Raw genomic sequence first — 57,671 nt, 5'->3', positions numbered from 1 at the left:
TCTGTCACATGATCATTGGCAATGATCAGCTCAGGTTGTGCTTCCTTTAATTGCTGTAAATTGGCTTCAGCGTGCTCGTTGATACGATGTGCACTCAGATGAATCGGAATTTCTTCTGCATAATGCTCAAAATCATGTGCTGTCCATTTAGGGTGAAGAGGGGCAGCATATGGGATGATATGAATGGGTGTGAGCTGCCCGAGTATGGAATGACCATAGGCAGCCATTTTCCGTTGACGGCTTTTCATATAAGCAGAAGGAGTGATACCCGTTTTTTTCTTAAAGATGCGGCTAAAGTAATAGGGGTCTTGATAGCCGATGTCCTGTGCAATGTCTTTGAGCTTTGCATGACCTTTCGCCATGAACTGTTTGGCTCTAGCCATTCTTTTCTTGGTGATATAATCAGTGACACTCACATCAAAATGCTTTTTAAATAGCTCGCTGTAATGATTGGCGCTGATACCAGCCATATGAGATAGACTTGTAAGGCTGAGAGGTTCTTCGGAATGTTGATCGATATATTGTTTTGTTTTGAAAAGGGCGTGTGTTGTGTCACAAATGTCTTCTTTATGCAGTGTGAAAAGCTGCAGAATGAGCTGTTGAAAAAGGGTTTGGCTTCTAAAAAAGCTAATGGATTCAGGTTTTTGCCATTCTGCTGTCATGTCGGACAGTAAAGAATGAATGTGTTCAATCGAGCTAATATCGATAAATTGCCATACATTCAGTAAAGAGCGGGCATGTTCAGTTGATACTTCTTCTATGTTTTGACCTTGCGGCGTGTACATCTGAAAGCGAAACAGGTAGAGCTCGTGTTTTTGATAAGGCTCTGTTTTCAACATAAATGTTTCCCCAGGCATCATCGTATAGAGTGTCAGATTTTTCAATCGCCATCTTTGATCATTCAATGTAAGTAAACCGCTGCCGCTTATGTTAAAGAGGAGGCAGAAAGTATCTGACAACTGCTGCTCCGTATGTGGAAGATCTGCATTATTTATTTTTTCAGTATATGTTAATCGATAAATGCATTGTTCAGCATTTACCTTTGTACATAATTGATGATTGTTTCCCATAAAACCACCTGATCTCTTATTAATTGATAAACATTCTCAATTGAATTGTATCAGAAAGAGCTGGAAAATGGTGTGTTTATTCTGTCAAAAAAGCACCCTGATGGAGATCAGGGTGCGTAGGGTATAGAGAAATACTTGCATTCGTTGTCCGTCCTGCGCCTGTGATAAGGGCAATCTTTTGAGATAGATCACTATATTTCGTGTGTTCACTAGCTTTTTTTCATGTCTGTGGTTGTTAAAGGATCATCATGATAGAGTGCAAAACGAAAAGCATAATTCATCAGCACCGGCAAAACGGACGTATGTCCTTCTTCAGGGAACTCGTGATAGGCAGTATGCAAGCCGTATGACGATAAAGGCAACATACGATTTGCTAGTGAATTGGCATGATCATTCATTTGACATGGATGATGTTTTTCTAACTCACCTACACCTACAAGCAGCCTGACATCCATAGGCACCTGACGTATATAGTTGGTGAATTGGTGTTCTTTTTCTAGAAATAATTTTTTGTTCCAGTGGATAGAAGGGCTCCCTGCAATATATGTCTGATAAGCATCAGGGTGCTCAAATAGTGTGTGTAATACAAAAAGACCGCCAAGAGAATGCCCAAACAGTGTTTGACGACTTTGGTTGATCGGAAAGCGTTGTTCGATATAGGGCTTTACCGTCATTTCTAAAAAAGAAAAGAAAGTAGAAGCGCCGCCATATGTATGGTTGGAGAAGTCCTTTCTTTTCCTCCCAATGGAAGCATCAGGGGCGGTAAGAGTGAGATCATAATGCCTAAGCGGATGATAGGATTCTTCTGTTTGATAGCCAATTCCAACAATGATTGCAGGTATGATTCCTGTTTTTTCAGGTCTTCTTGACTGTAAACGAATGGCTTCGACCATTGTGCCAAAAAGCGAATTTCCATCAAGTACGTACATGACTGGAAAACCAGCCGCTGGAGGAGTAGCATTCGGTTTAAATATAAAAAGTCTGTATGGGTGTGCTGTGATATCCAGTTGCTCCGTCCCAGGTATAAAAAAGGGGCGGCTTTCTCCGAAAAGTGAATTCTCAGTACCCATTCCTTCAGGGTGTTTCAACATATATAAAAATTCCCTTCCTCAAAATGATCCTCATATGGTGATAAAAGCAGACTTGTGAATATTGGTTGGATGAGAGTATTACTTGAAAACTTCAAATGAAAATGATTCTCAATTATCATGTGAGCAAACCAAATAATAATAGTTATTAATTATAAAGTCAAATGTTCATAAAGTTATGTAAATGTTAATTTCGCCCAATTCATTGATGCGGCCTGCTCTGCTTCTATATTTTGCGTCGGCAGCCGGTCATCGAGAAGTTCCGCCATACCAAGCACCGTCCTTTCATACAAAAATACACTACTCTTCTTTTTAACATTTTCATTCATAACAAAATGAAATGGTCAGTCGGGGTTCTGCTAGAGAGCGTGTTGAAAGAGGAGGGGCTGTTTTAAAAGTGGCGAAATAACATATAACATCAAAAATGAGGCAATAAAAAAAGTAAGGGATGTGCCCTTACTTTTTGATCAATTGGTGTACATATCTGTTAACATCATTCACTTAAAATCCATCTGTGACATCATATTCGTAACGGATATCGGCTTTGACATTGCTCATAGTAGATCTCGCCGTAGCTTTTGCGTTGTACTTAAAGCTCCATTTTTGAGCGACTCTTAATTGATCATCCAGAGATATACGATAAGAACCACTTGTTGCAGAGGAGAAAAGTGATTGATACCAAATGTTACTATCACTAGCCATCAGTTTGTGTGTGACATTCCCTTGGTTGGGCGTTTGAGTGCTAGTTGTCGTAATCGATTTGACAATTGCACTTTTAGGAATAGAAGAATTGTTCGTTAAATCCATTGTAATGACAGAAGAATCAACCCCTAAAAAATTTAAAGAAGAATTCCCCAAGTTTGTAGCTGTCCCCGTAAAATTGAATGTCCCATTTCCAGATTTGATACGATCTTGAATGGAAACAGAAAAATACATGTCTCCGGTATATGTACCACGGGTTACTTTCACAAAATAAGTTTCTGAAGTTGAAGTCACGTCACCAGTATTTGCAAAAATAAAGGGTGTTACTGAATCAGGATTAATTACTTCTGTTTTCGCATCAGAATATTTTGAGTTATAAACCTCGATTTTCATCCCAGTATATTGCTTATTATACGAACTTCTGACATAAACTCTTTCACCTTTATTGATCGTAAACTGATAATACGCTTCATTTTCACCTTCAGGTAAGATTGTCGTGTCTGAACGACTATTTTTCCAATATCCCATTGAACTTGCAGTGTTAGGACTGTTATTCCCGGTAATTGCTGCTTCCGCTGACTTAGGTGCAAAAAAACTAGTAACAAGCGCCAATAATAATGCTGGTAATAATAAACGTTTAAAGATAGTATTTGTCATATATTAACCCTCCTTGTAATAATTACTATATCGACATTAAACTAACAAATTTTAACTGAATTGCCGATATATTTAATAATCACTATTTTCTTAAAAAAGGAGAATCAAAATGAATATTAATACGTCATATACAGCCAGTTCTTCGAACAATCTGAACCAAATAGATTCTAAAGGTCAATCAGCTATTAAAAGTACAAATGAAGTGATGACCGAATCTGATAGACGGATGAAAATATTAGATGAAAAATACGAAAAAATAAATGAACAAAACAAACGATTCAAAGATCCTCATGGTCATATATTTGATAAGTATCGAAATCCATACTCTCCTTATTTCAGAAGTGACCTAACCAAACCAGAAAGAGATGCTGCTTACTCTATGGAAATTGGTTGGGCTAACCATGGGAGAGGAGGGTATTATAATTTTAATGATGCCGCCTTCCGTAATGAAAATCGGTACGACCCTACCCAAGAAAGTGTAGAAAAGAAACTATTGAATCGCCAAAAGGTGAACGAACAACTGCAAGCTTTGTTTTCTACCAATGGTTTGAACATTCCTAAAAACGCCAATTTAACTTTTACCATTGATCCAAATCATTTCAAATTAGTGGTGAGCGGATCAACTGATGAATCATTGATCAAACAAATAGAAGACATATTAAATACAAGCAACAATACAAGAGAACTATTTTTCCATATTATGAAAAGTAGAAATGATGATTCGACTCAATTCACGCCGGATTCACTTGCAAAGTTCCACCTTGTCAATCAAATCAAAACGGTGACAGGCTACGACTTAAAAGATTTAAGCATTGTAAACGGTCAATTTGTAACGGATACCGGAGCGAACATCTTTGATATCTACAAAGAAGAACTTCTGAAAAATCCATACACAGCAGAAAATGCCCGTATTGCTGCATCACATTATGGTGCACAACTCTTTGACTTAGCCAAGAACGGATTTGATTCTATTCCCGATTTGGTGCTATCTATTGGTTATCAAAATGGCTCCTTACAAGACATTGGACAAAAGGTGAATTACGGAGTTAAGAAAACGATAGATTAAAAAACGCACCTGATATTTGCAAGGTTTGATCATGTGCGTGTTCATGCCATGTTGGAGTATCGATCACATGTGTGAACAACAGCTACAAATTCCATTAGCGATACAAAGGACTCTATAACAATTTATGTTACAGAGTCTTTTCTATTTGAAGTGTGATGTTTCGCTGTTCAATGAAACAACCACATGGTAATTTTGACTATAGTTGATGTTTTTCACTTTTTTATTGATGAAAATGTTAAAATGATGAGTAGCGTATTTTTTTATGAAAGGACGGTGCTTGGCATGACGGAACTTCTCGATGACCGGCTGCCGCCGCAAAATATAGAAGCCGAGCAGGCCGTATTAGGTGCTGTTTTTTTAGAACCATCTGCGCTAACGCTCGCTTCTGAAGTATTAATTCCAGAGGATTTCTATAGAATGTCGCATCAAAAGATTTACAATGCGATGCTTGTACTTGGTGATAGAGGGGAACCGGTTGACCTTGTCACGGTGACATCAGAACTTGCCAATACAGACTTACTAGAAGAGGTAGGCGGGATTTCGTATTTAACCGATATTGCGAACTCTGTCCCAACTGCCGCAAACATTGAATATTATGCAAAAATCGTGGAAGAAAAATCTATTTTAAGACGTCTGATCCGTACAGCAACAACCATTGCACAGGATGGATATACGCGTGAGGATGAAGTAGAAGATCTATTGAGTGATGCTGAAAAAACCATTATGGAAGTGGCTCAGCGTAAAAACTCAGGAGCTTTCCAAAACATTAAAGACGTTCTTGTTCAGACATATGATAATATTGAACAGCTTCATAATCGAAAAGGTGATATCACTGGGATTCCAACGGGTTTCTCAGAGCTTGACCGCATGACAGCTGGCTTCCAGCGAAATGACTTGATTATTGTAGCGGCTCGTCCGTCCGTAGGGAAAACAGCCTTTGCGTTAAATATTGCACAAAACGTCGCGACCAAGACAGATGAAAGTGTCGCCATCTTTAGTTTAGAGATGGGCGCTGAGCAGCTGGTCATGCGTATGCTTTGTGCCGAGGGAAATATCAATGCACAAAACCTAAGAACCGGTAACCTCACAGAAGAGGACTGGGGTAAGCTGACAATGGCGATGGGTTCGCTATCAAACAGTGGGATTTTCATTGATGATACACCTGGCATTAGAGTCAGTGAAATTCGCTCGAAATGCCGCCGTTTGAAGCAAGAAAACGGGCTTGGCATGATCCTGATTGACTACTTACAGCTCATCCAAGGGAGTGGACGATCAAGCGATAACCGTCAGCAAGAGGTATCTGAAATTTCTAGGGCTTTAAAGTCACTAGCAAGAGAACTTGAAGTGCCGGTCATTGCCTTATCACAGCTTTCTCGTGGGGTAGAGCAGCGTCAGGACAAACGTCCGATGATGTCTGATATTCGTGAATCAGGAAGTATTGAGCAGGATGCCGATATTGTGGCGTTCCTTTATCGTGATGATTACTATGACAAAGAATCAGAGAATAAGAACATTATTGAAATTATTATTGCGAAACAGCGTAACGGTCCAGTTGGAACGGTATCACTGGCTTTCGTGAAAGAATATAACAAATTCGTCAACTTAGAAAGAAGATTTGACGATGCGGGTGTTCCGCCCGGTGCTTAAAGCCCAGCTCAAGAAGCTGGGCTTTTTTGATCCATCTACATCGAAAGAATGACTGAAAAACATTCGAAATGAGGAGGAGAGACAGAAATACAGATCGTATACTAAAGGGAGAAAAGGAGTGATGACTGATGAAGTTTCAACAATTCGAAGCCGCTCAATTACGCATCGCACGTCCGACCGTCAACATGAAAGAGGTTGTTTCTTTTTATGAAGAAGGTTTAGGGCTGAAACGAATTGGCTCATTTGATCAGCATGAAGGGTATGATGGGGTCATGCTTGGGCTTCCTCACCAGCATGTTCATCTGGAAATCACCAAACATGAAGAAGACGAAAGCTTGCCTGTTCCCCACCCAGAGCAGCTGCTTGTATTCTATATTCCGAATGAAGAAGAATTTCAGCAGATGAAAAAGAGACTGATCGCATTTGGTGGACGGCATGTCACCTCTACGAACCCGTACTGGGATCGAGGAGGCGTGACGATTGAAGATCCAGATGGATATCGAGTGGTGCTCATGAATACAGAAGGAATTACACCTGATTAAGAAAGACTCCCATCTCGTGGGAGCCTTTTTTGTTAGGAACGAGGCGTGACACGGAGCTTCAGTTCTTTTAGTCCATACATACCGCTGCTTGTCATTGGGACGTAAGAGAGAAGCTCTAGTGATTCATATCGTGACTGTATGGCTTTGATGGCAGTGCAGGCTTCTAGGCGAGCAAGTGGTGCGCCTAGGCAGAAATGAATGCCGTGGCCGAAGCCAATATGAGGATTAGGGTGCCTGTGTATATCGTACTCATGTGCGTTTGGAAATTGACGCTCATCCCGGTTCGCAGAAGCAAGAAAGACAATCACACTGTCTCCCTTTTTCAAGACTTTCCCTCCAAGTTCGGTGTCTTCTGTGACATACCGGACAATTGTAGGCGCAGGGGCACGAAAACGGACAGCCTCCTCCACAGCTCGAGGAATGAGGTCAGGTGATTGAGCGAGCGCTTCATACGACCCCGGATTTTCTAACAAACTAAAGATCATATTGGAGATCAGGTTGGTGGTCGTTTCGTTGCCTGCTAACAGGAGAAGATTGCAGAAAGGAATTAATTCGTCTGCGGACAGCTTATCTCCATCTTCCTCCGCTTGGATTAAAAGCGAAATCAAATCCTCACTAAGGTTCTGCCGCTTCTCTTCAATGATGTCAGCAAAAAACGCCATCATGTCCGCTTCGCTTTGATCCCGTGTTTTTTGCCATTCAACGACATCTTTTTCATGTTCACTTTTAGGCATGCTGACGAGGATATCGGACCATTCTTTAAAGGATTGTTTATGTTCTGTTGGCACACCTAAAAGCTCTGCAATGACTATCACAGGAAGCGGATAGGAGATGTCTTGAACAAGATCAATCTCTTCCTTACCTTCTATTTGTCCAATGAGATCATCCATTAACTCTTGAATGCGTGGTTCCCACAATTTCATCACCCGGGGTGTAAAAGCTTTGCTCACAATGGAACGGATTCGTGTATGTTTTGGCGGGTCCATCATGACCATTGTTTTCATCAGTGAATGTTTCCGGTGGTCTTGAGGAGGTTGACTAGAAAAGGTATCTTTATCGATGGTGACGCGCTTTGCTTCTTCATAGGTGAAGACACTCCATGTTTGGCTGTGTTCATCAAAATGAACAGGAGATTCTTGACGCATTTTGGCGTACCAATCAAATGGGTGATACGGGTCCTGCTTATTTTTCCCTCTTAATAACGCTTTTTGAACGGCACTAGGTGTTGTTGTTTCCATGATCATCACTCCTTATGGGTTGTCAGATGATTCCTTTTTTTTACTGTGTTAGATTTAAAGGTAATTCATCAGGAGAAAGGATTCAACCAACAGAAAAGCGAAATCTGTTGAAGAAAATGGGAAGGGGAGAGCGGCTTGTGGCGGACTGCTACAGAGGGGATAAGCGCGCAACTGAATCAAAGCAACAATTAAGAAAAGCATTATTTCAGTTATTAAAGGAGAAGGAATGGGGGAAGATTTCTGTACAAGATTTGACGAACAAGGCAGGGATCCATCGCACAACCTTCTATCAGCATTATGAGGATAAGTTTGACTTAGCTCAGCAGGTCATGGATGAGATGTTTGATGTCATGAAAACCGCTATTTTTGCTCCTGTACATGAAAATGAGTGGAAGAGCGACCATGCAGCATATGTGTATATTTATCGCTTTTATCAGCATTTGCAGGAACATGAAGAGGAGTATCAGATTCTCTTGAAAAGGGGAAAAGAGCTTAATATTCATCAGACGGCCAGTGCTTTTTTTGAAGAAAGCTTTACTTTGGGGCTCGAAGAAGTTACAGGTTCACCACCTGATCCACAACACGTTCCTCTCGAAATGCAGAAGCAATTTGTCATTTCTGCTTATGTTGGAACAGCTGAGTGGTGGCTGAGAAAAGGTAGACCATATTCACCCGACTTTATGGCAAGTTCGATGATTCAATTGATTGAAAATCACTGAACAAACGGAAATGAGAAAAACAGTAATTTTGATCGAAATCTTCTTGTTTAAGCGTAGAATGAGCAATTAAAGCGCTTTTCCTCACATGTAAAACGAACAAAATTTGATTTCGAGATATTAATGTTCGGATTTCACGTTGACTTTTTCATTGTCCATTGATAAAATAAATGTGTTTGAAAGAGATAACGTTTTGAAAGGTTAACGGAGGTGCACGATATGTCTTCAGTAGTCGTAGTAGGTACGCAGTGGGGTGACGAAGGGAAAGGGAAAATTACCGATTTCCTTTCAGAAAATGCAGAGGTGATTGCCCGTTATCAAGGGGGAAACAATGCAGGTCACACAATCAAATTTGATGGAGTGACTTACAAGCTACACCTCATTCCGTCCGGTATTTTTTACAAAGAGAAAACTTGTGTCATCGGTAATGGAATGGTGGTTGATCCTAAAGCGTTGGTCACTGAGCTTGCGTATCTTCACGAACGGAATGTGAGTACAGATAACCTCAGAATCAGCAATAGAGCCCATGTCATTCTGCCTTATCACTTAAAATTGGACGAGGTAGAAGAAGAGCGGAAAGGGGCTAACAAGATCGGTACGACGAAAAAAGGAATCGGACCAGCTTATATGGACAAAGCTGCCCGCGTCGGAATCCGTATCGCAGATTTATTAGATCGTGAAGTATTTGAAGAGAAGCTTGCCCGTAATCTAGAAGAGAAAAATCGTCTTTTAGAGAAAATGTACGACACAGAAGGCTTCAAAATTGAAGATATTTTAGATGAGTATTATGAATATGGTCAGCAAGTGAAAAAATATGTCGTGGACACATCTGTTGTATTGAACGATGCTCTAGATGAAGGCCGCCGTGTTCTTTTTGAAGGGGCACAAGGCGTTATGCTTGATATCGATCAAGGAACATATCCGTTCGTGACGTCATCTAACCCAGTGGCTGGAGGCGTGACGATTGGTTCTGGTGTAGGTCCTACGAAAATTCAACATGTGGTCGGCGTATCAAAAGCTTACACAACTCGTGTAGGTGATGGCCCATTCCCGACAGAACTCCATGATGAAATTGGCGATCAAATCCGTGAAGTTGGCCGTGAATACGGTACGACAACTGGCCGCCCGCGCCGTGTTGGTTGGTTTGACAGTGTTGTTGTCCGTCATGCACGCCGTGTGAGCGGAATTACAGATTTATCTCTTAACTCCATCGATGTACTGACAGGGATTGAGAAATTGAAAATCTGTGTCGCTTATAAATTGAACGGAGAAATCACTGAAGAATTCCCAGCAAGTCTAAATGAATTAGCGAAATGTGAACCTGTCTACGAAGAAATGCCAGGTTGGACAGAGGATATTACAGGTGTGAAGAATTTAAGTGAACTGCCTGCAAATGCCCGTCATTACTTAGAGCGCATTTCACAATTAACAGGTATTCCACTTTCTATTTTCTCAGTCGGACCAGACCGTTCCCAAACGAACGTTGTCCGCAGCGTGTACCGTCCATCATTATAGACTGATCAGACACCAGTAAAATCACACATTTTACTGGTGTTTTTTTGTTTAAATATTCCTTAATTTCTACGGAACGCTCTTCCTGTCATTACCAAAATATGATAACTGTATAAAAGGGAAGGAGCGTTCTAGTGAAAGAAAGAATACGATTATTAGATATTTTACGAGGTTTTGCGATATTAGGCACATTGGGTACAAACGTCTGGTTTTTTGCATACGCAGGGGATACCTTTGCGACAGATCAAATTGCGGATGAATATGAAAATGGCAGTTTTCTTGAAAGTCTTGTCTCTATGTTCGTTTATGGCAAAATGCTATCGCTGCTCACAATCATGTTTGGCGTAGGGCTAGAGCTGAAATACCAGCAGGCGAAAAGAAAAAATATGACTTGGCCGGGTACATATTTATGGATTCTTTTATTTTTATTTATTGAAGGCTTTGTCCATTTTGCGCTAGTGATGGAATATGATGTGCTCATGAGTTACGCCATCACGGGTTTGCTTGTGGCGTTTATTGTCCGTGGAGGAAGTCGGCGCATCAAAAAAGGCATGATTGTCTCGGGTGTCATTCATTTGTTGGTGACGGCTTTTCTCGTTGTATTTTCTTTCTCTGAATTGGAAAATGAATCCTATGACGAGAGCAGTGAACCAGCGTACGAAGAACAACTGCCGGAGACATGGATATCTCAAGTTCAAGACCGATTACAGCACTTTTTGATGTACCGAGAAGAAGCGATCTTTATTATCCCAATGAATACCTTTTTGTTTTTATTAGGTGTGCGGATGATGAGAGCCGGTGTATTTTATGCAAATGAGCGTGGGCAAACTCTACGGAAAACATTGTTCCGAATGGGTTTGTGGATTGGACTGCCGCTGAATGCGCTCGTCTTTGTACCAAATGACATAGTGGAATTCGTGGTGCGCTATGTGTTTTCGCCATTCCTCTCTATTTTCTATATTGCTGTCGTGGCGAAGCTTCTAGCACGCACGGAGTCATGGTTCATGTGGACTTGGTTTGAATATGTAGGGAAAATGGCGCTTAGCTGCTATATCCTGCAAAATGTCATCTGCTCGATCCTTTTTTACAGCTGGGGATTGGGTCTTGGCGGTCAAATCAACGCCCCCCTTATCGTCTTGTCATGGTTGTTGATCTCTCTGCTGCAAATCGCCATTTCAGCCCTTTGCTTACACGTCTGGCGTATTGGGCCAATGGAGTATATCAGATCACGGGCACTTCGCCGTGTGACAATGAAGAAAGCATCTTAAAGGGGAATAGATACAATGTTTTTCAAAAAAACGACGAAAAGAGAACAAGCCAATGCACAAAAAGCAGCAGGATCGGCGTTTGTTTTTTATCTTCTAGCATTAGGAGGACATGCGTCTTACGCTTTTTTTCAAGGTGAGAGTACACCTGTGACTTTTGTGATTTTAATGACAGGTCTTCTTGTGTTTTTCACCGCAGATTGGCTATACAACAAAAAACATTCATAAAAAAGAAGCCCTCTGATGAGAGCTTCTTTTTTATTTTAGGCTTTTATATTGGCCTTTTAAATTTTTACGAATGTATTGAATGATTTTGCGCAGTTCGTTGGCGTGCGGTCTGCCAAATGGACTTGTTTGTCTTTGTTGATAGAGGACTTGGCCTTTTTCATTTAATAAGAAGTAGGCGGGTTCTCCGTGCACCCCATGATCTTCATATGGGGCATCTTCCCCGTGATAGAAGACTTCATAGGCTTTCAATGATGTGAGGTCTTGGTCAGACATGATGGGGAAAGAAAGTCCCTCTTTGTCTGCAAATTCTTTCAAGTCTTCAGGATTATCCGTTGAGATCGTCATTAAGTGAATATCCTTTTCTTGAAAATAGGATTGCTGTTTTTCCAGCTCTTTTAATTCTTCGACACATACTGGGCACCATGATCCTCTAAAGAAAACGATAAGGTGCCAGCTTTGATGCTCCTCTAAATGTTTGTAAAACTCAATGTGATCGCCCTGCACTGTTGGCAGTGAAAAATCGGGCATTTTGTCTCCTAATTTAAATGAACTCATCCTATGCTTCCTCCTTTTTCAATCACCATGCTGTTTGTTTCTTGTATAACCAATATTGGTCGGAATCAAACGTTTCTGTGTGCTGGATTGGGCAATAGCCATTGATTGAATGAAGGCGCTTTCGGATTTAGGCGATGTAACATAAGATATCAAATCCGACACTTTTTTTAAAAAAATGTCGAAAAACGTATTGCCATATGTAATTACTCTATGATATTATAAATCTCGTTGTTGCAAAGGTCTCTGAAACTTGTTAGGATGCGATGTTCCAGCTTTTTTAAAGCGATTGGTTTGACGCAGTACAACTTCTTCAGAATTACTTTTCACAAACCGAGAGCCATTAGCTCAGTTGGTAGAGCATCTGACTTTTAATCAGAGGGTCGAAGGTTCGAGTCCTTCATGGCTCACCATGTTTTGGCCCGTTGGTCAAGCGGTTAAGACACCGCCCTTTCACGGCGGTAACACGGGTTCGAATCCCGTACGGGTCATTGATTTACTTTAGCGTTAAGCTAATTTTTCCTCACTTGCTTGAAGGAGCACCACGATTGCTTTTTCGGGCAAGTTACTGAGGTCCGGTAGTTCAGTTGGTTAGAATGCCTGCCTGTCACGCAGGAGGTCGCGGGTTCGAGTCCCGTCCGGACCGCCATTTATACAWATKMATCTTTTGAYGATGGCTCGGTAGCTCAGTTGGTAGAGCAACGGACTGAAAATCCGTGTGTCGGCGGTTCGATTCCGTCCCGAGCCACTTCCAAACGCATCTGCAATCGCAGGTGCGTTTTTATTATGAAAAGAAGGCATAAAAAGGGAGAAGCCGGACCTAGGTAGGGCCCGGCTCCATAAGAAGAAGACGTTACATGTATATAGACGTTTGGTGACTGGAAAAGTTTCAATAAAAAAGGAAAAAGTCATCAAATCTTTTGGGTGAAGTTCTTCTATCCAACGTTTACTAGCAAAGAAAGCCGTTATTATTTTTATCTTTGCCTCTTAAAACGTTATAATAGACAGTGAGCCTTTTTTTCGTAAATGAAGAAGGCGTAATGAGACATGCAAAATGGAATGACATAGATGCTAAAAATGCAGGAGGAAATCACAATGGAAAAAAAGATTCTTGTCGTAGATGATGAAAAGCCGATTGCGGATATATTGGAATTTAACTTAAGAAAAGAGGGCTACGAGGTTCATTGTGCGTATGACGGAAATGAAGCCCTTGAAATGGTAGAAGAAATTAAGCCAGACATTATTTTGCTCGACATTATGCTGCCGAACAAAGATGGCGTTGAAGTATGCCGTGAAGTGAGAAAGAAATATGACATGCCGATTATCATGCTGACAGCAAAAGACTCTGAAATCGATAAAGTCATTGGTCTTGAGCTTGGTGCAGACGATTATGTCACAAAGCCATTCAGTACACGCGAGCTGCTTGCACGTGTAAAAGCAAATTTAAGAAGACAGACGGCTGCTCCGCAATCAGAGGAAGAATCTGAATCAAATGATATCGAGATTGGTTCACTTGTGATCTACCCAGATGCGTATGTCGTGTCTAAGCGTGACGAAACGATTGAGCTAACGCATCGTGAGTTCGAATTGCTTCATTACTTAGCGAAACATATTGGACAAGTCATGACACGTGAGCACTTACTGCAAACGGTTTGGGGCTACGATTACTTCGGGGATGTCCGTACAGTAGACGTGACAGTCCGCCGTCTTCGTGAAAAAATTGAAGACAACCCTAGCCACCCGAGCTGGATCGTAACAAGACGAGGCGTCGGCTATTATTTAAGAAACCCAGAGCAGGACTAAGATTCTTATGAGTAAAGTAGGTTTTTTTCGCTCGATTCACTTTAAATTGACCTTGATTTATGTGCTGCTGATCATTGTCGCCATGCAGATCATTGGCGTGTACTTTGTGAAGCAGCTAGAGCAGTCCTTAATTAATTCCTATGATAATTCCTTGAATCAGCGAATCTACTCGTTATCGTATTACCTAGAACAAGATTCATCGAAAAGCAAGGCAGAATTAAAAGAGGATGCTCAAAAGATATTAAACGATTTTAACAACAAAGATGAGTCTAATGAAATTTCTGAAGTCAGCTATATTGACGAAAGCAGAGAGGTCATTGCCTCTGTGAATAACGGCAGTCAAGAGATTGCCGGGAAGAAAATCACAGATCAAATCATTAGCCGTATTTTCGCGGTTGGCAAAGACTACGAGAAAAAATTCTATGACCCAGAATCGAATAAACGAGTCCGCATATCAGCGACAGCCGTGAAAAATGAGAATCAAGAAACCGTTGGTGTCATTTATGTGGTCTCATCCATGGAAAGTGTTTTTAACCAAATGCGAACGATCAACACCATTTTGGCGACGGGTACACTCATCGCACTTGGGACGACCGCTCTACTTGGTATATTCATATTCAGAACCATTACACACCCAATTTCGGATATGAGAAAGCAAGCGATCGAGCTCGCCAAAGGGAACTTTTCCAGAAAGGTTCGGAAGTATGGACATGATGAGATTGGTCAGCTAGCGACGACATTTAACCATTTGACGAGAGAGCTGGAGGAAGCGCAGCTGATGACAGAGGGTGAGAGGAAAAAGCTTTCTTCTGTTATCGCCTATATGACCGATGGCGTCATTGCCACAAATCAAAATGGGGCCATTATTCTATTAAACAGCCCGGCACTAGAACTTTTGAATGTTTCACGTGAAACAGCTCTAGAGATGCCGATTACATCCTTGCTTGGCTTAGAAGAAACTCATACATTTGAAGATTTAGTCGAAAATCAAGACTCCATGCTGCTAGAAATTGAACGTGAAGATCAGCTGTCTGTTTTGCGTGTGAATTTCTCAGTGATTCAGAAAGAGCATGGGAAAATTGATGGTTTAATTGCAGTCATTTATGACGTAACCGAGCAGGAAAAAATTGATGCGGAACGTCGTGAATTCGTGGCGAACGTATCGCATGAGCTACGCACACCGCTTACGACAATGCGAAGCTATCTTGAGGCACTCGCTGAAGGTGCGATTGGTGATAAAGAGCTTGCGCCAAGGTTCCTCAGTGTCACGCAAAATGAAACAGAGCGCATGATTAGACTTGTGAATGACCTGCTCCAGCTGTCTAAGTTCGACAGCAAGGATTATCAATTCAATCGTGAGTGGACGAATTTTATCAGGTTTATCTCGCTCGTCATTGATCGTTTTGAAATGACGAAGGAGCAGCATGTCGATTTCATCCGCAACTTGCCGCAGCGTGAAATATATGTGGAAATTGATCAAGATAAAATCACTCAGGTGCTCGATAATATCATTTCCAATGCTATGAAATACTCGCCAGAGGGTGGACACATTACGTTCACTGTCGATTTGGATGAGGAGCAAGGTCTTGTGTTATTCAGTGTCAAAGATGAAGGAATCGGTATTCCGAAGAAGGATATGGATAAAATCTTTGAACGTTTTTATCGAGTGGATAAGGCAAGAACAAGAAAACTTGGCGGAACCGGCCTAGGTCTTGCGATTGCAAAAGAAATGGTTCAGGCTCATGGCGGAGATATTTGGGCTGACAGCATTGAAGGAAAAGGAACAACGGTAACCTTTACCCTTCCGTACAATGAAGAACAAGAGGATGATTGGGATGAAGCGTGAGACCTTTAAAACCATTATATTGACAATCCTAATTGCGATCAGTCTTGTGTTTACGTGGAATATTTGGATGTTCCAGCCCGTCATGCAGGATCAGGCGGATGCCGGCACACAGGTCGTGGAAACGAAGAAGATTTCAAGCGACGAGCCTCGGAGTCTCATTGATGTCGTGAAGCCGCGTGAGATGTTCATCCATTCCAATGGAGAGCATTTCAAAGTGGATCAAAAGGAACTCTTCCAAAACTTTTGGAATGATGTGAGCCTGTGGGATGTCAAAGAGATTACTGATGTGTCGGACCAATATTCCGAGCAGAAATTTAAGAATTTCTTCTATGGACGCGAGGGGCAAGGCAAAACATTGGATCTTGTGTTCAATGATCCGATTCCGATTGATATTTTCCAAGCGCTGTTTAAATGGCCGAATAAATCCATTGAATACAACTCGTTTGACCGGATGATTGTGCCGTTCGCTCAGCCGGATAAGGCCAATAAGAAAGTTTATTTGGTTTCATACAGCAAGGAATCGGTGCTTGAGCTAACGATTGAATCTGCCAACTATCGTAATTTGATGGATAGTATTGCAGCCGCTCAAAACGAGATGCCGCGCTATGATCTTTATACTTTCTCTACAAATTCAAAACGAGATTTCCTTCTGCCGCAGAAGCAAAAGCAGCTTGAAGCGAAAATGTTCTTTATCGAAACGATTAAGACAAGCAAATTCAAGGACGCTTTGTTTACAGACCCAAGTCTAGTTGGGGAGGAGTCTAATTTAAACCGGACGGTGTATACAGATGGAACGAGTCGTCTTGAAGCAAATCAAAAAGACCACCGCATCCAATATCAGCATCGTAATATCAATTCTAGTACCGTATTCCAAACGGGAGATTTGATCAAGCGAAGCGTGAAGTATTTCAATGATACCGGAAGTTTTACCGATAATTATCAATACTTCGGCATTAACAGCAACCAGCAGCTGTCCTTTAATATGTTTATGGATGGACTGCCGATCGTCAACAGCACAAAACATCCATTTGGTATGACATCACTTGAAGTGCAATGGGCGAATGATGACATCTTGAGTTATAAGCGTCCAAACTACATTCTCGGCAACAAAGCGAGTCAGAGTGAACAGGTCAAACTGATGAATGGGACAGAGCTGAAAAACTTGATCATCAAGCAGACGAAGTATGATGATTTAGAGAAAATTGAACAGATTTTCCCTGCCTATCAAGCGACATCCACGGCATCAGATCAAGATCAAGCGATGTTTGTTTGGCTAGAGCCAGTATGGTGTATGAAATATAACGGAAAAACCGTCATTTTATCGAATGATTTGCTGACAGAGGGGAGCGAGAATCATGGAGTGGAATAAGACCAAAACGATCTTTATCCTAGCCTTTCTCGTTCTCGATATCTTTCTAGGTTTTCAATACTTTGAAAAGCGATCGACCGATCATTTTGCGATTATCGAAAAAACAGATACGCTGGAAGAAATGAAGGCAGACGGAATCAAATATGGCAATCTATCAGATGAAGCGAAGATTGGATACCGCATTACAGCTGAGAAAAAGCAATATACGAAAAAGGATGTCGACGGATTAGCTGATCAAAAGACGAAAAGCACATTCCCGAAAACCGAGAAAGATGATCCTGTCACCCTGCTTGAAATGACCTTCAATAAACCAGTTGCATTGCCGAAAAAAGATATGAAAACAGCAGCGACCAATCTTGTGAGCCAGCGTTTACTGGATGGTAAGAATTATAAGCTCTGGAGCATCGATGAAGAAACAGGTGAAATCGTCTTTTTCCAAACGTATAAAGGAAAATACATCTTCCAAGAAGGTCTTGATGACACCGAAACTATTGGGAAGATCACATTGGATGTGAACGATCAAAACGAGGTCGTCTCGTATCGGCAGTCGATGGTGACATCGATTAATGAAGTGAGAAAAGAAACCCTTGTCCCAGCGCTTGAAACGGTGAAGGACTTATATACACAAAATATGCTGAGCCAAAACACGACAGTGAAAAAAGTGGAGCTTGGCTACTACACGCAATACCCAGGTGCAAGCACTCAAGTCATGGTTCCTGTATGGCGAGTAGAGATTGAAGGCGTGGCAACTGGTTCAAAGAAAAAGACAGAAGAAGAATATTTGATCAATGCCATTGATGGCTCAACACTTGATCATATAGAGAAAGAAGACAAATCTTCATTGGAGTGAGAGAACATGAGCTTGCAGTTCAGTGTACTAGCGAGCGGAAGTACGGGGAACGCTTTTTATTTAGAAACAGACGAGCATGCTTTTTTAGTAGATGCGGGCTTAAGCGGCAAACAGATGGTAGAGCTGCTTGGTCAAATCGACCGAAAGCCAGAAGACTTGGACGGAATTTTTGTCACACACGAGCACTCAGATCATATTAAAGGACTTGGTGTGATGGCAAGAAAGTACAAGCTTCCTGTCTATGCAAATGCGAAAACATGGAAGGCGATGGAGTCACATATTGGGAAAGTGGATACGGAGCAGAAATTCCACTTTGATATGGAGACGGTTCAATCATTCGGCGGTCTCGATGTTGAATCATTTGGCGTATCACATGATGCGGCAGAGCCCATGTTTTACGTATTCCATTATGGCGGGCGTAAACTTGCCCTTATGACGGATACAGGCTATGTGAGTGACCGGATGAAAGGGATTATTAAATCAGCCAATACGTTCGTATTTGAGAGCAACCATGATGTCGGCATGCTGCAAATGGGGCGCTACCCATGGAGCATTAAACGCAGAATTTTGAGCGATGTCGGACACGTATCCAATGAAGATGCAGCTCTTGCTATGACAGACGTGATTGGAGACGCCACCTCACGCATTTATTTGGCCCACTTGAGTCAAGACAACAACATGAAGGACTTAGCCCGTATGGCGGTCCAGCAGACGCTTGAAATGAAGGGCTTTGTTGTAGGGGATGGCTTTGATTTATATGATACGGACCCGAAAAAAGCAACCCCACTTTGCGCCGTATGATTTTTACAATCGTATGATTAAGATAAGAGCTTCTTACCAACACTATATACATCATCTATTCACTGAAAGGAAGGAAACATAGTGGATTATCGCGATGTAGAGTGGAAGCCGAGACGAAGCAGAAAAGGATATTTCCTATCTGGTCTGATCGGTGTATTGGTAGGAGCTTTTTTAATGGGATTCTTTTTCCCCTATGTGTCTGGACAGAGCGGCAGCCCCTTTGGCTGGCAGTCAGCTGGAGACCAGCAGGCATCAGATGGCCCTTTAAAGACCGTCAATGTGAACGTGAATGATGCGGTCACAAAAGTGGTATCGAGTATGTCGGATACAGTTGTCGGCGTCATTAACATTCAAAAGTCGAGTTTTTGGGAAGAAGGCGGTGAAGCAGGCAGCGGGTCAGGTGTGATTTATAAAAAAAAGGGAGACATCTTTTATATCGTGACCAACCATCATGTCATCAAAGGCGCAAACCAGCTTGAAGTGAGCCTTCAGGACGGGACAAGGATCGGGGCAAATCTTGTCGGCAGTGATCAGCTGATGGATTTAGCGGTACTCACGGTCAAAAGTGATAAGATCAAGAAAACCGCCGCCTTCGGCAATTCAGACCATGTCAAACCAGGTGAGCCGGTCATCGCCATCGGAAATCCATTAGGCCTTGAATTTGCTGGCTCCGTCACACAAGGTGTGATTTCTGGAACAGAGCGTGCGATCCCTGTTGATTCTAATGGTGATGGACAGACGGATTGGAATGCGGAAGTTTTGCAAACGGATGCCGCCATTAATCCTGGGAACAGCGGCGGAGCCTTGATTAATATGGACGGCAAAGTGATCGGCATCAATTCAATGAAGATTGCTGAGTCAGAGGTGGAAGGGATTGGGCTGTCTATTCCTGCGAATCTGGTGATCCCTGTCATAGGGGATTTAGAGCGCTATGGAGAGGTGAAGCGTCCGTACCTTGGTGTTGGGATGAAATCACTAGCAGATATTGCGAGCTATCATTGGCAGGAAACGTTAAAACTGCCATCAAAGGTCACAACCGGAGTCGTCGTGATGAGTGTCGAGCCTTTGTCTCCAGCAGGGAAAGCAGGGTTAAAAGAGCTGGATGTCGTGACGTCGTTTGACGGCAAGGAAGTACAAAACATCGTCGATCTGCGTAAATATCTTTATCAAAAGAAAGTAGGCGACAAGGTAAAGGTGCAATTTTACCGAAGCGGAAAGAAAAAATCAGTCGAGATCAAACTCTCCCAAACCGATCAGTTCGGTGGCTAGCCAGTTCCTATAAGGGACTGGCTTTTTTTACATGCCCGGCATATGATAAAGAAAAGGGGGAGATACGATTGGTCACATTACTACCAATGTCGCAAACAGATTATGACGTCTTGATAGAGAAGGCCATTAAGCGGTACGCAGAAGAAAAGGTACACGCAGGGACATGGAATCAGGAAGAAGCGCAAAAGAATGCAGAGGAACAATTTGACCGGCTGCTTCCTGAAGGACTTCAGACAGAAGATCATGAGTTGTGGACCATCTTACATGGAGAAGAAGCCATTGGATGGGTATGGCTTTGCTATGATCCAGATCATCCCCAGCATGAAGGCTTTATTTATAATTTTATTTTGTTTGAAGCGTATCGAGGAAAAGGGTTGGCAAAACAGGCCATGGCGGCATTAGAAGAGCAGGCAAAGTCATTAGGTGTGAAGAAACTATCGCTGCATGTCTTTGCCCATAATCAAATCGCCCGCTCACTTTATGAGAAAACGGGATTTGCTGAGACTGGGATTTACATGAGTAAACCTTTATAAAAAAAGAGAAGTACCGTGCAGAGAGCGTACGGTACTTTTTTATGTGGACATCATGGCATCTTGCGCCGTGACTCGGTATAGGTCGACTTTGCATTTCACAAACGCACGGATGATGGCTGGGACTTGAGCTTCTGAACGAATCAACAATGAGGTCTCGTCATCTCTGATCACAAGGTCTGTTCCCACACTTTGTAAGTACTGCGTGAGAACAGGCTTCACCTCATCATCAATCCATGCATGCTTGAAGGTGGCACGAATGGTTGAGGACGTGATGGTTTTCTCTTGAGGATGAGTACTTGAGGACACGACTTTTCCTTCAGATATGAAAGCTGTTTTGGTACAAATAGGTTGGGTGAACCTTGGCTCGTCTGCTGTTAAAAAGACGGTTTTTCCTTCGAATTTTAACGATTCAATCACCCGCTGGATATGTAAGATAGAATCTGCATCAATATCCGCAAAAGGCTCATCAAGTAAAATAAAGTCAGGCCGATGAGCGATGGCCTGAGCCATTCCGAGCCGCTTCTTCATCCCAGGTGTAAAGGCACCGACTTTCTCTTGATGATAACGATGTAAGCCAACAAATTCGAGTAATTCTTCATAATAGCTCGTTTTCTGGCGAGTACCCGTAATTTTCGATAAATAGGCAATATGCTCAATAGCAGTCAGCCCTTCATATAAATCTGTATATTCAGGCAGAACACCGATATGATGACGTACTTTTTTTAACGACGTCATGTTCATCATGATAAACGTGCCAGAGGTGGGGCGGGAGATCCCTGTAATGATATTAAAAAAGGTCGTCTTACCAGCATCCTTCGGTCCAATGAGGCCGAAGATATCCCCTTGATGGATATCAAGATCAATATGATCTATTGCGACTTTTGTCCGATATTTTTTTGTCAGCCCTTTTGTGTGAAGCACTTAGACATCCCTCCTCTGAAACAGTAGTGCAGTTCCAACGAGTAAGACAACAGTCAATGCGGCATTCATCAGCACATAGGTCAGCGGTTCACTCCAGCGCGCATAATAATAAGGCGTCACGTATTGGAACCAGTGAATCAACCGTTCTGAAGAAAGAACAGACATCATGCTCATGATTGGAAATAGAAAGGAAAACAACATGCCAACAAACATCGATTTCTGTGGTGTTGGAAAGAGCATGGACAAAAACAAAGCACAGGAGATGCCGACACTGATAAACGTTAATATTTTTAAGGCATCAGAGAACAGAAAACGATGTGAAATCACCATATTTAATATATATGTGGTCATAATGCAACTGAGCCAAAACAGCATCAGCCCAAGATATTTCCCGATGACAATGTTTAAACGGGTCGTTTTGCTGACGAGAAAACGAATGGTTTTCAAATGAATTTCGCGGCTCAAAATATCATGAGATAATAAAAAAATAAGGAAGAAACCAAATAACGAAATCACTAGTTCATTCCCAATGGAATAAGGGTCCTTTGCCTGTTCCCACTTCCCTTGATAAGCAGCTATAAATGGAAGACTTGATACAAAAGTAGATAAAATGAAAATAATAACAATTGTTAAGATGGATTTTGTGCTTTTGAAGAGCTGCTTAAATTCATTCATACAGATGGTCCACACAAACTGTACCTCCCTTCATCTTTATTATACCGCTAGAAAAGAAAGACACCATATCTCGCTCTTTAACATTTGCTTAAATTTTATAAAAAAGAAGACTCTTCCAGAACAGTTAACTCATTTTTAAAAATGTTCAGAAAAATATCTTGATTTATCAAAAAACATCATGTATGATAGCTTTAATTCAAGATAGTTAAACAGGCAATGACGAGAGAAAGTACAATCATCAATTTTTCCACAGAGAGCTTCGGCAGCTGAAAAGAAGCAAAAATAATGATTCGAAAAATGGTCTCTGAGCCTCGTGCTGAACATATCCATGATATTAGTAGGTGACGACGAGAGTTGGTACTCGTTATCAAAACCACAGTATATGAGCCAAATTGGAGCTTTGTACTTGTAGAGGCTGTTTAGCGCGAGCAAACAGTAAATAAAGGTGGTACCACGAGACAAATACCTCGTCCTTATGATTCATAGATAAGGATGGGGTATTTTTTATTGTCCACTTTTTTTTCATACAAATGTTCAAATGTTCCACGTGAAACACCACAACCATTTTTTCAAATGAAAGGGAGATTAACATGAGTGAACATGCATTGGTTTTACAATCAGATTTCGGTATTGATGATGGAGCGGTCAGCGCAATGTACGGCGTAGCCAATACAGTGAGCAACGGCATCCGCATTTTTGATTTAACTCACAACATTCCCCAATATGACATTTGGGAAGCGTCTTATCGCTTGCTTCAGACGGTTACATATTGGCCGGAAGAAACGGTATTTGTCTCCGTTGTTGATCCAGGCGTTGGATCAGAGCGAAAGAGCCTTGTCGTCAAAACAACAAGCTCACACTACATCATCACACCTGATAATGGGACACTTACGCATGTCGCACAGGATATTGGCATCGTGGAGGCTCGGTATTTAGATGAAACCATCAACCGTCTGCCGAAGTCAGGAAAATCACATACATTCCATGGTAGAGACATTTACGCCTATACAGGCGCGAGAATTGCTTCAGGTGTGATTTCTTTTGAAGAGGTCGGGCCAAAGGCGAATATAGAGGACATTATTCACCTTCCAGTCGTACAAGCTTATGCGGAAGAAGAAGTGATCACAGGGACGATTGATATTTTAGATGTGCGGTTCGGAAACCTATGGACAAACATTCATCATACGTTATTTGAACAGCTTTCAATCAATTATGGGGATGCAATAGAAGTTACCATTGCCAACGGGCCAAAAAATGTGTATAAAAATATCATGACCTATGGACGATCTTTTGCCGATTTAAAGGTAGGCGAACCACTCGTATATGTCAATTCACTCGATCATTTAGGCGTGGCGATCAATCAAGGGTCATTTGCAAAGGCTTATAACATCGGTACAGGCACAGGCTGGCGCCTTTCGATTCGCAAAGCTCCGCGCATTATATACGAATAAGAGGAGGAAACATCATGGCAGGTAAACAACTTTCAACGAAAACTGTCGTTGCCATCGGAATTGGCGCAGCCGTCTTTGTCATTTTAGGACGCTTCGTCTCCATTCCAACTGGGATTCCGAATACACAAATTGAAACATCGTACGCGTTCCTTGCGTTAATGGCCGTGCTATTTGGTCCTGTTGCAGGCGCATTGATTGGATTTATTGGTCATCTCATTAAAGATGCCACCACATTTGGACCTTGGTGGAGCTGGATTATCGTTTCGGGTGTTGTTGGTTTATTGATCGGCCTCATTTCGAACCGTTTAAAAGTAGAAGAGGGCGACTTTGGCTGGAAAAAAATCACGCTCTTCAACGCCGTCCAAGCCGGCGCACAAGCATTAGGCTGGTTTGTCATTGCGCCGGTACTCGACATTGTGATCTATGCAGAACCTGCAAATAAAGTGTTTGTTCAAGGCATCGTAGCAGGAATCTCAAACATCATCACAGTCGGTGTACTAGGCACCATCATCATTGCGGCTTATGCGAAAACAAGAAGCAAAAGCGGCAGTCTATCGAAAGAAACATCATGAAGCAAGGTGGAACACATAAATGAAGAAACCGATGATTCAATTCGAACATTTCGGATTCAAGTATCGCAGTCAGGCAGAACCAACATTGAAAGATATCAACCTGACCATCTATGAAGGAGAAAAAGTCCTCATCGCAGGCCCGTCTGGATCGGGAAAAAGCACACTAGCCCATTGTATCAATGGGCTAGTTCCTGCGTCTTATAAAGGTTCTATGGAAGGAAGTCTTCACATCGGCGGGAAAAATGCAGAGAAAGAGAACATTTTCTCTCTTTCACAGCTCGTCGGAACGGTACTGCAAGATCCTGATGGACAATTTATCGGGCTGACCGTTGGAGAAGATATCGCGTTCACACTAGAAAATGATCAAGTCGCACGCGAAGAAATGAAAACACGTGTCGAGAAAGCGGCAAAATTAACAGAGGTAGACGGCAAACTGGCATCATCCGTGCATGAGCTGTCAGGCGGTCAAAAACAACGTGTCGCCATCGCAGGCGTACTTGTCAACGATGTCGACATTTTGCTGTTTGATGAACCACTGGCAAGCCTTGATCCCGCAACAGGTAAAGAAGTGATCGATCTCATTGACCGTCTGCAAAAAGAAACGAAAAAAACGGTCGTGATGGTGGAACATCGATTGGAAGACGTCCTCTTCCGCCATGTCGACCGCATCATCGTTGTCAATGACGGCACGATTGCAGCGGATATGACACCAGATGAATTGCTCGCCTCAAATGTATTAGAAGCGGCGTATTTACGTGAGCCTTTATATGTGAGAGCGATGAAATATGCAGGAATTCCGATTGCAGCAGGAGATCAGATCGCTAATTTACAGCATCTCACCTTAAATGACGAGGCAAAAGAGAAAATCGAACAATGGATGGAAGCATCTGAGCCATCAGTCGAGCAGAATGCAGCGCCGGATTTACTAGAAGTGCGTGAGCTGAGCTTTGATTATCCGACAAGACCAAACACGCTGAGCAACATCTCTTTTACCGTCAAAAAAGGAGAAATGATCAGCATCGCCGGTGCCAATGGCGCAGGCAAGACGACACTATCCAAGGTGCTCTGCGCATTTGAAAAGCCAACAAAAGGGACAATCCTTTTAAATGGCGATGACATCACAGGAGACACCATCAAACAGCGCTCCGAACGAATCGGTGTCGTCATGCAAAACCCAAATCAAATGATTTCAAAACAAATGATTTTTGATGAAGTAGCACTCGGTCTCGTTTTAAGAGGCGTGAAGGAAGACGACATCAAAGAACGAGTGGAGCGAGTCTTAAAAGTATGCGGACTGTATCCATTTCGAAATTGGCCGATCTCAGCCCTCAGCTTTGGACAGAAAAAGCGCGTCACCATTGCATCCATTCTTGTGTTAGAACCAGAAATCATCATTTTAGATGAGCCAACGGCCGGTCAAGATTTTAGACATTACACAGAGATGATGACGTTTTTAGAGCAATTAAATCAGCAGGGCGTCACGATTTTGATGATCACCCATGATATGCATTTGATGCTCGAATACACAACAAGAACCATTGTCATTTCAAATGGAGAAAAAATCGCAGATGATACACCAGCCAAAGTGCTGACAGATCAGCTGCTAGTCCAAAAGGCGAGCTTAAAAGAAACGTCGCTGTATGAACTGGCGCTAAAAGCAGACTGGCCGAATCCAAATGAACTCGTGGATCGCTTCATTGAGGTTGACAGAAAGGAACGAATGACATGGCTGTAGACATGCTGTCTTATATCGATCGCCCATCGCCAATTCACCGGCTGACAGGGGCAACCAAACTCATTTGCTTTATCCTCTGGTCATCCGCAGCGATGCTCACATATGATACAGGCGTATTAGTGTTTATGCTAGTTGCCAGTATCGTGTTCTTTCAGCTATCAAACGTACGATTTCGTGATATCTCTTTCGTAGTGATTGTCTTGGCGATTTTTCTTGTCATCAATAACATCGCCATTTACGTCTTTGCGCCTCAGCAAGGTGTCGCCATCTATGGAGCGAAGCACGAGCTGTTTCACATTGTAGGCTGGTACAATGTCACACTTGAACAGCTTTTCTATCAATTGAACATTACACTGAAATACGTGACCGTGATGCCAGCGGCGCTTTTATTTATCGTGACAACAAATCCAAGTGAATTCGCCTCATCGCTCAGCAGAATCGGGGTCAGCTACCGGATTTCGTATGCGGTAGCGATTGCTCTGCGCTACATCCCAGATATTCAGCGTGATTTTCGAACGATTGCCATTTCTCAGCAAGCAAGAGGCATTGATTTATCGAAGAATGAAAAACTGGGAAAACGGATTAAAAATGCGCTGTCGATTGTGATGCCGCTGATTTTCTCCAGCCTAGAGCGGATTGAAACGATCAGCAATGCGATGGAATTGCGCGGGTTTGGAAAGCATAAAAAGCGCACATGGTTTACGGCGAAAGACTTTCAAAAAGCAGACTATGCGGCGTTAATCTTTGTTGGAACGGTACTGATTGTGTCGCTAGTGATTACATTTGTTAGAGGAACGAGATTTTATAATCCATTTTTATAGGAAGGAGCCTTCACAGGAGTGGAGGCTTTTTTATTTGGTTTGTGGATAAAAGGTGTGGAAAATGGTAAAAGACTATTAACATGTGAATAAATCGGTTATATTGAACAATGAGCGAAACACATGTGAATAACCAAACAACATATTGGAGGAATTAGAAACTTATGAACAAATCACTTTATGCTTGTGCAGAACATATAGAAACCGTACTAGACATGTACATAGATGATCACGAAACACCGCCAGAATTCAGAAAAATCGAACATACACACAGCTTATCCACAACCTGTGAATTGTGCGATGAACCTGCAATATATATAGTGGGGAACGAATGATCGGACACAAAATACACAAATTTTATCCACAATTGTTGATAACTTATATGAATAACTTGTTCTTAAGGTGGGGATGACCTGTGAATATATCAATTATCACAGTAGGAAAATTAAAAGAGAAATATTTAAAGCAAGGCATAGCCGAATACACAAAACGATTACAGGCATACGCAAAAATCGAGATCATTGAGCTCGCAGACGAAAAAGCACCCGAGAATCTCAGCGAGCAAGACATGAAAATCATCAAAGACAAAGAAGGCGAACGCATCCTAAGCAAAATCAACCCAGACGCCCACGTCATCGCCCTCGCCATCGAAGGAAAAATGAAAAGTTCCGAAGAATTAGCCGATACAATAGATAAGCTGGCAACATACGGAAAAAGTAAGGTGTGTTTTGTCATAGGCGGATCCCTTGGGTTAAGCGATGCTGTCATGCAGCGTGCGAATGAGAAACTGTCGTTTTCGAGGATGACGTTCCCGCATCAGTTGATGAGATTGGTGTTGGTGGAGCAGATTTATCGGGCGTTTCGGATTGTGCGGGGGGAGCCTTATCATAAGTAGATGAGGTTTACCCTATATAAAATAGCTTTTTCATTTGAAAGAAATATATTTGGGAGGAATATTGTGGCTAATCATCAATTGATAGAGAATAAAGTGGAGAAACTGTTGGATTGGGCTTATGAAAAGTCTATAAATGGATTGCCAGGGACGGATACAGCATATGAACTTGCCGAAAATTTTATGTCCAAGCATCATTCAACAGATAAAGCTATTAATAGTCTAGTTCGCTGGCAAAATGTTAAATGTACAACAAGTGGATTTTTAAGTGGGTTAGGAGGGGCAATTACCTTACCAGTAGCCATTCCAGCCAATCTAGCTTCAGTTATTTATGTACAAATGAGAATGATTGCTGCCATCGCTCATATGCGAGGATATGATTTAAAAGATGACCAAGTAAAAACATTTGTGTTTGTATGTTTAACAGGTCAAGCGGCATCAGATATACTAAAACAAGTTGGAATTAAAGCAGGTGAAAGAATTGCAAAACAGGCTATAAAGAAAATATCTGGGGAAGTTATTAAATCAATAAATCAAAAAGTAGGTTTTAGATTAGTAACTAAATTCGGAGAAAAAGGTGTTGTTAACTTAGGTAAGGTTGTACCTATAGTCGGAGGTTTTATTGGAGGAACAGTAGACGGGATTGGTACAAATATTATAGGGAAAACAGCTAAGAAGCTATTTGTTTCTTAGGTTGAGAGAAAAATTCATTTTTTAAAAGAGGTTTTTAAATGAATATTTCAACTCTACTATCTATAAAATATCCATTTGATAAATGAGGTATAAGGGAATCCAAGGTGAATAGCATTCTTAGTAATGAATTGCACAGATTCATAAAGGAGAAGAGAATAATTAAATCATTTGTTATTACTTTTATCTTATTACCCTCATTATTAGGAGCTGCATTGGCATTCACTGTAGAAATACTTCCTCTTATATGGAGTATCATTACACAAAAAAGGAACGAGCCTAGCTTTTAAAGATTTAGTCATTACATTAGTTTTAGGCTATATCTCATGTACCTGGTGTATATTCTATATAAAGTAATTATTCATAAATTTGTTAAAAGTAAAAAACCCAATTTAAATTATATAGATACCAATATGTCGAAAGAATGGATCTAAAAGCTTTTAGAGTTAGTGGTTATATATTAAAGCTTTTGCACCTTAATTAAAAAGGATAAATTTGTTGACTAGTTATGAAAATTTACATATATGAAGTGTAAGTATCGAAAGGAGAATATATGTGGCTACCACAATAGAAGTGAATAAACAGAGCGTTAAACAGTTATTAGAAACAGGGAAAGTGAACAAGTTTATTATCCCTGAGTATCAACGTCCCTATGCGTGGTCAGCTGAGCAAATCCAGACACTTTTTGATGATTTAGTGGAGTATACGAAAAATGGTAGTGAAAGTACTTATTTTCTTGGAACGATTGTTTCGTTCCAAAATGAGAATAATGAACAAGAGATTATAGATGGTCAACAGCGTATCACTTCTCTATTTTTGTTGCTTCGTGCACTTTACTCGAAGTTGGATTCAATGGCTCAGATGAAAGAAGTGGAAAATTTCAAGAGACAAATTGAATCAGCTCTATGGGAGCAGGATGAGCTCACTGCAGAAGTTAATTTTAAAAAACCCCTATTTGAATCTAGGGTCATAAGGGATGAGGGGAACAAAACATTTTTTAGCATTCTGGCTGACGGTATGATTGAGGAAGATGCGAGGGATAATTATTCATTGAACTACAGGCTATTTTTAAAATTAATAGATGGATTTAATTTGAATGAGCCTCTTTTGTTTTATAAATTCATCCTAAATGTTTTAAACAAGGCAATTTTACTCCCCATTACTGCTGATTCCCAAGATACGGCTTTAACTATTTTCTCGACTTTAAATGATAGAGGGCTTGCGCTATCTGATGCAGATATTTTCAAAGCGAAAATATATAATCATTTGGATAGTGAAGGAAAAGCAAATTTTATTGAAGAATGGCAGCAACTCGAAGAAGACGCTGGAAATGCAAAAGAAAGTATTCAGAAGTTATTCTATTATTATATGTTTTATTTAAGAGCACTAGAGAACGATAGAAACACTACGACTCCTGGTATAAGAAAATACTACTCAAGAAACAACTTTGAACAGCTATATAAGAAAGAGTTAATGGATAATTTACATACAGTGGCTAACTTATGGCTTGTTATCAATAATCGTGTTGAAATTGAAGGAGAAGACTGGTCTAAGAATATTGAAGTTAAACAGGCGCTAGACGGATTATCATCATATCCAAACGAATTTTGGAAGTATCCCGTAGTGATTTATTACCTTAAATATAGGTGTACAAAAGATTTTGAAGAACAATTCCTAAAGTTCCTGAGGAAATTATTGGCTGTTTTAGCATCAAGGTATATTGTGATACCCACTATAAACGCTGTAAAACGAGGCATCTTGAATTTAAATGCAGAAATTATGAGATCGTCTACTCCAACATTTAATTTTTCTCCTGTAGATCAACAAGAATTTAAAACAAAAATTAGGACTGCTCATCGAAATACTGTGCGTATGATCTTAAAGATTATTGCTTACCAAAAGCAAAAGGATTTATTGCCTGAAAACTGGGAAATAGAACACATTCTTCCTCGCAAATGGCAATCGAGTTATTTCCCAATTAACGCTGATCGGGAAGTAAAAGAGTTAGTGGAACATATAGGGAATAAAATCCCCTTTGAGAAAAAGTTGAACATAATTGCTAGTAATGGTTATTTTAAAAAGAAGCAAGAGAGTTACGAGAAAACAAAAGTTCAGATATTATTAGACCTCTCTCATCAGTATACTGATTGGGGAATTGATCAGATTCGAGAGAGAGATTATCGAATTTCTGACGAGTTGTGGAGAATTTTAAATGATTGGGGATTAAACCAATTAGAGTTTTCAATGCAAGGTAATCAATCCCATACTCTAACTGAATAGGTATTTGATTAAGAAGTTAGTGAGTAAATAAAAGAAAATGCTATGTATTTCTCCTTGAGTGAATTTTTTTGATAAACTGCATAAAAGAGAATTGAATGTTTTGAGATTTGCAATCCCCTCATTCATTTCTTAGTTCTAAAGACAACAAAAATGTATAGGGTTATTGTCCGCCAAAGTTTTATATTAGAAGGGTATGGAGAGTTATTTATTCCTCCATACCCTATTATTTAGAATTTAGGCATTCATAACGCAGATTAACATAGATAAATAGAAAAAAGGAGACTTCCATGAGCTTCAAAGCAGACTTTAAACGTGAAATACATAACGTAATAAAAGATGTAGAAAAAGAAATAAATAAAACATGGAAAATTGAATATAAAGGGCATTCTATAGAAATTACAAACCAAATAAAAGAAGAGCAACTAATCATTGATGGTGTGACAGTTGATAAAAAACAACGAAAAAGTTTATTGACTCATATGATCCCTTATTCAAAATTGTCAGGGATATTGGAGCTTCAAGATGGTACAAAACACAAAGTGTCCGTTAAACTTGGTGGGTATATACGATTTCGTTGTATTGTGAAAGTAGATCATGAAACAGTTTTAGATGAATCAATGAAGATAGACCTTCTACCATGGGATCATAAAGAGAGAATTGTTCCCTTTATTCAACAACAAATTCAATCACATCATAAAATAGTAGACGACCGTTTACCCGATGAAGATTATTTATTTGACGAAAATGAACCACGATTGGCTCCCGGTTTATCTGATTATTATGTAGATGAACGACCTGCCCCTTTTTATGTGAAGAAACTATTGAAGCTTTTTGAAATACAACTGAATCATCCTACAAACGAAACTAGAAAAAAAACATATGAAAAAATCATTTCTAACAATATGGCGAGTCGCAACAGTGAGCTAATTGAACGATTTCAGCAAACACAATGGGCTGAATCCCGTGTACAGCAAGAAGCGTTATGGCTTCTTGAACATGCGGCACATCGGGAGGTCGTCAAATTTGCAGTCATGATACTGGGATGTACAAACTGTGAAAAATACAAAGAGCTTTTATTCACAATAGGTATGCATGAAGAATTTACTTCTTATGTCGTGTTTGCATTGAAGAATGGCACAATTCAAGGAAACGAACATGTTTGGCGTCTTGCAAAGTCCGTCGATGGATGGGGAAAGATTTCGGCTGTTGAGCAATTGGAAGCCTCGACACCAGAAATAAAACGATGGCTACTAACAAAGGGCTGCGAAAATACAATCATGAATGAATACTTAGCTTATACTTGTGCTCTTAATGGTGATCTGGAAACAGCTTTATCAGAAGATGAAATTTCCAAAGAATTATACGATGGAGCGAGTCTCATCATTCAAGCATTATTAGAAGATGAGGTTTCTATCTACGGAATCGATGAGTATTCAAATGCAAGCTCAGTTCTCTGCCGATTTATTCACCATGCTCATAAGCACTGCCAAACAATTGAGGACTTTTATCCAATATTGAAAATAAATGAGTTTTTAAATGATGAACAAGAGATTTGGGAAGACCGATTGAATGATTCATGGAAACAGGACGATTATAAGGCTATCCAGGAAGCTGTTCAACCGTTTATCAATGACAGTAGATGGCCAAAGCTTGCAACCGATTCGTTACAACAGGGTTTTAGCTCCCAAGCACTTGAAATCGCTCTCTTTTATCGTTTAGATGTGATTGAGCATCTATTTGCTTTACTTGAGAAAGATCCGACAAATAGTGAAATATACTTTGCTGTGATGGACACAAATCATCACCAGCATATTAGAGAGCTTTGTACATTTGCAGAAACACATTTATCGTTATCTAACCTCTCAGATGATGAAGTGGCTTGTCTACAATATATTGTGCAAGATTTATATGAACACGACGGTGTAGGATTGCCATTGATTCAAGCTGCACTTAGATCAGATGATGGAAATTTACAGTATCATGCTTTAAGTGTATTAAAAGAATGGTCTCCTTCGTATTCGCAGCAAGCGGCCACAAGAGAATTGATTGAACATATTGCTGTGAAGACAAAGGATAAAGAAGATCGAAAGTTAGCCAAATACTTATTAAAGAAATAGGATTCGGTTTACCTTCGCACCACGAGAATAAAATCTAAGTATTAGAAAGCAGGCACACCATGCACACCATGCACACAATCAAAAAAATAGGCCAAACCTTCTCCTACATCACACCAGTATCACTCACCGACCGCCCCATCCTAGGCATGGTCGTAGGCAATAACAAAACATTAATGATCGATGCCGGCAACTCGGAAGATCATGCGAACTATTTTATCCAAAAAACTTTAAAACACGAGAATGCCACGCCCGATATGGTGGTCCTCACGCATTGGCATTGGGATCATATTTTTGGTCTACCGGCGTTGCCTCATGCGGTTTCAGTTGCTTCTGCAAAAACCAGAAAAGAAATGGAGAAGCTTCTTCCGTTTTCTTGGTCAGATGAGGCGATTGATGAGCGGGTGAGGGAAGGAACGGAGATTGAGTTTTGCGCGAAGGCGATAAAAGAAGAATATAAGAATCATCGAGACATTCAGGTGGTTTTACCGGATGTCACGTTTGATCGTCGGATGGAGATTGATCTTGGCGGGGTCACTTGTGTTGTGCAGCATGTTGGAGGCGATCATGCCGCAGATTCAGTGATCGTGTATGTGAAAGAGGAAAAAATCCTGTTTCTTGCTGATTGCATTTATCCGAAAATGTATGCAGAAAAAGTACATTATACGGTAAAAGAAATCTTGCGTCTTCTAGATGAGTTAGATGCTTTTGATGCGGATACGTATATTCCTTCGCATCAAAGACCGTGGACAAAAGAGGAGTTTCGTCAAGAAACAGACAAGCTTCGAACGATTGCGAAATACACTGGTCTTTATGGTGGAGATCAGGAGAGAATCAAGAGTGAATATCAAACACATGTGAACAGAGAACTAAAAGAAGATGAGTTAGAGACGATCGCTTATTTTGTAAATGGTTATTAAATAATTATGGTGACTAAAACAGAAAAAGTCTCATTTGAGTGATTTTCCTCAAACGAGACTTTTTTATTTCTATGGTAACCCTACAAAGTCTTCTGCATCACGAACTGTGACAGACATCTGTTTTGCATTCATAATAATAACACAATCCCAAGTCGGCTTTATTTGCAGTTCATCATTCTCGTCAATACGGATAATCCCTTTAAATTCAACCGTTTGTTCTAGAAAAACCATTTTCTTTTCTGTATCATCTTTGACGGCTGTTAAATGTTCAGGATAGTGAACGGTCCAATCATAAAAAGTGGTTTTCTTCATAGTTCCTCCTATTTTCATTCGTACACATCTCCGAATACTTCTTTTGTTTGCCGGATTGTCAGTGATTTATTGGTTGGATCAATTGAAATGACACAATCCCAAGTAGGTTTGATTTGTAGCTCGTTGTTGTCGTCTATCCAGATGATGCTATTTAGTTCAATGGATGGCTCTAAAATAACCATTTTCTTTTCATGATGATCGGTAATCGCTGTTAAGTCTGCTTGTAAATAGATGGTCCAGTCAAAAAAAGTGATGTTTTTCATTGTTTCTCCCCTCATCTTCGCTTATATTTCCATTATAACCTGAGTGTTTTCTGAAACCATTTTTTATCAATTCTTCTATTAATAGAGAGGTTACTTACAGATGGACAACATAACTGATCTATACGACACGTTCAAAACCAAAATATCGAAATATCCAATTGAACAAAATCATTGGCAAGCCTTTAAAGATGGAACAACGATTAAACAATTAAAAGCAGGTACATGCATGATCAAGGCTGGCGATCCAGTGAAGCATGCTTATTTCTGCATAACGGGGCTCTTCCGTCTCTTCTATTTGTTACCGGATGGAAGGGAGTACAACGTGGCTTTTACGTTGGAAGATGATTTTGCTACTTCTTATGCAAGTATGATCAACGGGCAGCCTTCTTCTTATTCGATTGAAGCGATGGAGGATTCTATCGTGATTGAAATTCCGTATGATCTGCTTCAAATGTTGATGGATAGAAGTCATATGTGGGAGCGGTTTGTTCGGGTGAGTGTAGAGAGGCTGTATACGAGAAAGGAAGAGCGTGAGAGGGAACTGCTATATTTGCCGGCAATTGAGCGATATCAGGCGTTTTTATTGAAATATCCCGGGTTACATCAACGTATCGCTCAATATCATATTGCCTCATATATCGGTATTTCTCCAGTTTCGCTGAGCAGGCTGCTGCATCCTGCTGAACATTAACCTATGTTAATGCACATTCTCTAGAACTGGCGTACAATCATCACATCATAGAAGAATCGAGGGGCTTGATGATGAAATATATGATGGTTGTTTTATTAGAGTTCTATCCATCTTGGCTTGCTTTACCACGAGAGGAGCGCAGAACCCATGCGGCTTCGCTGCAAGAATTGATGCAGAAATATGAGGAACATGTGACGGTGCGCTTTTTTGATGCTGAAGCTCTTCCAGGTAAGGATTACACAGATTTTGTGATGTGTGAAACGGATGACCTGAAGTTCTATCATTTTATGTGGGAAGAGATTAGAGATTCTATTCCTTACACAAGTGGTTATGTCAAAATTAAAGAAGTCATCAAGGGAATGGAAGATGCTTTTCAAACATATGAAAAAGAATCTCTGAAAATGGACCAGTAATCGAAAACCACCTGCTATCAGGTGGTTTTTTGCACATTCTATTTTTTGGTATAATCAGGGGTAAGGTAAGAACGGATAAATTTTTGAACTGAATCGGAGGTACTTATGAAGCAGCTGTATATGAAGCAAAAGGTATTTAGTCTGAGCGGCAGGTTTACGGTAAAGGACCAACAGGAAAATGATGTATATGTGGTCGAAGGCAGCTTTATGAAGGTGCCAAAGACGTTCACCATTTTGAATACAGAACGAGAAGTCATCGCTGTAATTACGAAGAAAATGTTTAGCTTTTTACCGAAGTTTTTAGTAGAAGTCGGTGGACAAGAGGTATTGACGATCAAAAAAGAGTTTACGTTCTTCAAAGCCAAATATTCAATTGATGCTGCTGGTATCGAAGTACAAGGGAACTGGTGGGATATGAATTTCCAAGTGCTGCAAAGCGGCGAAGTGATCGGTCAGGTAAAGAAGGAATGGTTTACTTGGGGGGATAGCTACAAGGTGGATATTTTGAAAGAAGAGATGGAGCCTGTGATGATTGCATTGGTTGTTGCGATTGATTGTGTGAAAGCGGATGAAGCAGCGTCTAGGTCTTCGTCGACGACGATGAATAATTAATTGGAGGGTTTAAAAAATTGGACAACCTCACCCGCATTTTAAGATTAAGAGATGCAGAGATATGGGAGTATGAATTTCTCGATAATAAAGACATCATCGTCTATTTCTCGATTACAGATTTAAATAGAAAAGCAACGATTCATGATAACCCTCTGGCTACTCAAGAAGAACTGGATGAAAGAGATAATTACATATCAATGGATGTGCACAGCCATCTAGATCTCAAGAAAACGCTAGAAGAAGATATATTTGATGACTTTATCACCAATATCTCAGCTTTAGTAGAGCATATGCATGATTTTCACAATGCGCATGTTTTTATTCATATGCATGTTCATGACAAAATCGAATTAACAGATTTTCAGTTAGAAAAAGATGAAGAGATGCATGGGGATGAAAAAGAACAACTCTATACATTTAAACGTTTATGGATTCAGCAGGCATGTTTTCAATTGGTCGAACAACAATTAAATCGAAAAATCACAGACATGTCTAACAGTAGGTTTTGCCAAGATCTAAAGTGAGGTGAGCAAACGAATGACATTCCCATACAAAGTATTTCAAACAGTCGTCGAATGCGGCAGTTTTACAAAAGCCGGTGAGAAGCTTGGGCTGACGCAGTCTGGGGTGAGTCACAATATGGCGAAGCTTGAGTCAGAACTTGGGATTGTGCTGCTTCATCGGAATCGAAACGGGCTGTCGCTGACAGATGCAGGTGAGCGGGTGATGCCGCATATTCGCCAAATCATTCATCATGCGTCATTGCTTGAGCAGGAGGCGGCGTTGATTCAAGGGATGGAAGTGGGGAGTATCAAGATCGGCACGTTCTCTAGTTTTTCTTCAAAAATGCTTCCGCAGCTCATTCGTCGTTTTACGAAAAGTTATCCCAATATCCAATTGGAATTATACGAAGGCGGCTATGAAGAGATTGAAGAGTGGATCGCGTCTGGCACAGTTGATCTTGGGTTTTTAACACAGCCATCTAGAGATTTGGAAACTGTTCCACTGTTTCAAGATGATTTGGTGGTGCTCATGCAAGAGAGTCATCGTTTCCATACAAAGAAGGTGATGGAAGTGGCTTCGTTCCAAGATGAACCATTTATTATGCCAAAAGCGGGCTGTGATCAACTCATTAAGAAATTATTCAAAGAAAAAGGCGTAAAACCCCATGTTTTATTTGAGATTGGGGACAACAATACGCTCATCTCTATGGTTCAGGAAGGCCTTGGGCTCACGATCATTCCAAAGTTGATGTTGCCGCCTCAGGTGCCTCACGCGAACGTAATTCCACTTGAGACCCGTGTTTATCGCGAAATCAATATGGCGTTTAAATCTTTTAACGCAGCCTCTCCTTCTACTAAAAGATGGATTGAAACGGTCAAAGATCATTTTAAATAGATTCAGCTTGAACGAGAGTCTCTATTCAAGCTGAGCAATTTATAGCGTGATCACCCCACGAATGGTAATAACCGCTGCACCTGCTACTTTAATGACCGGCTTTGCTTCATTCGGAATGACCGTGATACGAAGCAATCCTGGTCTGCCGATTGCATCACCTTGAGCAATGCGTAGATGAGTGGTTTCTTGCTGAGAAATGATCCCTTCCAAATAAAGATATCCGGCCAATGCCCCGTTGGCTGCTCCCGTTACAGGATCTTCGGGTATGCCAATGCCAGGTGCAAAATCCCTTGTATAAAGATCACAGTCTTTTGTGGATTGAAACGTATAAAGATGAGTCGTTGTGATATCCTGCTCTTTATTCATTTTTCCTAAAGCTTCCAAGTTTGGTGCCGCTTGATCAATGTCATTCTGGTGTTTCAGCGGAACCAGAAGATGCCAGTTTCCGGTGTTTGCTAATTTTATAGGATAGGATGGATCAATCCTGTCACTGTTTATACCGAGAATATCACTAAGCTCTTCTACATCGATGATAAAATCTCGCGTCTTTGGCGTGACCTGTGTCATCTCCACATCCACAACTTTGCCATTCTCTTCGTGCCATACAACGGGAACATGGCCGATCTTTGTTTCTAACACAACCCCTGATTTTTCTTTAGCCATCCCTAGCTCCGTCGCTAAAAGCCAAGTCAACCCAACCGTCGCATGCCCGCAGAAATTGACCTCTTCCGTTGGAGTGAAATATTTCACTCGATAATCGGCTTTCTCATCATGTGCCGGCAGCAAGAAAACGGACTCGGGTAAGTTCAACTCCTTGGCGATATTCTGCATCTCATCCTCCGTTAACCATTCCGCATCCAACACCACCCCAGCGGCATTACCTCCAAATTTCTCAGTTGTAAACGCATCGACATGATACACCCTAATATCTTTCATCTGACGAATCCCCCTAACCATGTTGTTATGTTCATCATAAGTGTGTAAGATGCATTCGTAAAATGAATCTTTTTGATGTGATGAATTTGTATGATTCATGCAAAATGAAAAATTGATCGACATCACTCTCTATATCTATGAATATGGATTTTATATAAGTCTTTAGGCTCAACATTAAACCTTGTACCTATATTGGTTAAAATGTATAATATTTGTATATAAAAACATTAATAGGAAAAGAGAGGATATATTTATGAAAATAGTCCTGAAAGTAGTAGCTTCTATTCTTTGTATGATGATGTTGAGTTTTCATATACAAGAAAATGTGAGTGCCGCAGAGGGTGGAACAATAACAACAGTTGATCGTTATCAATATGGTGATGATTATCTGACGGGTAAGACAATTCCTAACGCAATCGTTGCATTCGGAGATTGGGGTCTTCCTAGAGACTGGAAATCTAGATATCACGATTACGCAAAAGCAGATAGCAAAGGAAATTTTAAATTGTTTTCTGGTAAAGCGACTGCTGGTCAAACTTTGAATTTAGATACGTATGATCAAAGCGGTACCTTACTTGCATCAAATAACATATATGTATTCAAAGGCTCTTTTAGCTCTTTAGATGATATATATGATACTTCTCAAGAGTTAACTGGGAAAACAGTGAAGAACACAAAAGTTGAGGTCATGCAAGATGGTAAAGTGATTGCGTCAGGGACATTCAATGATGCCATCCATTTAAAGCTGCCACCTGTATTAACTGCTGGAACATTCCTGACAGTCAAAATGACAACTGGCAGCAATATCGACGTATATAAAAAAATCATTAATCCTAAGAAATTTTCACTGGGCCCTACGACAAAATGGTCTAAATCATTAAAAGGTCAGACCGGTATTCCTTACGCAAAGATCATCTTTGCTAACAATGAAACAAACGACATTATTAAGTCCATGATAGCAGATGAGGAGGGGAATTTTGAGTTTAATGTAGACAAAGCAACCCTAAAGGCTTTAGACCGAAACAAGGTGAAAATTATTGAACCAGCTTATGACAACGTTTTGATAAGGGATTTCTTTTATGTTAAGTCGACAGCTCCAACATTGAACCCGTTTACTCAGTTATCAACATCAGTGAGTGGAACCGCCACTCCAGATAGTATCATAAAGGTATTAAATGGAGAGGGGCAAGTCATTGGAGAAGGTCAGACAGACTCTAATGGCGTCTATGATGTTACTGTTTCAAAATTAATCGGTGGTGACTTAATTACAGTAAAGACGTTCATGGCAGATAACCCAAGTGAAACAGATCAATCTCAAGAAGATGTACAGAAAGTTTATGTAGAAGATATAGATGATTCGAGTGATACAATTAATGGTTTCAGCACCTTTGGTTCTAATGCTGTTGTAGAAGTACAATCAGATTCTACAAATAGTACAATAAAAGCCATGTCCAAGCTCAGCACAAGTTCCACAAAAAAGAAATATGGCCCATTTCCAATCACCCCAGGGAAAAATTTTAAATTAAAAACGGGAAAATTAACAAAAGGTTCTAAAGTAACGATCACGTTGCAAAGCGGGAAGAGGAAGGTTTCCCTCCCAGTCGTAACCGTCAAAAAAATCTTCACATCTCCTCTTGCAGCATCTCAAGTGAAGGTGACGAACAATAAAGGGAAAAACGATACGGTAACGATAAAAGGAATCAAAAAACAATCCGTCATTAAAATCTTTAAACAAGCTTCTGGTGGAACAGCGATTGCTCAGCAAACTGCAACGAGCTCGAACATGACGATTTCCATGAAACAATTGGGTCAAACAAGTGGAAGGCTTTATATCAGCATGAAAGAGCCTGGTCTAAAAGAGGGAAATCGAGTACCAATTCGCTATCAGGGTGAAAAATCAGATGCACTAAAAGTCAACCAGGTCAAAATCAATAATCTTAAAAATAAAAAAGACGTCATTACAGTGAGTAAGATTAAGAAAAAAGACGTCATCAAAGTTTACTCAACAAACGGTAAATTACTTGCCACATCAAAACCGGCGAACAGTTCATCCGTCAAATTGTACGTCAAACAAGTTGGGGCTAAGAGCGGCAAAGTATTTGTTACACGAAGCAGTGACAAGATGTTGGAAAGCGGCAAACAGGCTGTTTCTTTTAAGGGTGAGCCAACCTCTGCATTAAAAGGCAACCAAATTAACATCGTCAACAACAAGAAGAAAAATGACGTGATCACCGTCAGTCAATTAGCGAAACAGGATCTTGTTAAAATCTATAACCAATCAGGAAAATTAATTGGTCAGTCAACGGTTTCTAAAGGTAAGGTTGTGAAGGTGACCATCAAACAACTAGGCACTAAGGGCGGAAAGATCTACGTTACCGTTACAGGAAAAGGCATGTCAGAGAGTAGTAAGACAGTAAAGAAGTTTAAGGCTGAGAAGTAGATTTCCCCAATAATTTGTAACACTTGATTTCTATAACAATCGTCATTCGTTTTATGGGTGACGATTTTATGTTCAGTTCGTATTTTTGAAATAACTCTAATCATAGGATGGTGCCAATCTTGAAAAAAATAAAATATGTCGTCCTAACGGCTATTATCTTTTGTTGCAGTATGTGGTCTTCTAGTGTTCAAGCTCAATCCGGTTATTTCAACACATATACAACGTATACTGGAATGTCAGGCTCTGGATTTTACACCTCTATGCAAGGAATGTGTGTCGACCGTAACAATAACATGATTTATGCTGCAAAAATAAATACTTCAACCCAGATGACACAATTGTACTCTATTAAAATGAACAGCTCGTCAAGCAATAGAACAGTGAAGCTTCTTAAAAACTCTGACACGAATAGTACTAGCTATGATTTAGGACATGCCAATGACTTAGCTGTCAAAGCCCAAAAAGGAGATGAGCAAGTTAGTATTTATGTAGCCCCTATGACCGATGGTGTCAAGTATGTAAAAAAGATCGTGAAGCTACAAGTAAACACGAAAAAAAGTACATACAAAGTGGCTAAAGCCTATGTCCTTCAGTACCAGGGAACGAATTTATCAGTTAGCGGCATCACGTATTCTGTTGGAGCAGACAAATTTATTGTGAGGTCTGGCAATCGCTTTTTCATTGGAGATTTTAATGATCAAACAGGGAAATTTGAGTATGAGGCCACATTTACATTAAATTATACAAAAGCAGTGATCAATCAATCAGTGGTAGATGTGTCGAAGTACATTCTTCAAGGAATTTCTTTTTACCAAGGAACATTATATGTCCCTTTATCTAAGCCAGATACCAACGCAGGGGCTTCTAATGTGAGTGTTATTCTCACGTATCCGTTAAATATCAACCAAATGATCAAAGAGCAAAAGGGAACAACAACAAAAGATTTTTCAAAAGAGTTGTTTACTAGAAATGACCTATCTTTCCGAATAACGAGCAGTGCATTTACTCTTTTTGAGATAGAAGCTGTTGATTTCGATGACGGAACGTTATATTTTAATACGAATCGTGGGAAAAAAGGGACACAAGAAGATATGATCGCAACATTCAATGACTATAACTACTACAAATGATACCAGCATTAAAAAAAGCTCCTCAAAAATGAGGGGCTTTTTCCATCCATCACCCATAATAATTATTCGCCTGAATAAAAAATTGGGATTGCATGTAGTTATAAGTGATTTTCGAGAAGTCGAAAGGCTGGCCGTTTGTGAGATGAAAGACGGTTTCGACGCGAAGAGCAGGATCATTTTGCTTAAGTCCGAGGTGCTTCGCTTCAGTTTCGTTTAGTTTGCCAACTTGCAGGTACATGTCAGAAAAGCCCACTTTAAGACCAAGGCCTTCACTAATGAATTTAAATACAGAATCGGCTGCAATTTCTGTGTTGAGGTAAGGAATAATGGTTTTCCGGTAATAGGACTCTTCTAAACATAAAGTTTGTCCATTGATGTAACGAATGCGTTTAAGGTAGAAAACATCCTCATCTAGTTCAATGTTTAAATTCAGCGCAGCTTCTTCTGGCGGTTTGACGGTATCTAACGTGAGAACTTCTGATGTCAGTTGAAATTCCTCTAAATCTTTTTTAAACCCTTGGTTGGATAATAGGCTAATATAGCCTTTGCGCCTATGCCTTCTCACAAAGATGCCGCTGCCCCTCACCTGATAGACAATCCCTTTTCTTTCGAGTAAATCTAATGATTTGATAATTGTACTTTTGCTCACAGCAAATTGATTCATGAGCGTCTCAAGCACAGGGAGTTTGTCTCCTTGCTGCAGCTCATGTGTGACAATATATTTTTCAATATCGCTCGCAATTTGTTGATACTTTAACATAGCCATTCCTCTTTGTTTTCACGATTTATTGTCTTTGTATTATAGCACATCCCGATTTCTCTTTGATATGCAAACTCAAATTATATATGTATTGATAAATTGTACCGGTATAATTATAATGTACGTATACTAGTAGTGATAAAGGGGGGGTTATATGTCAAAAGTGAGGGATTATCAAAAGCTTGCAGAAGACATCTTAGAAGCAGTTGGCGGAGAAGAAAATGTGGTGAGTGCCGCAAGATGCGCCACGAGGCTGCGTTTGGTGCTGAAGCGTTCTAATCCAAAGGCAAAAGAAGCAGTCAACGCCATGCCTGGCGTCATTACAGTGGTGGAAAACGGTGGTCAGTTTCAGGTTGTGATCGGTCAGCATGTAGGTGAGGTATATGAGCATTTTTCCAACCTGGTTCAGCTCCAAACGTCGGATGATGATCAGCCGAATGAAAACAAAGGAACGATACTGAATCGGGTCATTGCGACCATGTCCGCTGTGTTTGCGCCATTTGTGTATATTTTAGCCGCAGCTGGTATTTTGCAAGGTGCACTTATCTTAATAAATTTGATATTTCCAAGCTTCTCGAAAACAGGCACTTATGAAGTGTTTAGCTTTATTTCTTGGGCACCGTTTACGTTCTTGCCCATTTTCATTGCGATAACTGCAGCCAAGCATTTCAAAACGAATATGTATATTGCGGTTGCTTGTACAGCAGCGCTTGTCAGTCCTTCTTGGACAGAGATTGCTGGACGTGTAGCATCAGGGGAAGGTGTGACCTTTTTAGGGATTGCGTTATCTGAAACGGTTTATACATCATCCGTCTTGCCACCGCTTTTCTTAGTATGGATTCTTTCTTATGTAGAAAAATTCTTAAACAAACGAATTCATGAGGTTGTCAAACCGCTATTTGTCCCATTTCTATGTATGGTCGTCATGGTTCCGTTAACCATACTATTAATCGGTCCTCTTTCGACAGCAGGTGCAAATGGGATTGCAAACGGATACAATGTTTTAGCTGAAAATGTACCAGCTCTGGCAGGGGCCATTATCGGCGGTTTCTGGCAAGTACTCGTGATTTTCGGTGTTCACTGGGGCATCACGCCAATGGTACTTGCGAACTTTGAACAATATGGACGTGACTCCTTTCAGGCATATCAAACCATCGCTGTTATCGCTCAAGTCGGTGCGGTGCTGGGAGTTATTTTAAAAGCAAGAAATCGGGAAACACGGAAAGTTGGGGTTTCAGCTGGAATCACAGGACTCTTCGGTATTACGGAGCCTGCGATTTACGGTGTCACCTTACGTTTTAAAAAGCCGTTTATTTTTGGGTGTATTTCTGGAGCGGTCGGTGCCGTTGTGGCCAGCTTCTTTACGCCTTATTACTTTGCATATGCAGGACTACCTGGCCCGCTGACCATTGTGAACGGAATCAGTGCAGATTATCCAACGTCTATCATTGGTATTTTGATTGGTGTGGCCATTGCGCTCATTTTACCAGTTGTGCTTATTCAAATGTTCGGATATGGAGAAGATACAGTAGAACAGTCAGCTGGTGAAACACCTGTTAAAGATCAAGACGGAGAAACGCCAAATACTTCTATGAACAATGAAGAAATGATCACGGCTCCACTTACAGGAAAAGTGCTTCCGTTATCTGAAGTGCCAGATGCTGTATTTAGCTCTGGGGCGATGGGGAAAGGTTTTGCCATTCATCCGACCGATAACAAACTGTTTGCACCGTTTGACGGCAGTGTCGTCATGCTTGCACCAACAAAACATGCGATTGGTCTGCGTTCTGAATTTGGTGTAGAGTTACTTGTTCATGTAGGAATTGATACGGTCTCTCTAGATGGATCGGCATTTACACTCAATATCAAAGAAGGCGACAAGGTGAAAAAGGGTGACTTGTTGATGACATTTGATCAGGAAGCAATTGAAAGCAAAGGATTACAAACAATCACACCTGTTATCCTTACCAATACCCAAGCATACGAAGATGTGATTGTAGAGAAACGTTCGACATGTCAGCCAACTGACGTGATGATGACAATTGTGAAATAGGAGGAATAGATAATGACTTTACCAAAAGATTTCTTATGGGGTGGGGCATTAGCCGCTCATCAATTCGAAGGTGGATGGAATGCAGCTGGCAAAGGGCCGAGTGTTGTAGATGTGATGACAGCAGGTGCTCATGGTGTACCAAGACAGATCACGGAAACGATAGAAGAAGGAATTTTTTATCCAAACCATGAAGCCATTGATTTCTACCATCGTTACAAAGAAGATATCGCCATGTTTGCTGAAATGGGATTAAAATGCTTGCGAACATCGATCGGCTGGAGCCGAATTTTCCCTAAAGGGGATGAAGATGAGCCGAATGAAGCAGGCTTACAGTTTTATGATGATGTGTTTGATGAGCTGATTAAACATGGAATCGAGCCTGTCATTACGTTGTCTCACTTTGAAATGCCCCTTCATTTGGCAAGAGAATACGGCGGATTCCGAAGCAGAAAAGTCGCTGAATATTTCGCGAAATTTGCGGAAGTATGCTTCAATCGTTACAAAGACAAGGTCACGTACTGGATGACATTTAATGAGATCAATAACAAAATGGACGTCAACAACCCGTTGTTCCTTTGGACAAATTCAGGGGTATCTGTCAAAGAAGGCGAAAATGCCAAAGAAGTCATGTATCAAGCGGGCCATCATGAATTGCTTGCAAGTGCATGGGCAGTGGCAAAAGGAAAAGAGATCAATCCGTCCTTTCAAATTGGAGCGATGGTGTCCCACGTGCCAATTTATCCATATTCCTCAAACCCAGAGGATGTCATGCTGGCAGAAGAATATATGAGACAGCGCTATTTCTTCCCAGATGTCCAGGTGCGTGGCTACTATCCAAGCTACGCGTTAAAAGAATTTGAGCGCGAAGGCTATCACATTCCATTTGAAGAAGGCGATGAAGAAAGTTTAAGAAAAGGAAAAGTAGATTACCTTGGCTTTAGCTACTACATGTCAACAACGGTCAAAAGCGATGCAGTATCTGATCACAACGGAGACATTGTCAATGGAGCACTGCCACATGGTGTAGAAAATCCGTATATCAAATCAAGCGACTGGGGCTGGTCCATTGATCCGACAGGCTTAAGATATACATTGAATCGTTTTTACGATCGCTATCAAATCCCGCTATTCATTGTGGAAAATGGCTTTGGTGCCATTGATCAAGTGGAAGAAGACGGCTCTATTCATGACCCAGAGCGAATTCAATATCTCGCTTCTCATATTCAAGCACTGAAAAAAGCGGTTGAATATGACGGTGTGGACCTCATCGGCTACACACCTTGGGGCATCATTGATATCGTGTCATTCACAACCGGTGAAATGAAAAAACGCTACGGCATGATTTATGTTGACCGCGATAACGAAGGTAATGGTTCAATGAATCGTCTTAAAAAAGATTCGTTTACTTGGTATCAAAACGTCATCGCAACGAATGGTGAAGAAGTGTAATAAAGAAATGACTGGCCCGGATGAGCGTGGGATGCGCTTGTCCGGGTTTTTTTATTTCCTATGCTTCAATGTAGCCTGAATACAAAGAAAAAAGAGAGTGATCACAATAAAATAATTCATTGGATTGTGAAAGATATTGATACTAAATGCTAATTGAAGAAGAATCCAAAAACCGAATATCACTGTAACAGCTGGGATGATTTTTTTATACACATTGATTCTCCTTTCGAGAGTAGTTTGTTTTTAGGTGGCATTGTCTCATATCATTGCAGAGATGAAAAGAGAGAAAGATATTAATAGGTTCTATTGCACTATTTGGTATAATTGGTCTATAAAAACGATAAATGGTAGATAAAGAATAGGAGTTGTTGAAATGAATCAAACTCTGCAAATGGGTGCCAATACCGTACTAAACTCTCCAAAGGGGCAATTATCCATCAGTTATGAAGTGTCATCTGCAATTGATATTTCTTTAACGGCGTTTCTCTTAACAGATTCAAATCTAGTTCAAGGAGATAATGGCATTATTTTTTACAATCAGCCGGAGAGTACTACGGGTGTCGCGACACTTTTACCAGCAGAGATATCAGATCAGTTGAAAAGACATCAATTGAATTTTGATATGAGCAAAGTGCCTGTCGGAATCACAAAGATGGCTATTACACTAACAGAGGATCGAGGAATCGGCTTTTCTCATGTGAAGAATCTGCAAGCAGAAATTCGAACAGGTGATGAGGTGCTATACCTAACACCAGTTAGCTTTACAAATGAAAAGGGTATTGTCGTAGTAGAGCTATACATAAGAAATAGTGAAACGAAAGCACGATCCATCTGGCGTGGCTTCGATTCTGGATTGGAAGGGCTATGCAAGCTTTATGGGGTAGAGGTTGAACCTGATGAACAGGATGTTTCTACACCTCCTGAAATGGTTTCTGAAAAACAAATTAATGAGCCTGCTCCAATGAACACAGCCGCTAAAGAGAAAGTCGCTGCACCTATTAGCTTAGAGAAAGTTCAAGGTAAAATTAGTCTAGACAAAGGTCATAAACCGATCATCATTGAAAAAACACCAGAGATTACGGCTACAGTATCTTGGGAGTCTGGAACCGATTATGATATTTACGCATTGGTCTATACGAAATCAGGAAAACAAATAGATGTGGCCATGTTTGGTGCAAAAGGTGTTCCCGCTCTCAAAAGTTACGGTAACGGGGCTGTTGAGCATATGGGAGATGTCGGTAGAGATCGTGAATCAATGAAAACAGAAGTCATTAAACTAAGGTTAAATGATGATATCCTTGCGGTGGTTCCCGTTGTTTACTCTGCTCAATCAAATGGAACAGGTTCTTTCTATAGATATAGAGTGTCTATGAGTATCGATAATCATCAAGGAACGTCTGTCACGATTCACGCGAAACATGCAAATGACAATGATCGGATTTATTCTTGTGTTCCAGGTATTCTTCAAAACACAAATGATGGCGTGATCATCCGTCCACTAGAGCTTTACAGTAAACCAAACTCTGAGCGTAGACCGAAGTTAAAAATGAAATATTCAAATGAGATCGATGTTTTGATGGATAAAGGACCAATCAATGATTATAAGTAACGTGAACATGTGGCTAGACAGAGTATAATGAACTGTCTGGCCTTTTCTAGATCTCTACAATGGATAAACTCGTTTATCCATTGTAGAGGGTAAATTGAATAGAGAGTCCATTCCATTTTTTATGTCATTTAGCCTATTTTTCCGTTTTGGAGGTCACGGTAAAATAGACTTTATGATCAATAATGGAGGGAGTGGCTTAATCTGGGCAAGATACTTGATGCAAAAGCACTAACCAGTGCCATGGATACAAGGGCAAAACACTATCAGGAACTCCGTGAACAAATGATAGATTTAAAAAAGGCACTTCAAGGTGTTGCCAATCTCGGTGACGACTTCACTGGAAAAGGTGCCGATAACATTAAAAGCTTCTACAAAGAACTCGCCGGAAATGTGGACATGTTTATTAGCTTCATTGATAAACAAAAAGCCTTTCATGAAGGTGTTTCTGGGACACTTGATGATACAAATTTTGGCGGCGACACCTTTGTAGAAGAACACTTTTTAGACAACGCTGTACATATGGGAATCAAGAATGCCAAAAGCATCGTGAAGGATCAAAAAAAGGCACTCAAAACGATTTTTCAAGATATTGATGACCTCATTTCTCTGGAGGTATTTGATAGTAAAACCTTTGACGAAAAGATTGCAGATGCGGAAGATGAACGGAAGAAAACGGTTAAAGATTTAATAGAGCTTGATCAAAATCTAAAAGATGAATATGCTTTGTCAGAGACTGAGGAGAAGGCTACAATGGCATTGTATGCAGAAATGATCAATGCCACGAATGATGGGAAATCCATTTCACCTATGAATTTTGACAAAAAAGCATTTCAAGATAGTGAAATCTATAAGGCAAAAAGCGATATTGAGAAGCAAACTGCTGAATATCTCAAAATCAAAAAAGAACAAGAAGAAGCCCGCGAGATTGCAAAGGAACAAGAAGCGCTCGCCAACCGTCCTTGGTATGAAAAAGCCCTTGATTATGGGGGAAACATTGTCAATGAGCTAACCGGTGTGAATGATGCAAAACGTGCAGCTACGGGCGTCGATCCAATCACAGGCGAAGAGCTTACGGCAGGCCAACGAGTCGCTGCAGGTGGCATGGCAGCAGCCGGTTATATCCCTATCGTCGGCTGGGCAGGGCGTATTTTCAAAGGTGGAAAAGCCGTCTATAAAACGACCCAAGCCACGTCCGCCGCAGTCAGAGCAGTCGACATTTACAAGACATCACAGAAGTCTTTCGATGCGTTGAAAATATCACAAAAAGGCTTATATGGCCTCACCGCAACAAACGGCTTCAGCGAAGCGATTACGGGTCGAGATATGTTTGGAAATAAGATCTCGAAAGAACAGCAGGAAGCGAGTATGAATGCGGCGCTTGCAATGCTTTTACCGTTTGGATCGAAAGGTTTTCAGGGGAAAATGGGGGTAAAGGGTGCTGGCAAGAGCACTGATATCCCTTCTGTTAGAAATAAAGAATTTAATAAGTGGTTTGATAAATTATCTGTCGATGAATTTGAGAAAGCGTGGAATGTTCCTGCTTTGAGAAGTAAAATTGAGGATAGAATCAGACAACCAGGAGGCTACCACGAGTGGCATCTTGTAGCAAGAACACCTCAATTTAAAAAGTGGGATGTGAGTATGGATCGCATAAAAGAATTGAGGACGCTAACTAAAGATGTTGAATTTGTCAATCCTCCTGGACGGCATGGAGGACGGGGCTCTACTAAAGCACATAATGAAATATTAAAAATTATTGATAATGCTCCTGATTATGAAAGTTTTGTTAGAGAGTTAAATGAATGGGCGAGTAAACGAATGAAAAATGGAGTTCAGGATTTACCGGAAGGGCTAAGGAGGTAATACAATGAAAAATGATGTTTCTTTGTGGTTGGGAAACTTTAGTGATTTTGATGAGGTGGAAAATTACACAAAAGTTATGTATAACGATGATGGTGATAGCATTCCATCTGTTTTTGAGAAAGAATTTAAACTGGGTTACTATGATAGGAGTTTAATTGAAAAGGATTGGATTCCAGAAGCTGAAGATGATTTAAAAGAACTTCTGGTTGATTTCTCATATGATGATCAATTGATAAAACAATTTAATGATATCCAATTAAACTCTAAGTATAATACCATTATTTTAATTTATAATTATAATTATGAGAAAGACGGTTTGGCTGTTAATTCAGTAAATAAAGGTGAGTACACACTACAGTTTATTGGTACAGCAGAATACGTAGATTGATTAATATAAAGCACTTACTTGCTCAGATGGCAATGGATGCTTTTTGACGTTCTTTCTCTAGGGGGAAAAGCTCATGATTGTATACATTGGACCAGTTGAAGAATCAGTTGAAAACCCAGAAGAAGAATTTATTAAAAATATTTTCTTTGAAAAAGAAGCGGATTATTGGAAACAAGGAAGTGGAGATTCTTGTTTTGAGATAGAAGGAGAAGATGAATGGCTTATTTTCTTTTATGATGAGCCATATGGATTCTTTATCATGAGACATCCTAATTATTTAGTCCCTTTGAAAAAGGATGTTGAAATAGAAACAATAGAGCATTTGGTTGGTGGAGAACCAATGAAGGTACCATCATGCAGTTATGTAACTCGAGAAGAAGCATATAGAATTGTTCACCACTTTTTAAGTACAAAAACTATGCCTGATTTTGTTGAATGGGTTGATTTATATGACATCGATTTTGAATATGATTTTTAAAACTAGAGTGTCCATCTTTATGGGCACTTTTTTATTTGCATTGCAGAGGCCGAGAAAAAGCCGACAAAAGGGGGATTTTTTTTCCTGAGTGGATCATCGTATGATAGAGACAAGCAAAACGAACGCATTGAGCACTATTGAGAAGCAAACTTCTGAATATCTAAGAATCAAAAAAGATCAAGAAGAAGCTCGCAAAATTGCAAAGGAACAAGAAGCACTCGCCAACCGTCCGTGGTATGAAAAAGCTCTTGATTACGGAGGAAATATTATCAATGAATTGACAGGTGTGAACGATGCAAAAACGTGCGCAACAGGTTTCGGTCCGATCACAGGTGAAGAACTCACCGCAGGCGGCATGGCAGCAGCAGGATACATCCCGATTGTCGGCTGGGCAGGACGTATTTTCAAAGGCGGAAAAGCCGTCTATAAAACGACTCAAGCCACGTCCGCCGCAGTCAGAGCAGTCGACATTTACAAGACATCACAAAAATCTTTTGATGCGTTGAAAACATCACAAAAAGGCTTATACGGTCTTACGGCGACCAATGGCTTCAGCGAAGCGATTACGGGTCGAGATATGTTTGGGAATAAGATCTCGAAAGAACAGCAGGAAGCGAGTATGAATGCGGCTTTGGGGATGCTTTTGCCATTTGGGGCGAAAGGATTTCATGGGAAGATGGGTGTAAAGAGTTCAGGTATACCTAATATTTCAAAAAGGCATGATGAAATTGCTCATAAAAGTTATTATGGTAGAAAAGATTTTAGAATAAAGATAAATAGTGCAGTATACTCTCATCATGATAATAAGCATTTAAAGGCTAGAACTGCTGAAGAATCGAAGCGTTTTAGTGAAACCGGAAGACGAAATGCTCAATACCTACCTGAAATAAATAATAAAGTGATAGAAAAAGAAGCTCTCCAAAGAGGGCATATCATTGATAATGGCAATAATAATTTTTACTTCATTTATGATACTGGTAAAGTTGTTGGTTATGATAATGGAAAATCTACTAGTTGGATTAGAGGAGAACTAACGAGTGGTAATGTGTATCACGGTCATCCAATAGCTGGTGATAGATTAACTAAGTATTTAAACAAATTAGGAATAAAATAACTATAAAATTAACAAAGAGGTCGGATAAAGATGAGAAAGCATGTGAAACTTGATATTCCGGAAGTAAACATCCATCCCTTGAGGATAACTGAAGGTTGGAATGTCCGTTATAATCATTTTTGGGAAATTGACCCTAGAAAGTTAGAAACAGAAGATGAAAGATGGTTTATGTTCACTGAAAGTTTGTTACAGCTTTATCATGAGAAATCATCAATAACATTGGACTTAGGTTGGTATCCCGATTTATCTTCAGATGGCAACTATCTTGTTCTAATAGTTAAAAATACAGATTGGGACAATCCTATTCAGGAGTTTAGCTCTGATGACTATAGCAAAGTGATAGATTTTATAGAATTTCATTTAAAAGAAATTACATCTAACTGGTGGAAATAAAACTGTATGTATTTCTACGAGTTTAATAAAGCTAGTACTCCTCTGTTTTGCCGTTTCTAAGAGCAGTACATGCTTGATGGTGGTGGTCTGATAATGAATAAAAACCAAACAATGCTTAAAAAGAAAAATATGTGGAACCATAATTGGAGCATTAAAAATGTATATAGAACTGGATAAGCTTTTATCCGCTGATACAACGGTAGACTCTTGGTACGATGAAGGGTATATACTAGTAAGTGAGATACTCTCGTTTTTTAGCCTAAACGATTGGGAAGAACTATCAAAACAGGTACTCCATAAACCAATAGAGTGGCAGCGGAAAATTGCGTACTGTCTCGATAATGAGTGCAATGAATATGAGCTTCATATTTTATTGGATTTGCTGAATACTAATGATGTTGAATTATTTGAGATTTGTATTGATACATTACGAAGTTATCCTATTGAAGAGGGTACAAAAATAGTACTGAAACATCCTCAGATTACAGAACGTATAAATCAAATGTTGACTACTACTGCAAACCTACCAGCAAAGACAATTCTTCAAGACTTCATTTCAAAAATACATTCAAATTAGTCTGTTATTGCTGAAATTTAATGATGAAATAAGATCTTGAATGGTTTTAAACTGATCAAGATTATTTAATTTACACTGATGAAAAATGTCACATTGTAAATAGAGTAAGTAGGAATGTATTTATTCGGATTTTAAACAAACATAAGATTCATTATTACGTACATTTAATTATACAGAGTCCCCATTTATCTTGATTTCCTAGATTTATATCCAGAAATTTTGATCTGGAAATCAGTTCATTCCACCGTGTAGCCTGGTGGAATTTTCAAGGGGGAGATGTCTAGAGAGCAATGTTTACGCCTTGTGGAGGTGCTCCTATGAATAATAAAGGAAAAACTAAAATCGAAACCTTAAAAAGAAAAAGCAGAAGAAAGCACTTAATAAACGAATTAAGTTATATGACACTTCCAGAACCCCCTTTTTTGGAGGTCGAAGAGAATCAATTTTTTTGTCAGAAGGTATTTACTTTCCTGCAATCGAGAGAACATAAAAGTCAAATACATGGAGACAACTATCTAGAGCATATTGAAAAGTCTACACAAATGTTAAATGAAATGATCGGGAGGATAAAAGAGACTCCTAAACAAGGGAGATTGCTTTTTTTCCGAGATCATGAAATTGAAGCGCTTTTAGTGAATGTGGATGAAGTGTTTCATCATTTAAATCAACTTCTTGAGCAAACCAAATTTTTAAGTGGATACGGAGATTTCATTTTAATAGCAGAGGATTTTCATTTTGGATTATGCATAGAGCGTACAGAATATTTTTATGAGTTTAGTTTTTGGGGAATGTGAGTTTAGAGGGATTTTTTTCTATCACCATTTCCCTCAAATTTAAGCAATTCACTATCATTACCTTTCACATTCATATAAAATAAGAGCTAGTGAAAATTTGAAGAGATGCTTGATAAATGAAGGGCATGTAAGCTGCATGAAATGATGAGATGTTTCAAGTACGTGAAGGTTGCAAAGCTGTTTCTCCTCACGCATGAATCTTGTAAGCGTAACCATTATTTGTCACTTCATTGCAATGTGTTGAGGGGTGTGTCAGCATGAGGAATCCGTATTTGAGAACGGCTTCTAGTCTTTATATCAATTATTTTTTATTAGGTATGGTCAATATTATTTTGGCTTCTAATATGCCATTTTTGATCAAACAATTAGATACAAATAGTGCGGGGATTAGTTATATGATATCTGCACTCGGTATTGGCAGGGTGCTCACGTATGGTCTATCGGGTGTACTGTCAGATCGTTTTGGACGAAAGCCGGTCATTTTGGTTTCGGGGGTGCTGATGGCAGTGTTCCTCATTGGAATCCCATTGTCTCCGAATTATCAAATCGCGTTTGCGTTTGCGATTTTGGCAGGGGTGGCGAATTCGGCGATGGATGCAGGGACGTATCCGGCTTTAATGGAAGCTTTTCCTCAAAACTCGGGATCTGCAAATGTGATGGTGAAGGCGTTTATTTCGATTGGGGCGACCATTCTGCCGCTCGCTATTTTCTTTTTAGCAGAGCATGATCTGTTTTATGGATTTGCGTTTTTTGTACCTGCTTTTATCTATTTAGTGAATGTGATAATGCTGTGGACATTGCCATTTCCGAATCATCGCAAGGTGGAGCAAGTTCAGGTGACGGAGCATGATGGACTTCCACGTTTCTCATCAGAGCCTACGTTTTGGAGAGAAGGGGTCGCACTGATTGTGATCAGTTTTACATCAAATGGTCTGTACGCATTGCCGCAAATTTGGCTGCCTACGTACGGTGAGGAAATATTGGGAATGGCTTCTGGCAGTGCTGTGAAGCTGCTTAGTTACTATAGCATGGGCGGTTTGCTGTCTGTCTTATTGCTCGCATTTCTTTTGCGCCGCATTGTTCGTCCGGTCACCGTGCTGCTACTCTATCCGATTATTACATTAGCCTCTATCTGTGTGCTATTGGTCGTGAAGTCTCCAGTCATTGGGACCGTCAATGCATTTGTATTGGGCTTTTCAACAGCGGGTGTTTTTCAGCTGACGTTAACCGTAATGGCTGAGTTCTTCTGGAAAAACAAAGGGACGATGACAGGAATTATCTCAACAGCAGGCGGAGTGTCCGCCATTGTGATTCCGGTCGTCACTGGTTTGATCGAAACCCACGCGACGATTTTGCAAATCTTTATATTTGATGCGGGTGTCGCTGTTGTTGCGATCATCGGCGCGATGTATATCCTCAAACGATATCGCCGGATTATGATACACGAATAAAAAAAGACGACTTCCAAAGCGGAGGTCGTCTTTTTTCTGTGTTTCGTTTAGAAACGGTCATTTTCAAATAGAATTTGTTTCACTTGTTCAACCGGCATATCCTCGCCAGTAAAGAGTTTGTACGCAAGGGCACCTTGCCATAGCATCATGCCAAGACCGTTAATCGTTTTGGCACCAGCTTCTTGTGCTTGAGCAAGAAGTTTTGTTTTTTGCGGGTTGTAGACGACATCTGTCACGATTAAGTCTTTGCGTAATACATCAAGGGTATCGTCAATAATGCTGAGCTCATCTAATGGTTTCATGCCAAGGCTTGTCCCGTTTGCTAAGATCGCACTTTCAGCTACTTCACGACGGAAAGCGTCTTTGTCTTCAAGTGGGAAAATATTCGCTTTGACACCGAATGATTTCATTTCGTTGTTGATGTAATTTACATTTTCCTCTGCTTGAACAAAGTATTGATCATTACGAGCAAAAATACTAATTTCACGAATACCTGATTGTGCAAGCTGAATGGCGATCGGTGTTGCAGCGCCGCCAGATCCAACGAGTGTAACCTTTTGTCCAGCTAATTCAACGCCGTGTTCAATTAAGTTTCTTACGTAACCAAGACCATCTGTGTTGTAACCAACCAGCTTGCCATCTTTGTTCACAACTGTGTTGCTTGCGCGAGTATATTTTGCAGAATCATCTAGTTCATCTAAGTAATCGAGTACTTTCATTTTGTTCGGCATGGATACGTTAAATCCAGCTGCACCCATTGCTTTCATCCCGTTTACTGCTGCTTCTAGTTCATCATTTCCTACCTCAAAAGCAAGGTAAGCATAGTTGATTCCTGTTAGTGTATAGCCAAGGTTGTGCATCCGTGGTGACAGGCTGTGCCCGATTGGTGTTGCAAGAAGACCGACTAATTTTGTTTTTCCATCAATATTACGTTCGTGTATGTTTGTCATGATTGACATCTCCTTTAATTATCTAAACAATTTTTTCATGCGTCGTAAAACAAAGACTGCTAACAATACGCTGATGACCGCAATGATCATATCGAAAAATAAAGTCATTTTAATATCGTACGTGCTGACGAGTCCGCTTGTAATCAGCGGAACAAGGATAAACGCTGAGCTTGCCGCAATGTTGACATATGATGAAGCCGTTGCTTTGTTTGTAGGGAATAATTTCATCATAATACTCATCGCCAACTGGAAAATGCCGGCTGTAAATAATCCTAAGAAAAAGGTACTAACAATGACAATGCCGTACGTTTCGATTTGAAATAATGAAAGCATGGCAAGGAATGCCCCGATTGGGTAAATAATGGCGACCATAATCGGTGAAATGAATTTATCTAATACGATTGAAAGCAATAGAACAGATACGAGTGCACCAATACTAAAATAAGAAAGAAGCTGTGTCGCTTGTCCTGAGCCAAGCCCAATCAATTTCAACCCGAGCTGTGGAAGCCAAGTTTGCCATACGACAAATAATGCAGTAGACGTGAATCCCATAAGAACAACAGCTAAACCTTCACCAAACATTTTCGGTTCTTCCTTCATTTGCTCTTGAACGGGAAGATCGTTTTGAGAAGCCGTTTGCTTATGATTTGGGAACGGCATAAAGATCAAGTAAATGCCTACAAGTAAATAAAGAAGTCCTAGCCCAAAGAATGCCCAGCCCCAGAAGATGTCATGTGCAATAAGGAATGCCAAGATAAATGGAAGAACAGTCGCACCAATTGATACAGACGCCTTCACTAATACAGAAGCTGAACTTGCTTTTTTAGGAAATGATTCTGTCAAAGCAGGATATGTTCCTGAATCAAGCAATGAGTTTGCAATCCCTGCGGAAATGGCGAAAATGAAAGCCAATGTATAATTGGTCGTTATTGGAATCCCAATTAAGAATAATAAGTAGAGAAAGTTACCTGTAATAATGACAGGTTTTCGCCCCCAGCTGTCTGCCAGCCGGCCAGAGAAAAAGAGAGCAATTAATTTACCGATCCCGATTGCTGAAACAAGCAAGCTGATTTTTGGAATATCTACATGGTAGCGTTCAGATAAGCTTTCCATGTTTGATGCCACAATAATATTGATCATGCCTAGCATGAAATAGTTTAAGTACATGCCAAGTGATGATTTAATGTATGGATTTTTCATGTTCCCACTCCTATATTTGAAACCCTGTTCGGGCCAAATTCTTGTTACCCTTTGTTATTTCCTTAAACGTAAATAATATTAAGTCCATCACAACACCCCTTGTGTGATTGATGAAAAAAATAATGAATATTCATCTGTTCTTCAAATAAGTACATCGTTCTACTAAATGATTAAAAATAATAACAGTTATCATAAGTTGATGGACTTCCTCGATTTGATCAGAATCAAAAGATCCATCTTTAACTGTAGTTGATATGATAAATAACGATATGTTCACAAAAGGTATAACGATATACTAAAAGAAGCAACGAGATAAATATACTCCTGTGTATAAAATGTGTCAAGTTTATGACTTTGCGATTTAAAAAAAGAAAAATGTAATAAAGAAATAGTTGACTTGCTCAATAAAAAGAGGAGAATCGCTTTGCAATTCTCCTTTCAGCGTGTAGACAAACCCTCGCATTCTTTGTCAGTCCTGTGCGCTGGTACTCACGAATGTCAAATTCGCTCCGTGCCAGTGCTCGTCCTTCCTAGACTGCAAAGGTTTTCTATCACGCTGAAAAGAAGACAAAGGG

General features: G+C 40.3%; 54 protein-coding genes, 4 tRNA genes, 1 pseudogene and 1 other annotated feature (1 of these 60 cut by a window edge). Of the genes and pseudogenes, 46 read left to right on the top strand and 13 right to left on the bottom strand.

The genetic code is table 11. The features are described 5' to 3' along the window. The 3 genes from ACTJJD_RS15085 to ACTJJD_RS15075 all read right to left on the bottom strand — a co-directional run. Positions 1 to 1,070 carry the 5' portion of an AraC family transcriptional regulator gene (locus tag ACTJJD_RS15085; protein ID WP_440608599.1) on the bottom strand. Its footprint begins 556 nt before the window's first position, so the window shows 1,070 of its 1,626 coding nt (coding positions 1–1,070); its start codon is at positions 1,068 to 1,070; the stop codon falls past the left edge of the window. 209 nt (positions 1,071 to 1,279) lie between these two features. Further along, complete coding sequence (locus tag ACTJJD_RS15080; RefSeq protein ID WP_035390120.1) at positions 1,280 to 2,161, bottom strand: alpha/beta hydrolase; 882 nt, start codon at positions 2,159 to 2,161, stop codon at positions 1,280 to 1,282. A gap of 498 nt (positions 2,162 to 2,659) precedes the next feature. Then, entirely contained in the window at positions 2,660 to 3,517 is an 858-nt protein-coding gene (locus tag ACTJJD_RS15075) for a hypothetical protein (RefSeq protein ID WP_008347513.1), read from the bottom strand. 109 nt (positions 3,518 to 3,626) lie between these two features. Here ACTJJD_RS15075 and ACTJJD_RS15070 point away from each other — a divergent pair, with 109 nt between their 5' ends. The 3 genes from ACTJJD_RS15070 to ACTJJD_RS15060 all read left to right on the top strand — a co-directional run bounded on the left by ACTJJD_RS15070 (position 3,627) and on the right by ACTJJD_RS15060 (position 6,772). Next, positions 3,627 to 4,583, top strand: coding sequence for a DUF4885 family protein (locus ACTJJD_RS15070; protein WP_440608598.1), 957 nt, complete (start codon positions 3,627 to 3,629; stop codon positions 4,581 to 4,583). Between the two features lie 282 nt (positions 4,584 to 4,865). Beyond that, complete coding sequence (dnaB, locus tag ACTJJD_RS15065) at positions 4,866 to 6,230, top strand: replicative DNA helicase (RefSeq protein WP_003214779.1); 1,365 nt, start codon at positions 4,866 to 4,868, stop codon at positions 6,228 to 6,230. 128 nt (positions 6,231 to 6,358) lie between these two features. Next, positions 6,359 to 6,772 (top strand): VOC family protein, encoded by a 414-nt coding sequence (locus ACTJJD_RS15060; protein ID WP_008347509.1) that lies wholly within the window; start codon positions 6,359 to 6,361, stop codon positions 6,770 to 6,772. Positions 6,773 to 6,804: 32 nt separating this feature from the next. Here ACTJJD_RS15060 and ACTJJD_RS15055 read toward each other — a convergent pair whose 3' ends face one another. Next, the gene (locus ACTJJD_RS15055; protein ID WP_148779908.1) at positions 6,805 to 8,010 is read right to left on the bottom strand and encodes a cytochrome P450; all 1,206 of its coding nucleotides are present in this window, start codon (positions 8,008 to 8,010) and stop codon (positions 6,805 to 6,807) included. A gap of 137 nt (positions 8,011 to 8,147) precedes the next feature. Here ACTJJD_RS15055 and ACTJJD_RS15050 point away from each other — a divergent pair, with 137 nt between their 5' ends. The 4 genes from ACTJJD_RS15050 to ACTJJD_RS15035 all read left to right on the top strand — a co-directional run bounded on the left by ACTJJD_RS15050 (position 8,148) and on the right by ACTJJD_RS15035 (position 11,731). Continuing rightward, positions 8,148 to 8,729: a TetR/AcrR family transcriptional regulator gene (locus ACTJJD_RS15050; RefSeq protein ID WP_304414256.1), complete on the top strand. Its 582-nt coding sequence runs from the start codon at positions 8,148 to 8,150 to the stop codon at positions 8,727 to 8,729. A 216-nt stretch (positions 8,730 to 8,945) separates the two neighbouring features. Then, positions 8,946 to 10,241 carry an adenylosuccinate synthase gene (locus tag ACTJJD_RS15045; protein WP_007497400.1) on the top strand — a complete coding sequence of 432 codons (1,296 nt, stop codon included), beginning with the start codon at positions 8,946 to 8,948 and terminating at the stop codon, positions 10,239 to 10,241. Positions 10,242 to 10,372: 131 nt separating this feature from the next. Continuing rightward, on the top strand, positions 10,373 to 11,506 hold the full coding sequence (locus ACTJJD_RS15040) for a DUF418 domain-containing protein (protein ID WP_241511662.1): 1,134 nt from the start codon (positions 10,373 to 10,375) through the stop codon (positions 11,504 to 11,506). 15 nt (positions 11,507 to 11,521) lie between these two features. Next, positions 11,522 to 11,731 carry a hypothetical protein gene (locus ACTJJD_RS15035; RefSeq protein ID WP_024718463.1) on the top strand — a complete coding sequence of 70 codons (210 nt, stop codon included), beginning with the start codon at positions 11,522 to 11,524 and terminating at the stop codon, positions 11,729 to 11,731. 30 nt (positions 11,732 to 11,761) lie between these two features. On the opposite strand, the gene ACTJJD_RS15030 is transcribed toward ACTJJD_RS15035, so the two are convergent. Further along, positions 11,762 to 12,286: a peroxiredoxin family protein gene (locus ACTJJD_RS15030; RefSeq protein WP_039170410.1), complete on the bottom strand. Its 525-nt coding sequence runs from the start codon at positions 12,284 to 12,286 to the stop codon at positions 11,762 to 11,764. A 334-nt stretch (positions 12,287 to 12,620) separates the two neighbouring features. On the opposite strand from ACTJJD_RS15030, the gene ACTJJD_RS15025 reads away from it, so the two are divergent. The 11 genes from ACTJJD_RS15025 (at position 12,621) to ACTJJD_RS14975 (ending at position 20,754) form a co-directional block, all read left to right on the top strand. Next, positions 12,621 to 12,696: transfer RNA gene (locus tag ACTJJD_RS15025), tRNA-Lys, on the top strand. 6 nt (positions 12,697 to 12,702) lie between these two features. Further along, positions 12,703 to 12,774 (top strand) — tRNA-Glu (locus ACTJJD_RS15020). Between the two features lie 81 nt (positions 12,775 to 12,855). Further along, a tRNA-Asp gene (locus tag ACTJJD_RS15015) sits at positions 12,856 to 12,932 on the top strand. Positions 12,933 to 12,958: 26 nt separating this feature from the next. After that, positions 12,959 to 13,031: transfer RNA gene (locus ACTJJD_RS15010), tRNA-Phe, on the top strand. A 347-nt stretch (positions 13,032 to 13,378) separates the two neighbouring features. Next, a complete protein-coding gene (yycF, locus tag ACTJJD_RS15005) occupies positions 13,379 to 14,086 on the top strand; it encodes a response regulator YycF (RefSeq protein WP_017359978.1) in 708 nt (235 codons plus the stop codon). A 7-nt stretch (positions 14,087 to 14,093) separates the two neighbouring features. Beyond that, positions 14,094 to 15,932: a cell wall metabolism sensor histidine kinase WalK gene (walK, locus tag ACTJJD_RS15000; protein ID WP_007497390.1), complete on the top strand. Its 1,839-nt coding sequence runs from the start codon at positions 14,094 to 14,096 to the stop codon at positions 15,930 to 15,932. Then, positions 15,922 to 17,301 (top strand): two-component system activity regulator YycH, encoded by a 1,380-nt coding sequence (gene yycH / locus ACTJJD_RS14995; protein ID WP_060781600.1) that lies wholly within the window; start codon positions 15,922 to 15,924, stop codon positions 17,299 to 17,301. Before walK ends, yycH begins: the two co-directional genes overlap by 11 nt. Beyond that, complete coding sequence (locus ACTJJD_RS14990; protein WP_024718467.1) at positions 17,288 to 18,151, top strand: two-component system regulatory protein YycI; 864 nt, start codon at positions 17,288 to 17,290, stop codon at positions 18,149 to 18,151. The genes yycH and ACTJJD_RS14990 overlap by 14 nt, the downstream gene beginning before the upstream one ends. A gap of 6 nt (positions 18,152 to 18,157) precedes the next feature. Next, on the top strand, positions 18,158 to 18,952 hold the full coding sequence (locus ACTJJD_RS14985; RefSeq protein ID WP_007497388.1) for an MBL fold metallo-hydrolase: 795 nt from the start codon (positions 18,158 to 18,160) through the stop codon (positions 18,950 to 18,952). 81 nt (positions 18,953 to 19,033) lie between these two features. Then, complete coding sequence (locus ACTJJD_RS14980; protein ID WP_440608597.1) at positions 19,034 to 20,221, top strand: S1C family serine protease; 1,188 nt, start codon at positions 19,034 to 19,036, stop codon at positions 20,219 to 20,221. Positions 20,222 to 20,289: 68 nt separating this feature from the next. Next, on the top strand, positions 20,290 to 20,754 hold the full coding sequence (locus ACTJJD_RS14975; RefSeq protein WP_242731362.1) for a GNAT family N-acetyltransferase: 465 nt from the start codon (positions 20,290 to 20,292) through the stop codon (positions 20,752 to 20,754). Positions 20,755 to 20,793: 39 nt separating this feature from the next. Here ACTJJD_RS14975 and ACTJJD_RS14970 read toward each other — a convergent pair whose 3' ends face one another. Continuing rightward, on the bottom strand, positions 20,794 to 21,675 hold the full coding sequence (locus ACTJJD_RS14970) for an ABC transporter ATP-binding protein (RefSeq protein WP_242731360.1): 882 nt from the start codon (positions 21,673 to 21,675) through the stop codon (positions 20,794 to 20,796). Next, complete coding sequence (locus tag ACTJJD_RS14965) at positions 21,676 to 22,365, bottom strand: ABC transporter permease (protein WP_008347476.1); 690 nt, start codon at positions 22,363 to 22,365, stop codon at positions 21,676 to 21,678. Between the two features lie 192 nt (positions 22,366 to 22,557). Next, positions 22,558 to 22,828 (top strand) — a binding site (T-box leader). A gap of 112 nt (positions 22,829 to 22,940) precedes the next feature. Here ACTJJD_RS14965 and ACTJJD_RS14960 point away from each other — a divergent pair. The 10 genes from ACTJJD_RS14960 (at position 22,941) to ACTJJD_RS14915 (ending at position 33,822) form a co-directional block, all read left to right on the top strand. Continuing rightward, complete coding sequence (locus ACTJJD_RS14960) at positions 22,941 to 23,801, top strand: SAM hydrolase/SAM-dependent halogenase family protein (protein ID WP_041508072.1); 861 nt, start codon at positions 22,941 to 22,943, stop codon at positions 23,799 to 23,801. A 14-nt stretch (positions 23,802 to 23,815) separates the two neighbouring features. Then, on the top strand, positions 23,816 to 24,373 hold the full coding sequence (locus ACTJJD_RS14955; protein ID WP_041508071.1) for an ECF-type riboflavin transporter substrate-binding protein: 558 nt from the start codon (positions 23,816 to 23,818) through the stop codon (positions 24,371 to 24,373). 19 nt (positions 24,374 to 24,392) lie between these two features. Continuing rightward, positions 24,393 to 26,108, top strand: coding sequence for an ABC transporter ATP-binding protein (locus tag ACTJJD_RS14950; protein ID WP_440608596.1), 1,716 nt, complete (start codon positions 24,393 to 24,395; stop codon positions 26,106 to 26,108). Beyond that, positions 26,099 to 26,929 (top strand): energy-coupling factor transporter transmembrane component T family protein, encoded by an 831-nt coding sequence (locus ACTJJD_RS14945; RefSeq protein ID WP_440600381.1) that lies wholly within the window; start codon positions 26,099 to 26,101, stop codon positions 26,927 to 26,929. Before ACTJJD_RS14950 ends, ACTJJD_RS14945 begins: the two co-directional genes overlap by 10 nt. Before the next feature lie 161 nt (positions 26,930 to 27,090). Beyond that, a complete protein-coding gene (locus tag ACTJJD_RS14940; protein WP_008360116.1) occupies positions 27,091 to 27,261 on the top strand; it encodes a CxxH/CxxC protein in 171 nt (56 codons plus the stop codon). An 80-nt stretch (positions 27,262 to 27,341) separates the two neighbouring features. Further along, positions 27,342 to 27,821 (top strand): 23S rRNA (pseudouridine(1915)-N(3))-methyltransferase RlmH, encoded by a 480-nt coding sequence (rlmH, locus tag ACTJJD_RS14935; RefSeq protein WP_041508068.1) that lies wholly within the window; start codon positions 27,342 to 27,344, stop codon positions 27,819 to 27,821. A 63-nt stretch (positions 27,822 to 27,884) separates the two neighbouring features. After that, the gene (locus ACTJJD_RS14930) at positions 27,885 to 28,511 is read left to right on the top strand and encodes an EcsC family protein (RefSeq protein ID WP_234805340.1); all 627 of its coding nucleotides are present in this window, start codon (positions 27,885 to 27,887) and stop codon (positions 28,509 to 28,511) included. 552 nt (positions 28,512 to 29,063) lie between these two features. Then, positions 29,064 to 30,788 carry a DUF262 domain-containing protein gene (locus ACTJJD_RS14925; protein ID WP_079920274.1) on the top strand — a complete coding sequence of 575 codons (1,725 nt, stop codon included), beginning with the start codon at positions 29,064 to 29,066 and terminating at the stop codon, positions 30,786 to 30,788. A 287-nt stretch (positions 30,789 to 31,075) separates the two neighbouring features. Beyond that, positions 31,076 to 32,905 (top strand): hypothetical protein, encoded by a 1,830-nt coding sequence (locus tag ACTJJD_RS14920; RefSeq protein ID WP_242731354.1) that lies wholly within the window; start codon positions 31,076 to 31,078, stop codon positions 32,903 to 32,905. A gap of 68 nt (positions 32,906 to 32,973) precedes the next feature. Continuing rightward, entirely contained in the window at positions 32,974 to 33,822 is an 849-nt protein-coding gene (locus ACTJJD_RS14915; protein ID WP_242732015.1) for an MBL fold metallo-hydrolase, read from the top strand. 69 nt (positions 33,823 to 33,891) lie between these two features. On the opposite strand, the gene ACTJJD_RS14910 is transcribed toward ACTJJD_RS14915, so the two are convergent. Further along, positions 33,892 to 34,134: a hypothetical protein gene (locus ACTJJD_RS14910; RefSeq protein WP_242731352.1), complete on the bottom strand. Its 243-nt coding sequence runs from the start codon at positions 34,132 to 34,134 to the stop codon at positions 33,892 to 33,894. Between the two features lie 14 nt (positions 34,135 to 34,148). Next, entirely contained in the window at positions 34,149 to 34,397 is a 249-nt protein-coding gene (locus ACTJJD_RS14905; RefSeq protein WP_025208306.1) for a hypothetical protein, read from the bottom strand. 100 nt (positions 34,398 to 34,497) lie between these two features. Here ACTJJD_RS14905 and ACTJJD_RS14900 point away from each other — a divergent pair, with 100 nt between their 5' ends. From ACTJJD_RS14900 to ACTJJD_RS14880, 5 genes are all read left to right on the top strand, one after another. After that, positions 34,498 to 35,088 (top strand): Crp/Fnr family transcriptional regulator, encoded by a 591-nt coding sequence (locus ACTJJD_RS14900; RefSeq protein WP_242731348.1) that lies wholly within the window; start codon positions 34,498 to 34,500, stop codon positions 35,086 to 35,088. A 71-nt stretch (positions 35,089 to 35,159) separates the two neighbouring features. Continuing rightward, positions 35,160 to 35,501, top strand: coding sequence for a darcynin family protein (locus tag ACTJJD_RS14895; RefSeq protein ID WP_242732013.1), 342 nt, complete (start codon positions 35,160 to 35,162; stop codon positions 35,499 to 35,501). A 105-nt stretch (positions 35,502 to 35,606) separates the two neighbouring features. Then, a complete protein-coding gene (locus tag ACTJJD_RS14890) occupies positions 35,607 to 36,113 on the top strand; it encodes an LURP-one-related/scramblase family protein (RefSeq protein ID WP_025208303.1) in 507 nt (168 codons plus the stop codon). Between the two features lie 17 nt (positions 36,114 to 36,130). After that, a complete protein-coding gene (locus ACTJJD_RS14885; protein WP_017368423.1) occupies positions 36,131 to 36,637 on the top strand; it encodes a hypothetical protein in 507 nt (168 codons plus the stop codon). Between the two features lie 13 nt (positions 36,638 to 36,650). Next, complete coding sequence (locus ACTJJD_RS14880) at positions 36,651 to 37,511, top strand: LysR family transcriptional regulator (RefSeq protein WP_079920264.1); 861 nt, start codon at positions 36,651 to 36,653, stop codon at positions 37,509 to 37,511. 39 nt (positions 37,512 to 37,550) lie between these two features. Here ACTJJD_RS14880 and ACTJJD_RS14875 read toward each other — a convergent pair whose 3' ends face one another. Further along, positions 37,551 to 38,447 carry a PhzF family phenazine biosynthesis protein gene (locus tag ACTJJD_RS14875; RefSeq protein WP_116306573.1) on the bottom strand — a complete coding sequence of 299 codons (897 nt, stop codon included), beginning with the start codon at positions 38,445 to 38,447 and terminating at the stop codon, positions 37,551 to 37,553. A 253-nt stretch (positions 38,448 to 38,700) separates the two neighbouring features. Between ACTJJD_RS14875 and ACTJJD_RS14870 the strand changes: the two genes are divergently transcribed. Together ACTJJD_RS14870 and ACTJJD_RS14865 are read left to right on the top strand one after the other, a co-directional pair. Next, complete coding sequence (locus ACTJJD_RS14870; protein ID WP_440608595.1) at positions 38,701 to 40,887, top strand: Ig-like domain-containing protein; 2,187 nt, start codon at positions 38,701 to 38,703, stop codon at positions 40,885 to 40,887. 107 nt (positions 40,888 to 40,994) lie between these two features. Continuing rightward, positions 40,995 to 42,017 (top strand): hypothetical protein, encoded by a 1,023-nt coding sequence (locus ACTJJD_RS14865; RefSeq protein ID WP_440608594.1) that lies wholly within the window; start codon positions 40,995 to 40,997, stop codon positions 42,015 to 42,017. A 49-nt stretch (positions 42,018 to 42,066) separates the two neighbouring features. Here ACTJJD_RS14865 and ACTJJD_RS14860 read toward each other — a convergent pair whose 3' ends face one another. Further along, positions 42,067 to 42,777 (bottom strand): GntR family transcriptional regulator, encoded by a 711-nt coding sequence (locus tag ACTJJD_RS14860; RefSeq protein ID WP_017368418.1) that lies wholly within the window; start codon positions 42,775 to 42,777, stop codon positions 42,067 to 42,069. A gap of 154 nt (positions 42,778 to 42,931) precedes the next feature. Between ACTJJD_RS14860 and ACTJJD_RS14855 the strand changes: the two genes are divergently transcribed. From ACTJJD_RS14855 to ACTJJD_RS14805, 11 genes and pseudogenes are all read left to right on the top strand, one after another. Then, positions 42,932 to 44,830: a beta-glucoside-specific PTS transporter subunit IIABC gene (locus ACTJJD_RS14855; protein WP_212047478.1), complete on the top strand. Its 1,899-nt coding sequence runs from the start codon at positions 42,932 to 42,934 to the stop codon at positions 44,828 to 44,830. 9 nt (positions 44,831 to 44,839) lie between these two features. After that, the gene (gene bglA / locus ACTJJD_RS14850; protein WP_317329556.1) at positions 44,840 to 46,279 is read left to right on the top strand and encodes a 6-phospho-beta-glucosidase BglA; all 1,440 of its coding nucleotides are present in this window, start codon (positions 44,840 to 44,842) and stop codon (positions 46,277 to 46,279) included. A 373-nt stretch (positions 46,280 to 46,652) separates the two neighbouring features. After that, positions 46,653 to 47,888, top strand: coding sequence for a TerD family protein (locus ACTJJD_RS14845; RefSeq protein WP_058336393.1), 1,236 nt, complete (start codon positions 46,653 to 46,655; stop codon positions 47,886 to 47,888). A gap of 240 nt (positions 47,889 to 48,128) precedes the next feature. Then, positions 48,129 to 49,751, top strand: coding sequence for a ribonuclease YeeF family protein (locus ACTJJD_RS14840; protein WP_440608593.1), 1,623 nt, complete (start codon positions 48,129 to 48,131; stop codon positions 49,749 to 49,751). A gap of 4 nt (positions 49,752 to 49,755) precedes the next feature. Further along, on the top strand, positions 49,756 to 50,139 hold the full coding sequence (locus ACTJJD_RS14835; RefSeq protein ID WP_135010081.1) for an immunity 22 family protein: 384 nt from the start codon (positions 49,756 to 49,758) through the stop codon (positions 50,137 to 50,139). 73 nt (positions 50,140 to 50,212) lie between these two features. After that, entirely contained in the window at positions 50,213 to 50,617 is a 405-nt protein-coding gene (locus ACTJJD_RS14830; RefSeq protein WP_135010079.1) for a hypothetical protein, read from the top strand. A gap of 124 nt (positions 50,618 to 50,741) precedes the next feature. Further along, positions 50,742 to 51,731: pseudogene (locus tag ACTJJD_RS14825) on the top strand (pre-toxin TG domain-containing protein); the annotation flags it as partial. A gap of 30 nt (positions 51,732 to 51,761) precedes the next feature. Further along, positions 51,762 to 52,124: a hypothetical protein gene (locus ACTJJD_RS14820; protein ID WP_035390066.1), complete on the top strand. Its 363-nt coding sequence runs from the start codon at positions 51,762 to 51,764 to the stop codon at positions 52,122 to 52,124. A 157-nt stretch (positions 52,125 to 52,281) separates the two neighbouring features. After that, entirely contained in the window at positions 52,282 to 52,701 is a 420-nt protein-coding gene (locus ACTJJD_RS14815) for a hypothetical protein (protein WP_317328349.1), read from the top strand. A 317-nt stretch (positions 52,702 to 53,018) separates the two neighbouring features. Then, positions 53,019 to 53,495, top strand: coding sequence for a YxiF family protein (locus ACTJJD_RS14810; protein WP_317328348.1), 477 nt, complete (start codon positions 53,019 to 53,021; stop codon positions 53,493 to 53,495). Between the two features lie 257 nt (positions 53,496 to 53,752). Continuing rightward, complete coding sequence (locus tag ACTJJD_RS14805) at positions 53,753 to 54,946, top strand: MFS transporter (RefSeq protein ID WP_440608592.1); 1,194 nt, start codon at positions 53,753 to 53,755, stop codon at positions 54,944 to 54,946. 47 nt (positions 54,947 to 54,993) lie between these two features. Here the strand turns inward: ACTJJD_RS14805 and ACTJJD_RS14800 are convergent, their stop codons facing one another. Further along, positions 54,994 to 55,896 (bottom strand): shikimate 5-dehydrogenase, encoded by a 903-nt coding sequence (locus tag ACTJJD_RS14800; protein ID WP_008344408.1) that lies wholly within the window; start codon positions 55,894 to 55,896, stop codon positions 54,994 to 54,996. A gap of 18 nt (positions 55,897 to 55,914) precedes the next feature. Then, entirely contained in the window at positions 55,915 to 57,096 is a 1,182-nt protein-coding gene (locus tag ACTJJD_RS14795) for an MFS transporter (RefSeq protein ID WP_024720467.1), read from the bottom strand. Positions 57,097 to 57,671 lie beyond the last annotated feature (575 nt).

The sequence above is a fragment of the Bacillus sp. 22446 genome (assembly GCF_052044955.1).
Lineage (GTDB): Bacteria > Bacillota > Bacilli > Bacillales > Bacillaceae > Bacillus > Bacillus altitudinis.
Note: the sequence above shows the minus strand (reverse complement) of the source record. Positions and strands in the feature narration are given on the sequence as shown.

Coding starts and splice junctions, on each gene's coding strand:
- ACTJJD_RS14835 (WP_135010081.1), top strand. CDS start 49,756: ATGAAAAATGATGTTTCTTTGTGGTTGGGAAACTTTAGTGATTTTGAT.
- ACTJJD_RS14990 (WP_024718467.1), top strand. CDS start 17,288: ATGGAGTGGAATAAGACCAAAACGATCTTTATCCTAGCCTTTCTCGTT.
- ACTJJD_RS14895 (WP_242732013.1), top strand. CDS start 35,160: ATGAAATATATGATGGTTGTTTTATTAGAGTTCTATCCATCTTGGCTT.
- walK (WP_007497390.1), top strand. CDS start 14,094: ATGAGTAAAGTAGGTTTTTTTCGCTCGATTCACTTTAAATTGACCTTG.
- ACTJJD_RS14860 (WP_017368418.1), bottom strand. CDS start 42,777: ATGTTAAAGTATCAACAAATTGCGAGCGATATTGAAAAATATATTGTC.
- yycH (WP_060781600.1), top strand. CDS start 15,922: ATGAAGCGTGAGACCTTTAAAACCATTATATTGACAATCCTAATTGCG.
- ACTJJD_RS14815 (WP_317328349.1), top strand. CDS start 52,282: ATGTATATAGAACTGGATAAGCTTTTATCCGCTGATACAACGGTAGAC.
- ACTJJD_RS14795 (WP_024720467.1), bottom strand. CDS start 57,096: ATGAAAAATCCATACATTAAATCATCACTTGGCATGTACTTAAACTAT.
- dnaB (WP_003214779.1), top strand. CDS start 4,866: ATGACGGAACTTCTCGATGACCGGCTGCCGCCGCAAAATATAGAAGCC.
- ACTJJD_RS15070 (WP_440608598.1), top strand. CDS start 3,627: ATGAATATTAATACGTCATATACAGCCAGTTCTTCGAACAATCTGAAC.
- ACTJJD_RS15030 (WP_039170410.1), bottom strand. CDS start 12,286: ATGAGTTCATTTAAATTAGGAGACAAAATGCCCGATTTTTCACTGCCA.
- ACTJJD_RS14855 (WP_212047478.1), top strand. CDS start 42,932: ATGTCAAAAGTGAGGGATTATCAAAAGCTTGCAGAAGACATCTTAGAA.
- yycF (WP_017359978.1), top strand. CDS start 13,379: ATGGAAAAAAAGATTCTTGTCGTAGATGATGAAAAGCCGATTGCGGAT.
- ACTJJD_RS14920 (WP_242731354.1), top strand. CDS start 31,076: ATGAGCTTCAAAGCAGACTTTAAACGTGAAATACATAACGTAATAAAA.
- ACTJJD_RS14950 (WP_440608596.1), top strand. CDS start 24,393: ATGAAGAAACCGATGATTCAATTCGAACATTTCGGATTCAAGTATCGC.
- ACTJJD_RS14945 (WP_440600381.1), top strand. CDS start 26,099: ATGGCTGTAGACATGCTGTCTTATATCGATCGCCCATCGCCAATTCAC.
- ACTJJD_RS14805 (WP_440608592.1), top strand. CDS start 53,753: ATGAGGAATCCGTATTTGAGAACGGCTTCTAGTCTTTATATCAATTAT.
- ACTJJD_RS14960 (WP_041508072.1), top strand. CDS start 22,941: ATGAGTGAACATGCATTGGTTTTACAATCAGATTTCGGTATTGATGAT.
- ACTJJD_RS14940 (WP_008360116.1), top strand. CDS start 27,091: ATGAACAAATCACTTTATGCTTGTGCAGAACATATAGAAACCGTACTA.
- ACTJJD_RS15045 (WP_007497400.1), top strand. CDS start 8,946: ATGTCTTCAGTAGTCGTAGTAGGTACGCAGTGGGGTGACGAAGGGAAA.
- ACTJJD_RS14985 (WP_007497388.1), top strand. CDS start 18,158: ATGAGCTTGCAGTTCAGTGTACTAGCGAGCGGAAGTACGGGGAACGCT.
- ACTJJD_RS14955 (WP_041508071.1), top strand. CDS start 23,816: ATGGCAGGTAAACAACTTTCAACGAAAACTGTCGTTGCCATCGGAATT.
- ACTJJD_RS15060 (WP_008347509.1), top strand. CDS start 6,359: ATGAAGTTTCAACAATTCGAAGCCGCTCAATTACGCATCGCACGTCCG.
- ACTJJD_RS14880 (WP_079920264.1), top strand. CDS start 36,651: ATGACATTCCCATACAAAGTATTTCAAACAGTCGTCGAATGCGGCAGT.
- ACTJJD_RS15055 (WP_148779908.1), bottom strand. CDS start 8,010: ATGGAAACAACAACACCTAGTGCCGTTCAAAAAGCGTTATTAAGAGGG.
- ACTJJD_RS14915 (WP_242732015.1), top strand. CDS start 32,974: ATGCACACAATCAAAAAAATAGGCCAAACCTTCTCCTACATCACACCA.
- ACTJJD_RS14810 (WP_317328348.1), top strand. CDS start 53,019: ATGAATAATAAAGGAAAAACTAAAATCGAAACCTTAAAAAGAAAAAGC.
- ACTJJD_RS14910 (WP_242731352.1), bottom strand. CDS start 34,134: ATGAAGAAAACCACTTTTTATGATTGGACCGTTCACTATCCTGAACAT.
- ACTJJD_RS15080 (WP_035390120.1), bottom strand. CDS start 2,161: ATGTTGAAACACCCTGAAGGAATGGGTACTGAGAATTCACTTTTCGGA.
- ACTJJD_RS14865 (WP_440608594.1), top strand. CDS start 40,995: ATGGTGCCAATCTTGAAAAAAATAAAATATGTCGTCCTAACGGCTATT.
- ACTJJD_RS14830 (WP_135010079.1), top strand. CDS start 50,213: ATGATTGTATACATTGGACCAGTTGAAGAATCAGTTGAAAACCCAGAA.
- ACTJJD_RS14845 (WP_058336393.1), top strand. CDS start 46,653: ATGAATCAAACTCTGCAAATGGGTGCCAATACCGTACTAAACTCTCCA.
- ACTJJD_RS14820 (WP_035390066.1), top strand. CDS start 51,762: ATGAGAAAGCATGTGAAACTTGATATTCCGGAAGTAAACATCCATCCC.
- ACTJJD_RS15035 (WP_024718463.1), top strand. CDS start 11,522: ATGTTTTTCAAAAAAACGACGAAAAGAGAACAAGCCAATGCACAAAAA.
- ACTJJD_RS14875 (WP_116306573.1), bottom strand. CDS start 38,447: ATGAAAGATATTAGGGTGTATCATGTCGATGCGTTTACAACTGAGAAA.
- ACTJJD_RS14905 (WP_025208306.1), bottom strand. CDS start 34,397: ATGAAAAACATCACTTTTTTTGACTGGACCATCTATTTACAAGCAGAC.
- ACTJJD_RS14870 (WP_440608595.1), top strand. CDS start 38,701: ATGAAAATAGTCCTGAAAGTAGTAGCTTCTATTCTTTGTATGATGATG.
- ACTJJD_RS14890 (WP_025208303.1), top strand. CDS start 35,607: ATGAAGCAGCTGTATATGAAGCAAAAGGTATTTAGTCTGAGCGGCAGG.
- ACTJJD_RS14800 (WP_008344408.1), bottom strand. CDS start 55,896: ATGACAAACATACACGAACGTAATATTGATGGAAAAACAAAATTAGTC.
- ACTJJD_RS15075 (WP_008347513.1), bottom strand. CDS start 3,517: ATGACAAATACTATCTTTAAACGTTTATTATTACCAGCATTATTATTG.
- ACTJJD_RS14900 (WP_242731348.1), top strand. CDS start 34,498: ATGGACAACATAACTGATCTATACGACACGTTCAAAACCAAAATATCG.
- ACTJJD_RS14840 (WP_440608593.1), top strand. CDS start 48,129: ATGGATACAAGGGCAAAACACTATCAGGAACTCCGTGAACAAATGATA.